General features: G+C 46.4%; 44 protein-coding genes. 26 read left to right on the top strand and 18 right to left on the bottom strand.

All coding sequences use genetic code 11. From position 1 onward, the window contains the following. Nucleotides 1-256 precede the first annotated feature (256 nt). Nucleotides 257-1222 (top strand): LysR family transcriptional regulator, encoded by a 966-nt coding sequence (locus tag K5Q92_RS16505; RefSeq protein ID WP_220770026.1) that lies wholly within the window; start codon nt 257-259, stop codon nt 1220-1222. A 69-nt stretch (nt 1223-1291) separates the two neighbouring features. Here the strand turns inward: K5Q92_RS16505 and K5Q92_RS16500 are convergent, their stop codons facing one another. Continuing rightward, nucleotides 1292-2260, bottom strand: coding sequence for a LysR family transcriptional regulator (locus K5Q92_RS16500; RefSeq protein ID WP_220770025.1), 969 nt, complete (start codon nt 2258-2260; stop codon nt 1292-1294). A gap of 230 nt (nt 2261-2490) precedes the next feature. On the opposite strand from K5Q92_RS16500, the gene menD reads away from it, so the two are divergent. The 4 genes from menD (at nt 2491) to menE (ending at nt 7596) form a co-directional block, all read left to right on the top strand. Then, nucleotides 2491-4200, top strand: a complete 1710-nt coding sequence (gene menD, locus K5Q92_RS16495) for a 2-succinyl-5-enolpyruvyl-6-hydroxy-3-cyclohexene-1-carboxylic-acid synthase (RefSeq protein WP_220770024.1) — start codon at nt 2491-2493, stop codon at nt 4198-4200. After that, nucleotides 4200-4988 (top strand): 2-succinyl-6-hydroxy-2,4-cyclohexadiene-1-carboxylate synthase, encoded by a 789-nt coding sequence (menH, locus tag K5Q92_RS16490; protein WP_220770023.1) that lies wholly within the window; start codon nt 4200-4202, stop codon nt 4986-4988. Before menD ends, menH begins: the two co-directional genes overlap by 1 nt. A 25-nt stretch (nt 4989-5013) precedes the next feature. Further along, nucleotides 5014-6075: an o-succinylbenzoate synthase gene (menC, locus tag K5Q92_RS16485; RefSeq protein ID WP_220770022.1), complete on the top strand. Its 1062-nt coding sequence runs from the start codon at nt 5014-5016 to the stop codon at nt 6073-6075. An 81-nt stretch (nt 6076-6156) separates the two neighbouring features. Next, on the top strand, nt 6157-7596 hold the full coding sequence (gene menE, locus K5Q92_RS16480) for an o-succinylbenzoate--CoA ligase (protein WP_220770021.1): 1440 nt from the start codon (nt 6157-6159) through the stop codon (nt 7594-7596). A gap of 447 nt (nt 7597-8043) precedes the next feature. Here menE and K5Q92_RS16475 read toward each other — a convergent pair whose 3' ends face one another. The 5 genes from K5Q92_RS16475 to ftsY form a co-directional block, all read right to left on the bottom strand. Beyond that, nucleotides 8044-8277 (bottom strand): YHYH domain-containing protein, encoded by a 234-nt coding sequence (locus K5Q92_RS16475; protein ID WP_220770020.1) that lies wholly within the window; start codon nt 8275-8277, stop codon nt 8044-8046. Between the two features lie 1015 nt (nt 8278-9292). Next, on the bottom strand, nt 9293-10150 hold the full coding sequence (rpoH, locus tag K5Q92_RS16470; RefSeq protein ID WP_220770019.1) for an RNA polymerase sigma factor RpoH: 858 nt from the start codon (nt 10148-10150) through the stop codon (nt 9293-9295). Between the two features lie 220 nt (nt 10151-10370). Then, nucleotides 10371-11336, bottom strand: a complete 966-nt coding sequence (gene ftsX, locus K5Q92_RS16465; protein ID WP_220770018.1) for a permease-like cell division protein FtsX — start codon at nt 11334-11336, stop codon at nt 10371-10373. Nucleotides 11337-11346: 10 nt separating this feature from the next. Then, a complete protein-coding gene (gene ftsE / locus K5Q92_RS16460; RefSeq protein WP_220770017.1) occupies nt 11347-12039 on the bottom strand; it encodes a cell division ATP-binding protein FtsE in 693 nt (230 codons plus the stop codon). Nucleotides 12040-12110: 71 nt separating this feature from the next. Next, entirely contained in the window at nt 12111-14015 is a 1905-nt protein-coding gene (gene ftsY, locus K5Q92_RS16455; protein WP_220770016.1) for a signal recognition particle-docking protein FtsY, read from the bottom strand. A 225-nt stretch (nt 14016-14240) separates the two neighbouring features. Here ftsY and rsmD point away from each other — a divergent pair, with 225 nt between their 5' ends. Both rsmD and K5Q92_RS16445 read left to right on the top strand, forming a co-directional pair. Next, nucleotides 14241-14861: a 16S rRNA (guanine(966)-N(2))-methyltransferase RsmD gene (rsmD, locus tag K5Q92_RS16450; RefSeq protein ID WP_220770015.1), complete on the top strand. Its 621-nt coding sequence runs from the start codon at nt 14241-14243 to the stop codon at nt 14859-14861. Beyond that, nucleotides 14862-15143 (top strand): DUF1145 domain-containing protein, encoded by a 282-nt coding sequence (locus tag K5Q92_RS16445; RefSeq protein ID WP_220770014.1) that lies wholly within the window; start codon nt 14862-14864, stop codon nt 15141-15143. Nucleotides 15144-15947: 804 nt separating this feature from the next. On the opposite strand, the gene K5Q92_RS16440 is transcribed toward K5Q92_RS16445, so the two are convergent. Next, nucleotides 15948-16511, bottom strand: coding sequence for a NapC/NirT family cytochrome c (locus K5Q92_RS16440; RefSeq protein WP_220770013.1), 564 nt, complete (start codon nt 16509-16511; stop codon nt 15948-15950). Between the two features lie 388 nt (nt 16512-16899). Here K5Q92_RS16440 and K5Q92_RS16435 point away from each other — a divergent pair, with 388 nt between their 5' ends. The 6 genes from K5Q92_RS16435 to K5Q92_RS16410 all read left to right on the top strand — a co-directional run bounded on the left by K5Q92_RS16435 (nt 16900) and on the right by K5Q92_RS16410 (nt 24399). Continuing rightward, nucleotides 16900-17340, top strand: coding sequence for a hypothetical protein (locus tag K5Q92_RS16435; RefSeq protein ID WP_220770012.1), 441 nt, complete (start codon nt 16900-16902; stop codon nt 17338-17340). A 234-nt stretch (nt 17341-17574) separates the two neighbouring features. After that, nucleotides 17575-17994 carry a DUF2057 family protein gene (locus tag K5Q92_RS16430; protein ID WP_220770011.1) on the top strand — a complete coding sequence of 140 codons (420 nt, stop codon included), beginning with the start codon at nt 17575-17577 and terminating at the stop codon, nt 17992-17994. A gap of 117 nt (nt 17995-18111) precedes the next feature. Continuing rightward, a complete protein-coding gene (locus K5Q92_RS16425; protein ID WP_220770010.1) occupies nt 18112-18528 on the top strand; it encodes a hypothetical protein in 417 nt (138 codons plus the stop codon). 143 nt (nt 18529-18671) lie between these two features. Further along, a complete protein-coding gene (locus tag K5Q92_RS16420) occupies nt 18672-19286 on the top strand; it encodes a heavy metal-binding domain-containing protein (RefSeq protein ID WP_220770009.1) in 615 nt (204 codons plus the stop codon). 24 nt (nt 19287-19310) lie between these two features. Further along, the gene (locus tag K5Q92_RS16415) at nt 19311-21248 is read left to right on the top strand and encodes an efflux RND transporter periplasmic adaptor subunit (RefSeq protein ID WP_220770008.1); all 1938 of its coding nucleotides are present in this window, start codon (nt 19311-19313) and stop codon (nt 21246-21248) included. A gap of 13 nt (nt 21249-21261) precedes the next feature. Further along, on the top strand, nt 21262-24399 hold the full coding sequence (locus K5Q92_RS16410; RefSeq protein ID WP_220770007.1) for an efflux RND transporter permease subunit: 3138 nt from the start codon (nt 21262-21264) through the stop codon (nt 24397-24399). 60 nt (nt 24400-24459) lie between these two features. On the opposite strand, the gene K5Q92_RS16405 is transcribed toward K5Q92_RS16410, so the two are convergent. Further along, nucleotides 24460-25242, bottom strand: coding sequence for a VOC family protein (locus K5Q92_RS16405; RefSeq protein WP_220770027.1), 783 nt, complete (start codon nt 25240-25242; stop codon nt 24460-24462). A gap of 200 nt (nt 25243-25442) precedes the next feature. Between K5Q92_RS16405 and K5Q92_RS16400 the strand changes: the two genes are divergently transcribed. After that, nucleotides 25443-26621: a GGDEF domain-containing protein gene (locus K5Q92_RS16400; protein ID WP_220770006.1), complete on the top strand. Its 1179-nt coding sequence runs from the start codon at nt 25443-25445 to the stop codon at nt 26619-26621. Nucleotides 26622-26683: 62 nt separating this feature from the next. On the opposite strand, the gene K5Q92_RS16395 is transcribed toward K5Q92_RS16400, so the two are convergent. Both K5Q92_RS16395 and K5Q92_RS16390 read right to left on the bottom strand, forming a co-directional pair. Then, the gene (locus tag K5Q92_RS16395; protein WP_220770005.1) at nt 26684-27907 is read right to left on the bottom strand and encodes an HlyD family secretion protein; all 1224 of its coding nucleotides are present in this window, start codon (nt 27905-27907) and stop codon (nt 26684-26686) included. After that, nucleotides 27900-28247, bottom strand: coding sequence for an MFS transporter (locus K5Q92_RS16390; protein ID WP_220770004.1), 348 nt, complete (start codon nt 28245-28247; stop codon nt 27900-27902). Before K5Q92_RS16390 ends, K5Q92_RS16395 begins: the two co-directional genes overlap by 8 nt. A 137-nt stretch (nt 28248-28384) precedes the next feature. On the opposite strand from K5Q92_RS16390, the gene K5Q92_RS16385 reads away from it, so the two are divergent. After that, entirely contained in the window at nt 28385-29416 is a 1032-nt protein-coding gene (locus K5Q92_RS16385) for an AraC family transcriptional regulator (RefSeq protein ID WP_220770003.1), read from the top strand. 73 nt (nt 29417-29489) lie between these two features. On the opposite strand, the gene mtr is transcribed toward K5Q92_RS16385, so the two are convergent. The 7 genes from mtr to K5Q92_RS16350 form a co-directional block, all read right to left on the bottom strand. Then, the gene (gene mtr, locus K5Q92_RS16380; protein WP_220770002.1) at nt 29490-30746 is read right to left on the bottom strand and encodes a tryptophan permease; all 1257 of its coding nucleotides are present in this window, start codon (nt 30744-30746) and stop codon (nt 29490-29492) included. Beyond that, nucleotides 30746-33169, bottom strand: coding sequence for a glycerol-3-phosphate 1-O-acyltransferase PlsB (gene plsB, locus K5Q92_RS16375; RefSeq protein WP_220770001.1), 2424 nt, complete (start codon nt 33167-33169; stop codon nt 30746-30748). Before plsB ends, mtr begins: the two co-directional genes overlap by 1 nt. 304 nt (nt 33170-33473) lie before the next feature. Continuing rightward, on the bottom strand, nt 33474-34775 hold the full coding sequence (locus K5Q92_RS16370; RefSeq protein WP_220770000.1) for a hypothetical protein: 1302 nt from the start codon (nt 34773-34775) through the stop codon (nt 33474-33476). A gap of 9 nt (nt 34776-34784) precedes the next feature. Continuing rightward, nucleotides 34785-35468: an ABC transporter ATP-binding protein gene (locus K5Q92_RS16365; protein WP_220769999.1), complete on the bottom strand. Its 684-nt coding sequence runs from the start codon at nt 35466-35468 to the stop codon at nt 34785-34787. Nucleotides 35469-35501: 33 nt separating this feature from the next. Next, nucleotides 35502-36737: an ABC transporter permease gene (locus tag K5Q92_RS16360; protein WP_220769998.1), complete on the bottom strand. Its 1236-nt coding sequence runs from the start codon at nt 36735-36737 to the stop codon at nt 35502-35504. Nucleotide 36738: 1 nt separating this feature from the next. Further along, on the bottom strand, nt 36739-37980 hold the full coding sequence (locus K5Q92_RS16355) for an FtsX-like permease family protein (RefSeq protein WP_220769997.1): 1242 nt from the start codon (nt 37978-37980) through the stop codon (nt 36739-36741). Next, a complete protein-coding gene (locus K5Q92_RS16350) occupies nt 37980-38870 on the bottom strand; it encodes an outer membrane lipoprotein-sorting protein (RefSeq protein WP_220769996.1) in 891 nt (296 codons plus the stop codon). The genes K5Q92_RS16355 and K5Q92_RS16350 overlap by 1 nt, the downstream gene beginning before the upstream one ends. A gap of 230 nt (nt 38871-39100) precedes the next feature. Between K5Q92_RS16350 and lexA the strand changes: the two genes are divergently transcribed. From lexA to K5Q92_RS16320, 6 genes are all read left to right on the top strand, one after another. Next, a complete protein-coding gene (lexA, locus tag K5Q92_RS16345) occupies nt 39101-39721 on the top strand; it encodes a transcriptional repressor LexA (RefSeq protein ID WP_220769995.1) in 621 nt (206 codons plus the stop codon). Continuing rightward, nucleotides 39718-40242 carry a cell division inhibitor SulA gene (locus tag K5Q92_RS16340; RefSeq protein WP_220769994.1) on the top strand — a complete coding sequence of 175 codons (525 nt, stop codon included), beginning with the start codon at nt 39718-39720 and terminating at the stop codon, nt 40240-40242. The genes lexA and K5Q92_RS16340 overlap by 4 nt, the downstream gene beginning before the upstream one ends. A gap of 462 nt (nt 40243-40704) precedes the next feature. Continuing rightward, a complete protein-coding gene (coxB, locus tag K5Q92_RS16335) occupies nt 40705-42276 on the top strand; it encodes a cytochrome c oxidase subunit II (protein WP_220769993.1) in 1572 nt (523 codons plus the stop codon). A 9-nt stretch (nt 42277-42285) separates the two neighbouring features. After that, nucleotides 42286-43890 (top strand): cytochrome c oxidase subunit I, encoded by a 1605-nt coding sequence (gene ctaD / locus K5Q92_RS16330; protein WP_220769992.1) that lies wholly within the window; start codon nt 42286-42288, stop codon nt 43888-43890. Between the two features lie 2 nt (nt 43891-43892). Then, nucleotides 43893-44450, top strand: a complete 558-nt coding sequence (locus K5Q92_RS16325) for a cytochrome c oxidase assembly protein (RefSeq protein ID WP_220769991.1) — start codon at nt 43893-43895, stop codon at nt 44448-44450. A 95-nt stretch (nt 44451-44545) separates the two neighbouring features. Further along, nucleotides 44546-45427 (top strand): cytochrome c oxidase subunit 3, encoded by an 882-nt coding sequence (locus tag K5Q92_RS16320; protein WP_220769990.1) that lies wholly within the window; start codon nt 44546-44548, stop codon nt 45425-45427. A gap of 10 nt (nt 45428-45437) precedes the next feature. Here the strand turns inward: K5Q92_RS16320 and K5Q92_RS16315 are convergent, their stop codons facing one another. After that, the gene (locus K5Q92_RS16315) at nt 45438-45656 is read right to left on the bottom strand and encodes a DUF2909 family protein (protein ID WP_028766843.1); all 219 of its coding nucleotides are present in this window, start codon (nt 45654-45656) and stop codon (nt 45438-45440) included. Between K5Q92_RS16315 and K5Q92_RS16310 the strand changes: the two genes are divergently transcribed. The 5 genes from K5Q92_RS16310 (at nt 45655) to K5Q92_RS16290 (ending at nt 49770) form a co-directional block, all read left to right on the top strand. After that, nucleotides 45655-46431 (top strand): SURF1 family protein, encoded by a 777-nt coding sequence (locus K5Q92_RS16310; protein ID WP_259649598.1) that lies wholly within the window; start codon nt 45655-45657, stop codon nt 46429-46431. The two genes, K5Q92_RS16315 and K5Q92_RS16310, sit on opposite strands and share 2 nt — an antisense overlap. A 140-nt stretch (nt 46432-46571) precedes the next feature. Next, complete coding sequence (locus K5Q92_RS16305; protein ID WP_220769988.1) at nt 46572-47114, top strand: hypothetical protein; 543 nt, start codon at nt 46572-46574, stop codon at nt 47112-47114. A gap of 13 nt (nt 47115-47127) precedes the next feature. After that, complete coding sequence (locus K5Q92_RS16300; RefSeq protein ID WP_220769987.1) at nt 47128-48111, top strand: heme A synthase; 984 nt, start codon at nt 47128-47130, stop codon at nt 48109-48111. 66 nt (nt 48112-48177) lie between these two features. Continuing rightward, the gene (cyoE, locus tag K5Q92_RS16295) at nt 48178-49077 is read left to right on the top strand and encodes a heme o synthase (RefSeq protein WP_220769986.1); all 900 of its coding nucleotides are present in this window, start codon (nt 48178-48180) and stop codon (nt 49075-49077) included. A 66-nt stretch (nt 49078-49143) separates the two neighbouring features. Beyond that, nucleotides 49144-49770: an SCO family protein gene (locus K5Q92_RS16290; protein WP_220769985.1), complete on the top strand. Its 627-nt coding sequence runs from the start codon at nt 49144-49146 to the stop codon at nt 49768-49770. Nucleotides 49771-50223 lie beyond the last annotated feature (453 nt).

Genomic DNA, 50223 nt, shown 5'->3' with positions numbered 1-50223 from the left:
CATCAAGCTTCAGTCAACCAAGAGTAATCATTTAACTTTAAAGTCGGATTTAATATACCCCTACAAAAGGCAGAACACAGGCCTTCCCCTTGTTTTAACTAAGATATATCCAATATGAATTTTTCAAAATCGATATGTGAATAACTCAATAACTGGCGAAAACATTAATTTAAAAAACTAGTAAAATAAAATTAGTATTAAAAATTTAAATTGGTTATTATCAAATTCAACACTTGACTATTAACAGGCACTTAATATGAGAGATATTAGCTTTAGCGACCTGGATTTATTAAGCATAAACATTTTCGTCAATCTATATGAGAATAGATCGGCAACATTTGTATCTCATAAGTTAAACGTGCCAGCCCCTAAAATTAGCCGCTGCTTGAAACACGCTAGAGAGATTTTTGGAAATGAATTATTCATTCGTAAGAAGCATGGCCTAGTGCCCAATGAGTTTGCAGGTAAAATCTACCCTATAGCAAAAGAGATCCTTGAGTGCTCTAAAAACCTACAGAAACTAAATGGGGTTCATGGATTAAACCCGCAATATCATTTTGAAATCCTTGCCCCCGACTTGATCTCATACCCTTTTCCTAAAGTGCTACTTAATGCCATCAAAAATGCAGGGAAAGATATAAGCTTCAATATTTCATCGTGGACTAAGCACTCTATCAACGACATCATCAGTGGCGAAGCCGATCTCGGTCTTTGCTGTAGTAAAATGCTAGACAACATTAAAGAGCACGATAACTCACTCAATGCGATCCCGTTAAAGAAACTCAACAAGCTCTTCTTAGTGTGTAATCATGAGCACCCTATCTTAAAAGAAGAGATCACCTTAGAATCCATTGCTCAATACCCATTTATTAACAGTAATATGGGTCATTCAGAGCAAGAGCTGAGTCCTTATCAGGAGTTTTGCTTATCACAGCACATTAAGCTAACTACAGAGATGAACTTAACAGGATTAACTGGGTTATTTGAATATTTACGCTCTAGCCAAGGTATCGCCCTACTGCCGTACAGCTCAATATTCACAATGATTAATAATACTCCCGACCTACATGCCTGCCGCTTATCCGATGTGGAGTCTGAGCGACTATACATGCACGTTAAAGAACCAAACCTTTATCTTGTCTACAGTGATAATAATGAAGAGCCAAACCTTCACTGGCTCGCCTCTGAGGTCAGGGGGTTAGTAGAGTTATTTTTACACTAATAGTAAAGATGTAAGCTAAGGTGCTAATAAAAAAGAGTGCATTGCACTCTTTTTTATTGGTGGGAATTTCTAACTTCGCTTTTGCTGTTCATATAATTCTTGCGCGAGAGCGAGCTTTTGCTGCAATAGTTTAGATAACGCCTTGGAGAATTCGCTCTCATGAGATTGATGATACTGTAAGTAGTACCTGTAATTTTCACGATCGCGGTTGGGAAAGAGCACCTGATTATAAAAATCGGTCACATCGATATAATCAATATCGCTGCGAGTATTGAAGTAAAGATAAGAAAAAACCGAGGCAGTCCAACAAATATCATCCGTCTTAGCAAGATGATTAAGTGCCATCGCTAGGCTCGTCGTTTTAAAGCTAACCTTAATGTCTAAGTTTTGCTTTTTGGCATAGCCTTCAAACCAATGTTCGACCAATCCTACTTTTGAGTAATTGATACATACCATTTTATTATTCAGCAAATTACTAAGCGTCAGTTCTTGCTGGAAAAATGGGTGGTTTTTCTTTGCTGCCAAGAAGAAGTACCGTACGTCGCCAAGCTTTATGTTCTTCACCGACTCCGATAGCTTTGAGTTCACGGTAATCGCGTAGTCAATCTTTCCTTGCGCCAGCAGCTCTTGGACATTATCACTCCAGGGCTGAATACTCACCGACATTTCCCGACCTAGACTTTGACAAACTTCGGAGATCGATTCGACTAAGAAGCCAGATAGATGCTCCTGTGCAGCGATAACTAACCGATTGCTATCCGATGAGGTGCTAGTGATTTCAACCAGCTCCTCATAACCCTGTACAATCGATTTAGCAATAGGATATAGCCTGTCAGCCATGACATTTGGCTCAACGCCATATTGACGTCTTACAAACAATTCATCGTGGATCACTTCACGCATATTGCTGAGGGCACGGCTCACCTTAGGCTGAGTAGTATTGAGCTTTTGGGCAACCACAGAGCCATTTCTAAACTCAACCAACCCAACAAACACCTTAAGTGTGAAGTAATCTAACTTAGCAAGTTCCTTACGCATTCGTCTATATGCCTACAACATAGCTTAAAAAATCATTATAATTCAGCACTATAACACTGAAAAATAAACATTTTTGTTACTCCTATCACATCTATACCTATTAATAGGTATATGCGATTAAAACCCCGCATCTCTCTATAAAGGTCTCGCCACAGAAAACCCAAGAGGGATCATACTCCTTTGACCCAAAGCGAGTTAAACTAAGGCTATCAATGATATGGTACTCATCTATGCAAACTGAACACACTGCTGAATTAAACCTGCTTTGGGGAACTTTAATCTTAGAAGAGTTAGCCCGTTTAGGCGTTAAACATGTCTGTATGGCGCCAGGCTCTCGTTCGACCCCGTTAACACTTGCCGCAGCAAGGCAAACCAAGCTGAGCCAGCATCTGCACTTTGATGAGCGTGGACTCGGTTTTATGGCATTAGGTTTAGCCAAAGCCAGCCGAGCGCCAGTTGCGATCATTACCACTTCAGGTACCGCAGTTGCCAACCTTTATCCTGCAATCATTGAGGCTTGGCTTACCCATGTGCCGTTAATCGTGCTATCAGGCGATCGACCACCAGAACTCATCGACTGCGGCGCCAATCAGGCCATCATTCAACCGGCTATCTTTGCTCAGTATGCCAAGCAGCTTAACTTGCCGACGCCAGACTTGAGCATCGCCCCTCAGGCGCTACTCAGCCTGTTAGATGAAGCAGTGTGTAACCAGTCGCAACCCGTTCATATCAACTGTATGTACCGCGAGCCTCTGTATCCCAATGAGCCTAAGGTTGATTTTGATCACTACCTGGCACCGATTAAACACTGGCAACAGCAAACAACGCCCTATAACCAATTTGCCGCGCTAGGCGCGAGTCAGATGCCGACCTCAGATGCTCTTGCTCGATTCGTTCATGGCAAAGGCGTTATCGTAGCAGCCACCCTCGCGCCGGAGCAAAATCCAGAGCAGCTTATCGGCCTGGCCCAGAAGCTTGGCTGGCCAATTGTCACCGATGCGCAGTCGCAGCTTAGGCAACACACTGGTGCCATCGGCAACATAGATCAGCTACTGCATCAGCCAAAATCGAAGGCGCTGCTAGCCCAAGCCGAGCGAGTCATTGTCTTTGGCGGTCGTATTCTCTCTAAGCGCCTTATCAGTTATCTCGCAGAGCAGAATTGGAAAGATTACTGGCAGGTACTGCCACAGCAGCAAAGGCTGGATCCGAGCCACAAGCCTAAACAGCTGTGGATTGCGACAGCGGAACAGTTTGCCTCACTGAGCTGGCCGCGGTCTTCTCAAGCAAATTGGGCGCTCAATCTTGTGCAGTTCAATGATGAACTAGAGACCCTTTACCAGCAGCAGATAGATCATGCTGAGTTTGGCGAGGCGCAGACCATTCGCGCTATCGCTAAGAGACAAACCGAGAAACAGCAGCTATTTATCGGCAACAGCCTGCCTGTGCGCCTTTATGATATGTTTGCGCCTATCACGACCTCCAGCGCCCATGTATTTACTAACCGCGGGGCATCGGGCATCGATGGCTTGTTGGCAACGGCCTGCGGCGTAGCGATTGCAGAAGCAAAGCCAACAACCCTGATTATTGGCGATATCTCAGCGCTACATGATCTAAACTCACTCGCCATTGCCCGCAGTGTTACCAGCCCGCTAGTGATCGTCATTCTCAACAATGATGGCGGCAATATCTTTAACTTGCTGCCTGTGCCTAATGAGCAGCTCAGAACCGATTACTACCGCTTGTCCCATGGCCTAGAGTTTGGCTTCGGTGCCGCCATGTTTGGCCTAGCCTACAATCAGGTGGATTCATTGACCGATTTTATCGAGTCCTATGAGTATGCCATGACCTACTCAGGCCCCTCAGTGATTGAGGTAAGCGTCTCGCAAAATCAAGCTAGTGATCAGATAGCTCAGATAGCAAGCTGGATAAAGCAGAGCTGATGTTAAGCTACCACACAGCCGGAAAAATCGGCGCGCCATGTGTAGTCCTTCTGCATGGATTTTTAGGTAGCAAAGAGGATTGGAATGAGATCGTCGAGCAACTAGGCGATGATTTCTTCTGCGTCAGCCTCGATCTTCCCGGCCATGGCGCTAGCAAGAGTGCCATGCTACCGACACCAGGATTTAACCAATGTGCCGAGCTTATTCACACCACGCTAAAACAGCTTAATGTCAGCCAGTATCATCTCGTAGGTTACTCACTCGGTGGTCGCATCGCGCTGCATTTGGCGCGTCTTCACCCACAGGCACTGCAAAGCCTCTGCTTAGAGTCTTGTCACCCGGGACTTCAAGAGCAGACTGCTAGAGCCGAGCGTAAAGCAAACGACATGGCATGGACGCAGAAGTTACAGACTCTGCCTATCAGGGAGTTTCTAGCCCTTTGGTATCGACAGGCCGTATTTAGCGACTTAACCGAAGCAGAGCAGGCCAAACTTATCGACAAGCGCGCGAGAAACAGCGCTTTGCAGCTACTCAACTGCTACCAAGCAACCTCCTTGGCCGAGCAAGAGGATCTCTGGGACACCCCAAGTCTGCTATCGGTTAGCTGTCACTTTATTGCCGGTTACCAAGACCATAAATTTATGGCGCTAGCCAAGCGTTGGCAAGAACAACAGCCGCTATCTCTACACAGCATCGAGGCCAGTGGTCATAACGTGCACCTTGCGGCTCCTCGCGCTTTCTCTAAGCAACTCAGAACCATTTTTACCGCTACTTATTCTAATTCCTAACTTCTAAGCAGACAGTGAGCCCTACATGACCGCGACTCTACAGCAAGCAACGCCATTAACCTTAACGCAGTTAAGCCTGTATCAGTTTGCCATCGACTTAGATAAGCCACTGCCCGTAGGCATACAGCGTATCGAGCAGCGATGCGGACTCGTGTTGGTTGCACAGGCCGGATCACGACAAGAGTGGGTAGAGATCTCGCCGCTTTGTGGCGCCGATAACCAAGGGGCATCAATTATAGGTTTCAGCCAAGAGACGCTTGATGAAGTAAGCCAGCAGTTACTCGCAATATTGCCAGAGTTACAGCAACAACCTATTGAGCGTTTATTAGAGCTTGCCGAACGGAGCCAACTCCCTTCACTAGCTTACGGCCTGAGTCTTATGCATGCCAAGCTAATAGGCAAACTTGACGGACACAGCTTAACCGCGCGCACCGTGCCGCTTATTTATCGCCAAGCGCACGAGCCTATGAGCCTTGTAGCAGAAAGGGTCAGCGCGCTGCCAGAGACAAGCCTTTCAGTCAAAGTGAAAGTGGCTCAAGAGTCATTAGAAGATGAGTTGCAGCTTATCCACCAAATCTTAGCGATCCGCCCTAAGCTCAAGCTGCGCCTAGACGCTAACCGTGGCTTTAGCCTAGAGCAAGCCATTGAGTTTACTGCCTGCCTACCACTCGAAAGTATCGAGTACATTGAGGAGCCTTGCCAAAATCCACAAGACAACGGCACCTTCTATCAAGCGATTGAGATGCCTTGGGCGCTGGATGAGTCACTCAACCAGCCAGATTATCAATTTGAAATGCAGCCAGGACTTACCGCACTGATTATCAAGCCGACTCTACTGGGTAGCCTAGAAAAGCTACAAGGCCTGATTGAGACAGCAGGAGAACATGGCGTCCGTGCCATTTTGAGCTCAAGTTTGGAAGCAAGCCTAGGTATTGAGGCCATCAGCCGACTGGCACAGCTCTTAACGCCCGATGAGATCCCAGGCATAGATACCCTCGGCGCCTTTAGCCTAGATCTACTAGTAAGTTCAGGCAAAGAGCGCAGCCTCAAGCTGGAAGACTTGACGCTATTACTGACGCTGAAATAAACAAGTGAACTCTGAAGACAAAAATAAAAGACCTCAAAGAAGACAACAAGCCAAATAACCGATAATTGAACGGATAATTGAATGCAAGCTGATACAGTCTCACCCATCCATCATATCGCCAAACACCAAGGTGATAACCCTGCCTACAAGTATGAGGGTAAAACGGTTATTTATCAGCAACTAAGCCAGCAAGTTATGGCTGTCGCTCAGCAGTTATCAGCGCAAGGCCTACAAAGAGGTGATCGTCTCGCCTGCATTAGTCATAACTGCCCACAACTTGCTACACTCTACTGGGCTTGTGTCGATAGCGGCATCTTGTTTTGTCCTATCTCACCACGCTTTGCGCCCCAGCAGATCATCGAATTAATGCAGACTCATAGCTACCACAGCTATTGGCTCAGAGCTGACAACGAGGTGAATTCGACACTGACCCAAGCCTTAAATCATCAAAAGCAGTTTGAGTCAGTCACTCTAGATTTTACCCGCCAAAGCAAGCAATCAGTGCCAGCCCTTGAACCTCATAAAGCTGTTAACGCAATTCTCACCTCCGGCAGCAGCGGCACACCTAAAGCCGCCGCCCATAGCTTAGCGAACCATATCGCCAGCGCCACTGGTTCGAGTAAGCTGATCACCTTAGCTGCAGAAGACAGCTGGTTACTATCGCTGCCCCTGTTCCATATTGGCGGACTCGCCATCTTAAACCGCTGCGCCCTCGCCGGCGCCTGTGTGGTATTTGAAGACAAGCAGCTCTCTTTAGCCGAACAGTTAACCCGAGATAAAGTCAGCCACCTGTCTCTAGTGAGCGCCCAACTGCAGCAACTGCTCAATGTAGATGGCGAGAGTGATACGCAAAGCAACGGCTTAAGCCACGTCAAAGCCATGTTACTGGGCGGCGGCGCGATCTCAGCCGACCTATTAGCAGAATTAGCCAAGCGTAACATTAGGGCCTACACCAGCTACGGCATGACAGAGATGGGATCGCAGATCACCACAGGCAGCGCCCGCACCGATGGTTCCAGCGGCACGCTGTTATCGGGACGCGAACTTAAGGTTCTTGATGGCGAGATCTGGGTAAAAGGCGAATGTCTGTTTCTCGGCTATTTAACCAAGGATGGTTTTAACCTGCCACTGGATAAAGACGGCTGGTTCTACACCAAAGACTTAGGCCACTTTGATGATAACGGCAACCTCTGCATCGACGGTCGAGCCGACAACATGTTCATTAGCGGTGGCGAAAACATCCAACCAGAGGAGATCGAAAATGCACTCAAGCTTCACCCGCTAATCAGTGATGCCATCGTCTTCCCTGTAGTTGACGCCAAGTTTGGCAACTTACCAGCAGCCATTCTTAAGCTGAGTAATAGTTCAGCTAATCAGCCTTTGGAAACTGAACTCACCGAGTTTCTCGCCGACAAGATCGCCCGCTTTAAAAGGCCAAGGCGTTATTACCCTTGGCCAGACGTCAGCAGCGCCGGGATTAAGGTTATCCGGAAACAGGTGATTGAGGCAGTTAAGCGTTAGGGCTTTGATAACGAGGAATAATCTAGCCTTAGCGGGATTATTACTAGATAACCTTTTTTAGCTTTAAAATACAGCGTTGATACTGCAGCATTTTATTTTCTGCCGATTTACCTTTCAAAGCTCTATCCCAGAATGAATCATTTGATTTTGACTCTTTCTCTAAATGGAGCGAATTACAAAATTTTTCGATCTCGTACAGTTCACGGTACTTTGGGTACATTACAATGCAGGTGATCATAAGTGCCGTACTTGCGGTTATTAAAACTGAATAGAGTAGGGTTTGCCTCATTAAACTCCCCTTTAAGCATTTTCACTTCTTATAAACAGAATTTTGGTTTTATAAAAGAAAAGCAGCGCTTATTTTAGCCGAACTAACTCATAGCACTTATCCGCACAATATGAAGTATAAAACCTGCTTGGCAGGTTCTATACTAAAGACTTAAATATCTAACCTACTTTTTCTAATTTTGTAGGTTTAACAGTCTGCTCTTCTTTATGTTCATGCTTACTTGCCATTGGCTCACTGTAATCAATAGATTTATGATAATGGTAACCACTACATAACCCCTTCTGCTGGCTTGTAGAACTACAATTATGCCCACCTGAGCTATCTGTTCTGCCACTATGAGCCGTTACAGAAGTACAACTAAACAAACATGCTAATAGAATTATTCTTTTCATTATTTATGTCCAATTTGGGTGGATAGTTTTATCTTCCCTACAGTGACATTATAAATATCAGCGGAAGCACCCATTGCATGCAAAATCATATTAATTCTGAAAATCAGATATTGAGCCAATTCCCAAAATTGAATATCAGGCTCACATCAATATCAACAAAAAAAGAGCTAAGCGTCACGACGTTAGTTATTAGACGAAGCCTAACTTAGAGGTCAACACAACAGCTTAACTGTTCTAACGGTATGCCTAAATTACCTCATTACTTACTTTCACTATCGTACGCAGCTAATTGCCTGCAGCAGGCGTATGTGCAGACACTTCTTAGGCACGGTGAGTAAAGCGAAGCTTTGAGCTACGAACGAGAAGCATGGATGCTGAACTGGCCCTTAGATATGGATATCGTTACAAGTACGTCCCTGTAAGCTCTACGATGGCATCCATGCCATCAAAGGCCTAAGCCCTATCTACACTGAGTTAGAAAAGCACAATAATTTCACTACTGAGTTCTTAATTTGAAAACACAAAATTAGAGCTCCCTCCTTTTGTCACAGAAAACACCGATTTCCCCATCGAAGTTGCCGAGGTCATTGAAGACAAATCGCGTGAGCGAGTCATGGATGACGAGGTAGCTTTAGTAGAGCCATGGATGGCGATTCTGAAGCGATAGCGATTTTCGAAAATGAGTGAGGATCAACAACTTCGTCGGGGGCGGCAGGGAGATCCAAGAGGGGGTTGCTGTTGACCCCTTCTTGGCCGAGTGTGAGCTGGAAGCTCACGACCTTTATCAAGTACAGCTTGATTGCTTATATCTTTAAGCCCCTATGTGGGATGGAATCCCACGACTTTGCTCAGGCGCAGCCTGATGCCACTGATACATGTGTCAGAGCAAACTCCAGACATAAAGCCAAAAGCTGCCCATCCATGGGCTTTTGGCATAAATGTTCCAGACATAAAAAAACCTGCTTGGATAAGCAGGTTTCATTTATTGCTAAAGCTATTGGGCACACAATGGAGACTAGGCTTCCATACAACCCTTAAGCTTATTCATGGCGTTCTTTTCCAACTGCCTAATACGTTCAGCAGACACTTGGTAAGTCGCCGCTAAATCTTGCAATGTGGTCTTGTCTTCATCTAACCAACGCGCTTTAAGAATATGCTGGCTACGCTCATCAAGGGTCTTGATGGCCGATAGCAGACGCGCTTGGTTATTCTGTTCCCAGTTGTCATTCTCAACTTGAGACGCTAAATCTGACGAGTGATCTTCAAGATAATGCATAGGTGCATAATCATGTTCATCATCGTTGTCGCTAGCGAGATCGAAGGCTGGATCTTGCGCCGCCATGCGCGATTCCATCTCGGTCACATCGGCTTTCGATACACCTAAACTGTCGGCAACCATGCCCACTTCGCTATCACTAAACCAACCTAGACGGGTCTTAGCCTTACGCAGGTTGAAGAATAATTTACGTTGCGCCTTAGTGGTGGCGACTTTAACGATGCGCCAGTTTTTCAGCACATACTCATGAATTTCAGCTTTAATCCAATGCACGGCAAACGATACCAAGCGAACACCCACATCGGGGTCGAAGCGCTTAACCGCTTTCATCAAGCCGATATTACCTTCTTGAATTAAGTCAGCTTGTGGCAAGCCATAGCCAGCGTAACCTTTAGCGACATGCACAACAAAACGCAGGTGCGACATAATCAACTGTTTCGCAGCCTGTAGATCACCGGTTTCCTGTAGACGCTTCGCTAGCTCATATTCTTTATCAGCTTCCAACATTGGAATGTTGTGTGCTGAATGAACATAAGACTCGAGGCTGCCACTACTTTGGGGAACCATCAGTGCCATTGATTGCGTTTGATCTGTCATTTACGCTCCTACTACTTTCTTACAAAGGTCTTGCTTAAATCTACGTTCTCATCCACTCATTACTGAAATGGACAGTGAACTATCGACTAATTGACAAAATATGTCAACCATCGGTTTTATCTAATATGGGTCAATACTCATTATAGACGTATAGAGTCTTGCACCTAGTTATGGGCAACGCAAATGAAAAAAAGTTCACCTTTTAGCCATTGCCACTAAACTATGACGGCTCTATCGCTCTTAAGTGTTGGCGTACAGAAAGGTAAGATCCTAACCAGCCTAAGAATGATGCCAACAGTACCAACTGCCCCAATTCTGCAAAGGAGAGCGACTCCATCTGCAGTTGACTGCCGTATAGGCCCAATAGCTCTGCCAACGCGGAGTCGAGATACCAAACCAACAGATTGATAATGACCCAGGCTAATATGCCGCCGATTATCCCATACCAGATCCCAGTATAGAGGAAGGGGCGCTGAATAAAGGCTTCGGTAGCACCTACTAGCTTCATCACCTCAATTTCGGTGCGACGGTTCATAATCGCTAGGCGGATGGTGTTACCTATCACCAGCACCACGGCGAGCACTAGCAGTGCAGCAATCGCCAGTACGGTACGCTCTAATAGCTTGACCACAGCTTGTAGCCGCTCTAGCCATTCGATATCTAGCCGACCGAAGCTAACCTCAGGCTCTTGCTCTAATTTACGCAGCAGCTCTCTTGCACCTGCTGGACTTGAATATTTAAGACTCGGGGTTACCATCACCACTGCTGGTAGCGGATTCGAGTCTAGATAAGAGAGTGCCTCACCAAAACCCGATAGGCGCTGAAACTCTTCTAATGCCTGATCACGATCGATATAGTTCACATCACTCACCTCAGGATAAACCTTCAGGCGAGTGATCAAACTCTGGATCGCCTTGTCGCTGCGCCCCTCATCGATAAACAGAGAGATTTCGGCGGCGCTATTCCAAGACTCGGTAATCGTCTCGGCATTTTTCACCAATACCTGCAACGCAGCTGGCAAGCTGAGACTAACACCAAGGACGGCCATGGTCATGATAGAGGACACCGGATTGCGCCATAACTCTCCCATACTCGCCATTGCATGTTGAATGTGACGGATGAAAAACATCACGATACGACCGGAGATAGGTAACTTACTGCGATTTAACTGAGGCTGCTTACTCATGACTTTATCCTCAGAAACTGCCAAGGTTATCTTGGCTATTGAGCTCTTCGGCTCCCAAGACTCTACCTTGCTTAAGGGTTAAGGTACGGTATTTCATCCGCGCAATAAGTCCCAGATCGTGGGTTGCAATAAGAACCGTTGTGCCTGAGTCATTAAAAGTCTCAAACAGGCGCAAAATATCCATCGACAACTTAGGATCTAAGTTACCCGTTGGCTCATCGGCTAATAATAGAGGCGGCTTGTTTACTATCGCGCGAGCGATCCCCACCCTCTGTTGCTCACCACCAGACAACATAATTGGGTTATGTCGCTCTTTGCCGTACAGGCCAACCATATCAAGCGCGCCTGCAACGCGTTTACGAATTTCGCCAATAGAGAAACCTTCAATCATCAATGGCAACGCGACGTTATCGAACACACTCTTGTTCATTAATAGATGATGGTTTTGGAAAATCATACCGATATCACGACGCAGATAAGGCACCTGCGAGCGCTTAACTTTAGCAATATCATGGCCATTAATTGACACGCGACCACCATTAGCCCTTTCAATAACGGTGATCAGCTTGAGCAGCGTACTCTTACCTGCGCCGGAGTGGCCCGTCAAAAAGGCCATCTCACCACGCTTTAGATGGAAACTCACATCCGATAGGGCTTTTTGCCCTCCGGGATAGACTTTACTTACCTGCTCAAATCGAATCATTAATTAGATTTCTTGTTAGTTGGCGATATCGTATCGAATATGCTGTTTAAATTATCTTCTATAAGCTAACGCTATTTAACGTCTTTGTCGTCTTTTGTCTGGCTAAACAAGGCTTCGATAAAGTCTTTTGCATCAAAAGTACGTAGATCGTCTATCTGCTCACCCACGCCGATATGACGAATAGGAATGCCAAACTTATCGGCGATAGCAAAGATCACCCCGCCCTTTGCGGTACCATCTAACTTACTAATGGTGATACCCGTTACCCCGACTGCTTCTTGGAATAGCTGCGCCTGACTGATGGCGTTCTGACCCGTGCTCGCATCTAAGGTTAACATCACTTCGTGCGGTGCAGTCTCGTCTTGCTTTTGCATCACGCGAACGACCTTCTTCAGTTCGTCCATTAGGTGCGCCTTGTTCTGTAGACGACCCGCCGTGTCGGCAATCAATACGTCAACATTACGAGCGCGAGCCGCTTGTAGCGCATCAAACAGCACAGATGCACTATCGGCACCAGTGTGCTGAGCAATAACTGGAATGTCGTTACGTTGACCCCAAACTTGTAACTGTTCTACAGCTGCAGCACGGAAGGTGTCACCCGCCGCCAACATAACCGATTTACCTTGAGCCTGATATTGCTTAGCCAATTTACCAATAGTGGTAGTCTTACCCACACCGTTGACACCAACCATTAAGATCACAAATGGACCATCGGCATTTTCTGGCACTAAGGGCACAGATACAGGGTCGAGTGTCTTTTGCATCTCTTCACGTAACAGATCGTAAAGAGCCTCACCATCTTTTAACTGCTTACGGCTCGCCTGCTCAGTTAGACTCTTAATCAGACGCGTTGTTGTTTCAACACCTACGTCGGCGATCAATAGCTGTTCTTCTAACTCTTCAAAAAGATCGTCATCGATCTTCTTGCCGCTAAATAAACCAATAAAGCCGCTACCAATGCTCTCACTGGTACGCTTAAGGCCACGCTTTAGGCGGGCGAAAAGCCCCTCTTTTACCGGCTTAGCCTGTGGCTCTGGCTGTTGTTCTGCTTGTTCCGCAGCTTCTGCCTCAATACGTTCGGCTTGGGCTTCCTGCTCTGCCGCTAAACGAGCCTGTTCGGCTGCAGCTTCTGCCGCGGCTCTTTCTGATTCAAGACGTTCGGCTTCAATTCTTTGGGCTTCGGCCTGCTCAGCAGCCACTCTTTCAGACTCAAGGCGTTCAGCTTCAAGACGCGCAGCTTCTGCTTGAGCCACCTGCTCTGCCGCTAAACGAGCTTGCTCAGCTGCAGCTTCTGCCGCAACTTTTTCTGACTCAATACGTTCTGACTCAAGACGCTCAGCTTCAATTCTTTGGGCTTCGGCCTGCTCAGCAGCCACTCTTTCAGACTCAAGGCGTTCAGCTTCAAGACGCGCAGCTTCTGCTTGAGCCACCAGCTCCGCCGCTAAACGAGCTTGCTCAGCTGCAGCTTCTGCCGCAACTCTTTCTGATTCAAGACGTTCTGACTCAAGACGTTCTGACTCAAGACGCTCAGCTTCGATTCTTTCGGCTTCAATTCTTTGAGCCTCAGCCTGCTCAGCAGCCACTCTTTCAGATTCAAGGCGTTCCGCTTCTACTTGAGCCGCCTGCTCCGCCGCTAAACGAGCTTGCTCAGCTGCAGCTTCTGCCGCAACTTTTTCTGATTCAAGACGTTCTGACTCAAGACGTTCGGCTTCAATTCTTTGAGCTTCGGCTTGCTCTGCGGCCACTCTTTCTGTTTCGATGCGTTCAGCTTCAAGACGTGCGGCTTCTGCTTGCTCCGCAGCTAGGCGCGCTTCTTCTGCGAGCCTTTCAGTTTCGGCCTGCTCGGCTGCGAGACGCTCTGCTTCAACTCTTTCAAGCTCAAGCTTTTCAGCTTCTAGTTTCGCCGCTTCTACAGCCTGCGCTTCTTCTTTAGATTTATCCTTGCGGAACCAGGAAAAAAAACCTTTCTTTGCCATGTGTGATACCGGTGCTCAAATAGCTGTACATAAATGCATTAGGGTGGAGGACGTTATATCAAAAACCAGCTCAAATTACGCTGATAAAAACAGCAAAAACGCCATTCAGACGGATTCTCATCACTGCTTTTTACCTTTTAGCTGTGCTTTGATATAAAATAACGACCTAAATTCAGACGGCATAGTCTACCACTTTCTTTCATTAGGCAAAATCACGAGGACACCATGGTCAAAAAAAGACCTTCTAGCGGTCAAGTTAGGATTATTTCAGGCCAGTGGCGCTCGCGAAAGCTGCCCATTCACGATCTTGAAGGGCTGCGCCCAACCACAGATCGCGTTAGAGAGACTCTGTTCAACTGGATTGCTAATGATGTGCGTGGCGCTCGTGTACTCGACTGCTTTGCCGGTAGCGGCGCGTTAAGCCTAGAGTCGTTATCACGATACGCCAGTTACGCCAAGATTTTCGAGCTTCAGGCTCAAGCGGCGAAACAGCTTGTGGCTAATCTTGCCACGCTCAAGTGTGAGAACGCCGATGTCATCAAGGGTGATAGCCTAGCCTTACTTGCCAACAAACCGAGTGAAGGCTTCGATCTGGTGTTTATCGATCCACCTTTTAGAAAGTCACTGGCAGAAAAGAGCATTAGCCTTATCGATCAGCATCAGTGGCTTAACGATGATGCTCTGATCTACGTAGAAACAGAAAGCGAAATAACTATGCTAACCGTACCAACCAGCTGGAGCTTGCTTAAAGAGAAGAAGGCTGGTCAAGTAATCTATCGTTTATATCAATATTCAGCCGAGCTAGTGCTCGATGAAACGACAAGTGACACCGAGGAAGCCAACTAAATGAAAGCCATGCTCGTTCTAGGAAAAATTGTGACCGCATTCGCTTGGTTAATGATGCTATATAACCTAGCCATGCCATTTGAGGGCAATGTATCGGTGATCCTCAACATCCTATTTGTGATGACCATCTTTATGCACTGCTTTCAGACGTTCATCTTCCACACGCTGTTTAACACCTTGCTGCCACTGAAAAAATCAGATTATCTGCAAGTCTTCCTTTTCGGCGTATTCAGCCTACTGCAGTATCGCAGGCAAGTTATGGATAAGCAGGCTCAAGGCTAGGTTCTAGGTTCTAGGTTCTAGGTTCTAGGTTCTAGGTTCTAGGTTCTAGGTTCTAGGTTCTAGGTTCTAGGTTCTAGGTTCTAGCAAAAGTCTAAAAAAACACAGGCAAAACAGTATCAGCTGTTTTGCCTTTTATTTGTTCATTTCATAGGATCGAGATCCTAGGACGCTTCGCTGCGAGAGCGGGCTACGCCCTGCTAGGAAGAGCAAAAGACTGACGGGCTAAAGCCCGACCTACAACACAGAGCTGGCTTTTCCGGCTCTACCGTCTTAGCCCTATCCGACTTTATCCAGCTTTTCCGTCTTAGCCCTATCCGACTTTATCCAGCTTTTCCGTCTTAGCCCTATCCGACTTTATCCAGCTTTTCCGTCTTAGCTTTCCCCTAGAGCCTAGAGCCTTTCCTAGCTTTTCCGTAAGTGACGCAGTCACGTTCCTCAGGCCGTTCGTCTTAGCTTTAAGATCCTAGGACGCTTCGCTGCGAGAGCGGGCTACGCCCTGCTAGGAAGAGCAAAAGACTGACGGGCTAAAGCCCGACCTACAACACAGAGCTGGCTTTTCCGGCTCTACCGTCTTAGCCCTATCCGACTTTATCCAGCTTTTCCGTCTTAGCCCTATCCGGCTTTATCCAGCTTTTCCGTCTTAGCTTTCCCCTAGAACCTAGAACCTTTCTCAGCTTTTCCTAGGACCTTCCTTTACTTCCCGACTCTTAAAAACAAAAAAGCCCCAATTAAGGGGCTTTTAGCGATTTAACTTGCTGCTTAAAACAGCTTGGTTCACTCAGTGGCTAGGCTTATGACTGAGCATTATCCCTTAGGATAAACGTGAGCAACACCTTTGTGACAATCTACACAAGTCTTACGCTTGTCTTCTTCTTTCTTGAAGTTGTTAGCGTGCATTCTCTTCGCCATCTTCTTCATAGTTTCAGGCTGGTTCTCGTAGATACGAGTGTGACAGTGCTGACAGTTAGCAGAGTCATTGCCTTTGAAATACTTAAGTGCTAGATCGGCTTGCTCTTTACGGTTTTCATCCAACCACTCTTGAGTGTTGAAACCGTCGATAGTTAGGTAACCGTATAGATCTTTAGATACGATGATCTTCTTAACTAGGTACTTAACTGGGTTGTGTGGAAGGTGACAATCTTGACATTGTACCGTGATACCCGCGCTACCACCGCCGTGAGCAGATGCAAGCACTTCATCTTTTAATGAGTGGTTGCTGTGACAGCTCATACAGAACTCATCTGTACTCGTTGCGTGTAAAGTTTGTTGTGTAGCAAAGTAGCCAACAACACCGACAACGACACCGATAATCAGCAATGCCAGAATCGAAAATTTTGCGCTAGGTTTAAATAGTGCTCGCCAGTTCATCACTCATCTCCAAGTATTTAATTTTTATATCGATGTAAGTTAACTTCATCTCTATTTATTTGATCATTATAAACTAGATCCTAGTCATTGATCTGGAACTAAAAGTGCAAAATGAGACATGGCTCCAAATCTGTCTTTGGCGCCAAGGTCTATCCATGTTATATGCACCATCACTAAAGCTACGCTAAAGCATTGATTATCGCAAGGTTAATAGGTTACCAACCTGATATTAGACTGATTTAAGGTATTTAATTTGAAATTCTTTTAGATGTAAAAGTGAGATGGGTAACAGGCCTAAAATCAAAAATTTTATGATTTTTGCAACTTTTCCGACAAAGCGCAGGTCTAGTTAATTATATCCACTTTGTTACATAACCTAAGGTTAGGCATGCGTAAGCAAATTACCTTTTTAGCATTTTTTATCGCATTGATTGGACAGTTTATTCTGTCTCCTGCGATGGCTATGCCTAAATTTTTGCATGCCAGTTCACACGCATCTCAACATATCGAGTCTCAAGTCTCTCAAACACAAATCGAGTCCCTAGACGCTAATACCTTAATCGCGTCCTTAGTAACAGACTCTCAAATGAACTGCGCATCTAAGATGCCCAATTTAAACTTAGCTAACATCGACTGCGACGCGCTATGTAAGATGTTGGGTGCAAATGACTGCGCATCCAGCAGTGTCTCTGCGCCTGGTATTGTGGAGCAAGCGCAATTAATACTTATCGCTCCAAGTTCAATGGCAAGCCTACAAACGGCTTTCTGGTCTTTACAGACCGCTGAACTCTCATCGCTCAATCCCCCTCCCATTGGTTTGCACGCTTAACCTCATATTTAACGGCTTCTTTAGCTAACTCAATACGGCACAAGAAGTCAGTTACAACAATTTAAGCAATCTGCGCCTTTAGCTATCAATCCAATGTTGATAGTAGGCGAGGCGATCAGTCTCAAGCTGTTTTGAAGGGGCTTAAACGGTAGTAGGAAGCTAGAACCTTGCCTATCAACCTTTGCCCGAAAACTGACCGCTATATTCATTATCTAACTTTGTTTGGAGTTTATTATGAAAAAGTTTATCAGCGTAATCGCATTATCAATCGCTAGCTTCACTTCTCAAGCTGCGTCAGTAGCTTTTCCTGAATCAATTGAAGTTTTAGCCGTTAACGGATTAAGTAACGTTGACAGTCGTTATCTAGAATTAGATCAAGGACAAAATTTGATTGAGGTACAGTACCGTGATCTATTCGAAACCAACGCGGAAGATTCGAACTGGGTAAAATCTGAGCCGCTCTATCTCTATATAGACCTTGAAACTGCAGCCAACTATAAGGCGTTCACACCGAGCATTTTGTCTGAAGAGGATGCCTATCAGTTCATCGATAATCCAACCATTAAGCTCAATGACGGTATGGGCAGTGAAAAACAGGTTAGCCTGATGACACATGGACAATTGATGGCAAAATTACTACTATCAAAACAGTAAGATATTAGTCTTTAATCTATAAGATAGGGCACATTGAGCAGGTAAATTTGTGAACTTTATCAATGTGCCGCTTAATTCCTATGGTAGACTAGTCGCAGCTTATTATCTGGATACATCATGTTTAGCATAATCCGTCGTCATACATTATTAGCATTTACGCTGCTCGCATTGTTGAGCCAGCTAGTGCTATCTAATGGATCGCAGATGGTACCAAGTGCGATGGCTGATGAAATGCAGATGATGAGTATGCAAGCGGGAACTGGATGTCACCAAGTTCAGATGGATGAAGACACTCATTGCTGCGATTCTGAGGAGAAAATGCAAATGCTTCCCGGCAATTCTCAGCATTGTTGCAACGGCAACGGATCATGCCAGAGTGACTGCAATCACTGTTTGGTTATTTCAGTAACAGGTACCCTGTTTAGTGTGTCACCTTGGCCAGGTTTCAACACTTCCGATATTGCATTGGCCACTCCTATGCCTCATTTCCACTCTATTTCATTGCCACAAGATTTAAGACCTCCAATCGCATAACCCATGGGCCTGTGCCCTATGCGAATATCTCTTTGTAAAAAAGAAAACAAATTAATCTTAATCAGCAATTATTTAAGCCGTTAATTGTTCTGCTGCTCAAATTAAGCACAGGCATTCGGCCATCTATACGATGGAGTTGAGTTATGAAAACCCTTATAAGTTTAGCCTTATCAGCCCTATTACTTCTGTCTTGGACGGGTACAGCATCTGCAAACGAGCACCATCATGGTGCCCATAAAAACCAACATGCTGTACAAAGCCAAGATTATGCATGCCCTATGCATCCTGAAGTAACTGGTGTTAAAGGTGATTCTTGTCCTAAGTGCGGCATGGACTTAGAAGCAACTAAAACTGCGGCTAAAGGCCATGGCAAAAACTGTGACTCTTGCCCTAATAAAGAGTCGTGCCCTCATAAAGCTAACAAGCACCACCAGCATATGAGCAAGCATACCCATGCATGCCCTATGAACCCAGCTATTACAGGCAAAGCAGGCGACAGCTGCCCTAAATGCGGCATGGACTTAGAACCTATCGCTAAAACCGATAACGCTAAAAACTGTGACTCTTGCCCCAATAAAGAGTCGTGCCCTAATAAAGCTAACAAGCACCACAAACATATGAGCAAGCATACCCATGCATGCCCGATGAACCCAGCTATTACAGGTCAAGCAGGCGATAGCTGCCCTAAGTGTGGAATGGATCTAGAACCTATCGCTGCTGGCGACAAGGCCGCTAAATCTGCTCACAAGCATCACTAATATCTAGGGTGGAGATAAGGCATTATGAGTTTATTAAAACTGAAGAAAGCGCGCCGCTCTGCAGTTTGCGCTTTAAGTCTAGTGATGGTCGCAACGCCGCAGTTGGGGTTTAGCCAGACAACGGCAGCTGACAAAGAACATACACAGACTCATCAACATGAGTCCAATCAACGTGGAACCGAGTATTACTGCCCTATGCACCCAGAGGTGACCAGCCATGAGCCTGGCCGCTGCCCTAAGTGCAAGATGTTCCTCGTTCAAGATGAAGCGGACACCACGCCTCATCAAAACCAGAATGCAGCTATCAGTAATCACTATTACTGCCCTATGCACCCAGAGGTGACTAGCCATGAACCTGGCCGCTGCCCTGAGTGTAAGATGTTTTTGGTACAAGACGAACAAGAAGGAGACAAGCAGTCAGGCTCATCCCAGGTTGCGGCTATCGAAAACTACTACTGCCCTATGCACCCAGAGGTGACTAGCCATGAACCTGGCCGCTGCCCTGAGTGTAAGATGTTTTTGGTACAAGACGAACAAGAAGAGGATAAGCAGTCAGGCTCATCTCAGGTTGCGGCTATCGAAAACTACTACTGCCCTATGCACCCTGAAGTGACTAGCCACGAACCCGGTCGCTGCCCTGAGTGTAAGATGTTCTTGGTAAAAGAGGAGGAAGAGGAATCCCTGCCTGATGAACACGCAGGCCATAACCACACGGCTCAATCGAGCTCCTCAACGGAGCAGTCTCAGGCCGATCAGATCTTAAGCCAGCCTAAGCCAACTCTCGCGCCTGCAGTTCAGAGCAGCGATGATGGCAACATCAAGTATGTCTGTCCTATGCATCCACATGTTGTTTCCGATGTACCTGGATCCTGCCCGATATGCGGCATGGATCTCGAGAAAGTCACCATAGGTGGCGTCGGTGAAGAAGTCGTCGTTGGCGTATCGGGCGGTATGCAGCAAGCCTTAGGCATGCGCAGCGAACAAGTCACCGAAGGCACGCTATGGAAGCTAGTAAAGACCATCGGCACGGTGGAGTATAACGAGAACGCCATCGGCCACAGTCACACCCGCGTCAACGGCTGGATTGAAACCTTGATGGTGCATAACGTCGGCCAGCGCGTCAAAAAGGGACAACTACTCTACGAGCTATATTCTCCAGAGCTGATCAATGCTCAAGATGATTATATGCAAGCGGTAGACTATCTAAAGCAAGATCAAGATCGTGGTCAAGGTTTATTGCGTAAGGCGCGATTACGCCTAGAGTTACTCGGTGTGAGCTCTGATACCATCAAACAGCTCGAGCGCACTGGCAAGACTATTTACCGCGTGCCCTTTTATGCCGAGCAAGATGGCTTTATCAGTAAGCTTACTGTTCGTCATGGCATGTATGTGCAACCTGGCGATACCCTGTTTGAAATCGTTGATTTGAGCAGTGTGTGGGTGATTGCCGATGTGTTTGAGAATGAACAAAGCTGGCTCGAACAGGGACGCCCAGTCGAAGTCACCTCAGCCGCGCAAGGGCTCTTCGATCTCGAGTCGACAATCGACTATATCTACCCAGAGCTTGATCCTGTATCCCGCGCAATGAGAGTGCGGATCAAATTAGATAACCCAGACAAGTTACTTAAACCAGGTACCTTGGTCGATGTGAAACTCTTCGGTGGCCCTAAACGTGAAGTACTGGCGATCCCAACTGAAGCCCTCATTCTTACTGGCCGCGAAAACCGAGTCGTAGTGCAGCGTGACGATAACCGTTTTGCTTCTGTGCCGGTAAAAGTCGGTATGATTGCTCAGGGCAAAGCCGAGATCATCGAAGGCTTAACCGTTGGCGACAAGGTGATTGTCTCCGGTCAGTTCTTACTGGATTCAGAAGCCAGCATCCAAGGCAGCTTACAGCGTTTAAGTGGCAGCAATAGCAGCGAAAACAGTAGCGTGGCAAACGATCCGCACGCAAACCACTAATCGGAGACTGATCATGCTAGAAAAAATTATCAGCGCCTCGATTAAACAACGAGCGATGGTGTTAGTGCTTACAGCTGTGATCGCCTTAATCGGCTATCAAGCGATGCGTATGACACCACTAGATGCACTACCTGACTTGTCAGATGTACAAGTCATTGTTAAAACCTCCTATCCGGGACAAGCGCCGCAATTGGTAGAAGATCAGATAACCTATCCGTTATCCACTGCCATGCTAGCAGTACCGGGGGCGCAAACCGTACGCGGTTTCTCCATGTTCGGTGACTCCTATGTCTATATCATTTTTGAAGATGGCACTGACATCTATTGGGCACGCTCACGGGTTTTAGAATACCTTTCCCAGACTCAGGGACAACTACCCGACAGTGTCACGCCAACCTTAGGGCCAGATGCATCAGGGGTGGGCTGGGTGTTCCAGTATGCCCTAGTCGACCGTAAGGGTAAGCATGACTTAGCTCAATTGCGCTCGTTACAGGACTGGTTTCTAAAACTGGAACTGCAAAGCGTTGAAGGAGTGTCAGAAGTCGCCACCATTGGTGGTATGGAGCAGTCCTATCAGATCATCGTCGATCCCCATAAGCTGGCGCTGTATCAGATTGATTTGATGACAGTGAAGAATGCCTTAGATAACTCCAACAGCTCTACTGGTGGCTCGGTGATCGAGATGGCCGAAGCCGAGTATATGATCACCTCTACGGGGTATCGGCAAACCTTGGCCGACTTTGAGGAGATCCCGTTAGGCATCGTGTCTGAATCAGGCACCCCGGTATTGATGAAAGATGTGGCTCAGCTGCGTACTGGCCCTGCCGCACGTCGCGGTATTGCCGAACTAAATGGTGAAGGCGAAGTGGTCGGCGGTATCGTGGTGATGCGCTACGGTGAGAACGCCCTTGCGACCATCAATAATGTTAAAGACAAACTCAAAGAGATAGAAAACGGCCTACCCGATGGCGTTGAGTTAGTGATCACTTACGATCGCTCAGAGCTCATTCTCAATTCGGTAGACAACCTCAAGCACAAGGTACTTGAGGAGATGCTTGTCGTCGCGGTGATCTGCCTGATCTTCCTGCTTCATGCTCGCTCGACATTAGTTGCGATAATCTCACTGCCGATCTCGATTCTAATCAGCTTTATCGTGATGAACATGATTGGCGTCAATGCCAATATCATGAGCTTAGGTGGTATCGCCATCGCTATTGGTGCCGTGGTAGATGCCGCTATCGTGATGGTGGAAAACACCCACAAACACTTAGAGCACTATCGAGAACAGCATAACGGTGCCACACCTACGGGAGAGGCGCACTGGGAGCTAGTACGTAAAGCATCAGTTGAGGTGGGTCCGGCACTGTTTTTCAGTTTGCTGATCATCACCCTAAGCTTCGTGCCTGTTTTTGCCCTAGAGGCGCAAGAGGGGCGACTATTCCATCCGCTAGCCTATACCAAGACCTTTGCCATGGCGGCGAGTGCAATATTAGCAATCACCCTGATACCTGTGTTAATGGGTTACTTCGTTCGCGGTAAGATCCCCGATGAACGTAAGAACCCCATTAGCCGCTTCTTAATTGCGATTTACGAGCCTACGTTGCGCTTGGTATTACGTTTTCCAAAAGTCACTATCTTGCTCGCAATCATTACCCTCGCAAGTGCTATTTATCCTATGACCAAGATGGGCAGCGAGTTTATGCCAGAGCTTGAAGAGGGTGACCTACTCTACATGCCGACCACCCTACCGAGTGTCAGTGCAGGTAAAGCTGCGGAAATCTTGCAACAAACTGATAGGTTGATAAAAACCATACCTGAAGTGAAGCGGGTCTTTGGTAAGGTCGGCCGAGCAATGACAGCTACAGATCCGGCGCCTCTAACTATGTTAGAGACCACCATCATGCTTAACCCTAGGGACACTTGGCGTGAAGGGATGACGCTAGAAGACATTATCGCGGAGCTACAAAGAACCGTCAAAGTACCGGGTATCACCAATGCTTGGGTGCAACCGATTAAGACCCGTATCGACATGCTCTCTACAGGGGTAAGAACCCCTGTGGGTATAAAGATCTCCGGCGCCGACATCGATGAGTTGCAGCGAATAGGCACAGAGATCGAAGCCGTGGTCAGTAAACTACCCGGCACGGCTTCGGCCTTTGCCCAGCGCACCAGTGGTGGTCGTTATATCGATATTGAGCCCAATCTTAAAAATGCCGCTCGGTATGGAATGACCCTTAAAGATATTCAAGACGTGGTGCAGATGGCAATTGGCGGCATGCAGGTGGGACAGTCGATTCAAGGCCAAGAACGCTACCCGATCAATATCCGCTACCCAAGGGAGCTTCGCGACAGTATCGAAAAGCTGGAAGATCTACCTGTACTAACAAAGACGGGGAAATATCTACCCTTAGGTAACCTTGCCAGTATCACCATCAGTGATGGTGCACCTATGCTTGCCAGTGAAAACGGCCGTTTAATCAGCTGGGTTTTTGTCGATTTGAAAGATATCTCTATAGGTGAATACATCACTACAGCAAGGGCGGCACTAGACGAGCAGATCACCTTGCCACCACGCTACAGCTATAGTTTTGCTGGTCAATATGAGTATATGCAGCGGGTAGAAGCCAAGATGCAGCTGGTTGTGCCGTTAATGTTAGCGGTTATCTTCATGTTACTCATGATGACCTTTAGCTCATTTATCCAAGCGTCGGTAATTATGCTAAGCCTACCTTTCTCACTCGTAGGTAGCGCTTGGTTACTCTACTTCTTGAACTTCGACTTCTCGGTAGCCGTATCTGTGGGGATGATCGCCCTTGCTGGTGTTGCCGCCGAATTTGGCGTGGTGATGCAGGTTTACCTGAATAACAGCATCAAAGAACGTAGGCTGGCTGGAGACTTCAATAAACGCAGCGACTTAAGCGAAGCGCTTATTCACGGCGCAGTTATGCGTATTCGTCCTAAGGCGATGACGGTAGCCACCATCTTCTTTGGATTACTGCCTATCATGTGGGGCAGCGGTACGGGTAATGAGGTGATGCAAAAAATTGCAGCCCCTATGGTGGGCGGTATGGTCACAGCACCACTGCTGTCGCTATTTGTGATCCCTGCGATCTACCTACTGATCTATGGCCGATCTTTAAGTAAGGAGTAGTTTAGAAAGACATAACGCAAAAGGGTCGCAGCATTGCGACCCTGTTTCGTTATTAATAGCTTAACTCCCCATACGCAGCTCTATAATCGAAAAGAAGCCACCGTCAGGATCGTTAATTACCGCAAAACGGCCAACATTAGGGATATCGGTAGGAGGCACACAGACCTTGCCACCAAGCTGCTCGACCTGGGCCGCTTTGTCATCGCAGTTTTCAACGGTAAAATACAGCATCCAATGGGCAGGCATATCACCCCATTCCTCAGTCATCGCCATCATGCCGCCAATATCTTGCGCTCCCACCTGCCACTCGGTGTAATCCATGCCTTCCATATTACTGTCTCTCGTCCCCCAGCCAAACACATGGGGATAAAACTTCTTTGCCTCCTGCGGATCACGACAGGCTAACTCCACCCAACACAGGGTATGTGTTTCGGCTGCGCGTTGCGCTCCCAGATGGTTTTTCGCTTGCCAGAGTGCAAACCTCGCCCCTTCGGGATCTTGAACGATCGCCATGCGCCCAGCTTCACCGACATCATGGGGACCTATCAACAGAGTCCCTCCCGCTCCGATTACATCGACTAGTGATGAATCAAGATTTTCTACCGCAAAATACACTGTCCACTGGGTGGTATCACCATTAGCCACCATCTCTTCGGGCAGTTGATACATGGCACCAATATCATCACCATCGATCGCCATCATGCTATATATCCCCTGCGGGATCGGCATATCGATGATCTCCCAACCAAATAAGCTGCTATAAAACTGTTTGCTTGCACTGATATTCAGTGAGGCTAACTCTATCCAGCATGGCTGGCCTTGAAAATATTGGTCAACTTTCATCACAGGTTCCATCACTAACGCATCCTAATCCTTTGAGTTAAGACCGATTTGCGTCAGCTGTCCAACTATCACCAGCAAATGATGCAAACAAGAGTGAGTAATTTCTTAAAATCCCCCAGAAACATCGACTGTGGAAAATAAGATAGGTTTGATCCTGTGGACTATAATCTAGATCCAGCCATCATCAAGGAGGAGTGTGAGTGCCTGTATTAGAGCGAAGCCTACGTTATCTCTTTGTCCCAATCATACTTGCGTTCATTGGTATCGCCGTGATCCAGCAGTTAACGGCCACATGGCAGGGATGGCTGCCTAGGTTTGATGACCTCCCCTATTACCTGTTATCTCTTTCTGCAGTGTTAGCACTGCAATTTAAATGTGGTCGTATTAGCTACCTATCGCTACTGTTACTGCTTTATTACCACCTTAGCCAAACTGAACCCCTTTCTAGCTTTGACAGAGACCAAGTCTTTCTTACTGGCACGCTAATCATCACTTTTTTTGCTATCAGCAAGGATAGAAACCCGATTTCTATACACTTTTTCAAAGTCTTACTTGGTATTTGTGCTTGCTTTGCACTGGCCTTTATCTGGAAGGCCGGAGCAGAAGGTTTATCATCATTTAATATGACCCAATTGCCCAGTACACTTAACTTGATCGCATCCCTGTATCTTCCTATTGGGATCTCATGCATAGTGATCAGCATCTATACCGTTTGGCACGCAACGGGAACCAACTCTACCATTGCACTGACGCAGTTTATTTGGCTATTTAACTACTACCTTCCCAACGATATGTCATTTGCCATCCTGCTCTCTATGCTAGCTGCTGCGTACCTGTTTTCTATGTTATTTGCGCTCTATGATCTCGCCTATAAAGACGAATTAACTGGGCTCGCCTCTCGACGAGCCTTAAATACCATGGCGTTATCGCTCAATAAACATTACTGCGTAGCGATGGTGGATATCGATCACTTCAAAAGCTTTAACGATACCTACGGCCATGATGTTGGTGATCAAGTTCTGCGTTTAGTAGCCAAAAAACTCAGCAAAGTTAAAGGGGGGGGACAAGTTTTTCGTTACGGCGGTGAAGAGTTCACCATAGTATTTGAAAGCAAAAATATTGAACGAGTATTACCTCACCTAGAGGAGATCAGACAAAAAATCGGTCAGTATAATATTGTGCTACGTGATCAGGGACGCAAGGGTAAGAGCAAATTAGATAGAAACAGGAAGCAGAAGCCAAACCAGACGGTAAATATCACCATCTCGATTGGCGTTGCCGAACAGCGCGGTGAAACCTCATTTGAAAAAACATTAAAACGCGCCGATGAGGCGCTATACAAGGCTAAAAATAATGGCCGAAACTGTGTCTTCGCTTAGTCGTCCAACTCGTTAAATAGCCCCAAGTGTTAACAGCTTAGGGCTATATTTACCGGGCTAGATTAGATGGAATAGAAGTAGTAGATTTGCGACTTCATTCTTATCACAATACCGCGGATCACATCTAAGAAGGCCAAGAACTCTATCGGCTTAGTGCCAGAGACCCATGCAAGTCCTACCGAGCCGACTGGAATGTCGTAATCACCTGTTTCGGTCAGTTTTAACCTGACAAAGTGGTGCTTGTTGTTGAGGTTTTGCCCTGTGGTTTGCCTAACATTATCATCTAAAGCCACCAAACGCCCTTGCGCCTCACCTGTCGCTTCGATGATACCCTCGACTTCGGCGTTAAATACTTTTCCAGGATAAACCGCAGAGGCAAACTCTGCGAGCTGACCAACTTTAACGTTACGAATCGCCTGATGGTTCACCCGCATCAGTACGTACTTTTCATTGGTGTACATCTGCATGCGTGGCGCTACCCCAACGTACTGACCTTCACGCATGATAAAGTTGGTCACATAACCATCGGTAGGCGCATAAATCTTGGTGTTATCCAAGTTCCACTGAGCCTGTGCCACATTTTCATGTTCGCTATTGAGATCCGATTGACGACTCTCTACCGCCAAATGAGATTTCTCAATATTCAGCAGCGCCGTATGCTCTGCCATCTGTGCCTTCTCAATTTGGGTTGTGTAGGTTTGCACCTGCGCCTTGGCAAGATCCACCGCCGTTTGCTGCTCATCTAGCTGGCTCTTAGTTATGGTATCTGGCACCACACGGTTCTGCTCAATAAAGCGCGCCAATGTCTTCTGTTTCCAGACTAGATCTTTCGTCGATGCATCGAGCTGATTCTTGGTAATACTGACATCGGCAATAGCCACTTCATGCTGCTTAAGCGCAAGCTTTACATCTTCATTGGCCAACGACAGGTTTACCTTGGCAGCTTCCTGTGCCACCAATGCCTTATTTAACGCAATTTGATAAGGCTCGGCATCTAAATCATAAATCAGCTGTCCAGCCTCAACCTTCTGATTAGGCTGAACATAGATATTCTCAACCTTACCGCGGATCTGCGAGTTTGCAGGACGCAACTGAATGTGCGGAGATTGCACTAGGGAGCCACCCGATAGATCCATTGGCGTGTAATTTAGTAGACCCACCCAAACAAACATCAGCCAGCCTGTACCTCCTAAGTAGGCAAACGCTTTACTGTAGGTATTCCAAGGCATGCCGACTAGGCGAAGTAGATAAATAAACAGTGCCCATACCGCTAAGCCTTCAAGCATTGGTTTGCTCCTCTTTTACTGCTGGCTCATTCGCTATCGCCTGCGGCTCTTTTTCACGCCATACATCTCTGATCCTGCGCAGCGCCTTCTCTCCATCGACAAAGGCAACGATGACCGCAACAACCCATACCCAATGCCAAATAAAACCTATCCAAGTGAGTGCGGTAATAAGTCCTATCTGATGATGCTGCTCTTTGTGCGCCTTATTGATTGGTAACTCATGGATCTTCCAAAATCCAAATGCTGCCGCAGCAACCGTTGCCACCATCACCACCGCAGCAACGCCATGCAGGGCCGTATCAACACCTGTATCTACAAATGGCATACTGAACAAGCTCATAGGAATAAACCTCAAAAAAGTGTTTTGGCTGCGTAGTTTGCCCTTTCTTTTCATCACCACAAGATGAAATACACTTATGTATCAATTAGCACTCCTTTATGATTCAATTAGACCACTATCAGGTTAGGATATTCACTATGCTGCTCAACACTGCCTTTATTCGATCTTGCTATGTATCTCCGGTTTTAGAGGGGATTGAGGCTCATTATGGTGTGACGGCTGATGACTTAGGCATCCCTAAGTTAGTACTTCAAGATAGGATGACACTGATCCCTTTTACAGAAGTGTCGAAATGGTTCGAACAGATTGAGCGATTAACTGGTGAAACCGATTTTATGGTGAAGATCCAGAGCCACCTGACACTCGCGAACCTAGAGATACCAGGTAATTGGTTTTTAAGTGCCCCAGACTTAGCAATGTCATTTAGGCGGATCAACCATGGGATCTGCAGCTTCCAGTCTGGTGCGAGTTACTATGCTCAGCAATCTGGAAAGATCTTAAAGTGGTGCTACAGCAACACTTTCGTTAAGGGAAAGGCGCGTTCTCATGACTCATTAAGAGTGGCTTTTACCCTCTTTAACGCCATTAAAAACTATGCTGGCAACGACTACAGTCCACGCAAAGTGCAACTGAGTGGCCCGCCTATTCAACAAAAAGAAACTGAAGCACTATTTGGCTGTCCTGTATCTTGGAATGCACCGCAAACCGAACTGTGGCTAGGTATCGATAGTCTGTTGATGTTCACCGACGACTATACCTACACCCCTGAGCCACTCACCACCTCTATTCCACTGTCTCAGCTGGAGAAGTACCTCAATATGCCGCAACCAACGGATCAGCCTAAGGTTCTGTATGAGATGGTGAATTATTCACGCTATTATGGCTTGCCTAGCGTCGATGCGGTCGCCGCTCTGTTTGGTGTTTCGCGGCAACAACTACAGAGACGGTTGCAAAAACTGGGGTTCACCTTTACCTACCTGTCTGGATACATTCTGTGTAATCAGGCGATTAAATATATGCTGGAGGGAATGAGCGTGGCCGAAATTGCAACGCGCTTAGGTTATGCGAACTCCCACAGTTTTAGCCGATCATTCACCCGCTTTCGACGCCAAACGCCGACTCAGTATCTCAATAAACTGAAGCTAGAAAGTAAACGAACCAGCTTTTGAAGCAGGTGGTTTAGGGCCAAAAACAAAAAAGCCTCTTTAAAAGAGGCTTTTTTGATTAGCTCGCCACTAGCGACTAACCGTATACTGGCAACATATCCGCCATCGCCAACAAGTGGCACGCAGCAGTAATAACGCCAAACAGGATCACTATGGCGATCACCGCGTTACCGCCTGGCACTTTATAGCTAGTGCTATCTGGATACATAACCCGGACTTTATAAGCCATCATAGCCGGTACGATTGCCGCCCAAATAGTGGCTGCCAGTGCCGCAAAGCCGATAGCAATGAGGAAACCATTTGGAAATAGCAGACCAAGCAATGTCGGCGGAAGGAAGGTCACAGTAGCCGTTTTTAGTCGGCCCGAGCGTGACTCATCAAATCCGAATAGATCCGCCAGATAATCAAACAGCCCTAAGGTTACTCCCAAGAAAGACGAAGCAACGGCTAGGTTAGCAAATAGCGTTAGCATGGTCGTTAGCCAGTCACTGGTGATCACGCCAGATAGGGCATTCACTAGCACGCCCATGTTACCGCCTTGCTCAATGATATCGATAAAGCCAGTTCTAGAGATATTACCCATGGTTGCAACAAGCCAGCAGATATAGATAACCAGTGCTATACCTGTACCAATCGCTATGGCCTTGATAATAGTGCGGTGATCTTTACCGTAATATTTAACTAGGCTTGGCACATTGCCATGATAGCCAAAACTCACTAAGCCAAAAGGCAGTGCAGCTAGCATATAGGGCAGATACTTGTTTTCACCATCTGGGCTAAACAGCTTCACCGACTCGACGTCGAGTAACAGATTACCCACGGCGAGGAAGAAGGTAATGATCATACCGCCCAGCATCACGGTGGTAATCCTATCGACCGCCTTGGTACTGATAATGACTATCGTCGCCAATACACCAGCGAATACCAAACCTGCAACGCTCTGAGGTAGATGAATACCTAACCCTTCAAGGCTGTGATTTACAATTGAGCCACCGCCACTGATATAGGCATAGGTCAAAATATACAGCACAAACGCAATCGATAGGCCATTTACGATACGCCAGAACTGACCTAAAGTCGCCTTAGTCAGAGTATCGAAGCTCGCCCCTGGATCGAAGTGCAAGTTGGTTTCAAGCAGCATTAAGCCCGACACCAACATACAAAACCACACACCTGCCATCATCAATAGCGAGTAACCAAACCACATTCCAGCGCCTACAACAGGCAAAGAGAACATGCCTGCCCCGACTGCCGTACCCGCGATAATCATGGCGCCACCTAACAGCGACTTACCTGCAGCCTTGTTTTTGGCTGCATTCATATGATTTGCCATTAAGCTTTCTGCTCCGCATGCACACTATCTACAATAGTTTGTCTCACGGACGAGCGTAACAGTAGATTCGCTCTCTCTTTTATACGTTTGATATCGCTGCACCCTGGGTTATCGGCTAGGTAACCTAGCTCTTTCAATTTGACACTCAGCGTAGCGTATAGCTTCTTGTCATAGAACTCTGGTGCCGTAATACCGTGAAGTGCACCCAATCTTTGCGCCAAACGGTGGCTATCTTTCTCGAGTTCAGAACGTTCAATCTCAGGCTTCATTTCTAGTAGATTAAACAAGATGGCATAACGCTGCATGGTTTCACCAATCGTGCCAGAAAGCAGTAGCAGTTGATTTACTTTGCTTTCAACCACTTCAAAGCTACCATCTTCGATCACTAACCCCTGTGCCACGAGAATATCGAGGATCTGGTGACTGTATTGGCTTGGATCTTCGATCCCCATAAACAGCTCAGCCTCAAGCAGTGGGTAGAAATCGTTAACAAAGCTAATGACATCGTCACGAGTGCAGTTTTCTTTGCGCAATAAACATGCAGCGATTAGCGATGGCACAACCATCAAATGAATGATGTTATTGCGATAATAGGTCATGGTGATCGCAATACTTTGATCAATCGAGATAATATCGCCTAGTGGATCGCTTTCAATCTGTAGCTTCTTAAGCTCTAAACCTTGAGACACTAGATCATGACCACTGCCTTCTGGCACCGAGGTATATTCGGTATATGGCAAGTCTTTCAATAGCGTTAAATAAAGATCTAACTGCTTCTCTAACTGGGTACGCTCAAGGGCATTTTGCTCTGAAGCGAGCAATACCATACTGGTTAGGGTGACTGAACTCACCGCCGCAGCGTCGTTGATATTGGTCATCACACGATTAGCGAGCGTATTGACCACAGGTGTTAACCATGTCGGCTTCTGTTCAGGCTCTTTAGCTAACTCTTCGCGCCAATCTGGCGCCTGTTCGTTGAGGAAGCTATGCAGAGTGATTGGCTTACCAAAGTTAACGTAACCCTGACCAAAGTTACCCAACTTGCGGATAGCACCAAATACCTGCCAAACAGACTCTTTCTTTTTCTTCTTACCGCTCAACTCTTTATGGTAAGTCGCCACTTCCATCACATGGTCATAGCCAAGATAAACAGGCACGAGAGTCACCGGGCGCTCTACGCCACGCAGCACGCTGTTTAGGGTCATTGCCAACATACCCGTTTTTGGGGCAAGCAAACGACCCGTGCGCGAACGGCCACCTTCGGTGAAATACTCTACCGAATAGCCCTTGGTAAATAACTGATCTAAATACTCGCGAAACACGGCTGTGTATAGTTTATTGCCACCGAAACTACGACGAATAAAGAACGCGCCACCACGTCGGAATGCTGGACCAGCAGGCCAGAAATTAAGGTTGATACCTGCAGCAATATGCGGCGGAACCATACCTTGATAATAGAGAATATACGACAGTAGCAGGTAGTCCATATGGCTACGGTGGCACGGCACATAAACGATCTCATGACCATCATGATGCAGCTGCCTTACTTGCTCAGCACCTTTAATATTGATGCCTTTATAGAGCTTATTCCATAACCAAGTCAGGAAACGTTCGGCGATACGCACTAGGCTATCTGAGTAGTCAGCTGCGATCTCATCCAAATACTCCATCGCCTTGGCACGCGCTTCCGATTCAGAGATCTTCTTGCTTGCCGCTTCCTCTTTAATCGCCTTAGCGATCGACTCTGACTTGAGTAAAGAGTGGAATAACGCCTGACGCTTAGGCAGTTGTGGTCCTGTCATCACCTTGCGCTGACGCTGGAAATGCACCCTTGCTACACGAGCAAGTTTCTGGGCGATACGCTTATCTGTACCGTGTTCATCGGCCATATAACGCAATGACACCGCATTGGAAAACTGCACGAAGTTATGACGTCCTAAAAAGAGAATCATCAAACACTTGCGTAACCAAGTTGGGTTTTGGCGCTCGAGTACCGCTGCGCGCATCGTGTCATCTTCTTTACCTGGAGTACGACCCCAATACAGGCTGACAGGCACCAACTGAATGTCTAATTCACGGTTTTGCTTATGTACGCTAAGTAGTCTCTTAAAGCAATCTACGTACTGTTCACCACCTTCTCGCTGGCCAAAAAGAGGCTTACTTCCCTCTAGGCAAACGACTCGCGGAGCCTTGATGCCATTGACCTCTAGCTCCTCATATGGACTAGGCAAGCCAAGTTTTGCAGTCATTTCACTGAGTGCAGCGATATCACTAACCGACTCAGTCTTCATCACATAAGCTAACGGCTTGCTTGGATCAAGATTGAGATCATCAAAGGGATCGTGAGGCACAACGATAGTGTGAACTAATTTACGCTGAAGCCAGCGTAAAGATTTAAACCAAAGAGAGTCTTGTTTGGACATGATTTATATGCAATGTTAGTCGCTTCTAATAAGGCGCTAGAATACCAGATATTGAAACAGTTTGCGCTATTCTCTTGCGACCGTATGCTATCTTGCCTGTATATTTATAGAACAAAGACTTAGCTTCATATCACGCAATAAAAAAACCACATGCCTATATTAAATCGTGTTCATTACGACTTAATCTTATACAAAGCTTTTTAAAGCAATAACCTCACATTTAACTGATCGTTAGCTAAGCCAACAGTGAAGCCTTGCGCTATCGAAAGTACGATTCTAGGAGAAAATATTAACTTTCACTCATTCAAAAATACCAAGCGAGTTGCACATAAAGTGACAATTCAAAGCTAGCGTACTGTCCCTCGCTAAGTTTTAACCCTCCATATTCGGTACCATCAGCCCCTATAGGCACAGTCAGCGCCGTGGTTAAGCGAAAATCATCACTCAAACTATTCAGACTAAGTAGCTGATACAGCGCCGAGTTATCCGAAGCATTATAAAAGAGGTTTTGTGATAGTGACCAAAGTGGTGTCATCTCAATATAAAGGTTACCAGCAAGATAGTGCCGCGCAAGGCTATACAGTTCGCCACGCTCTAACTTTGCCACCAGCTCTGGATGTTGCAACAAGGACTTGGGGCTATAATCACCATCGCTAATACCGAGACCATTGTAGAAATACTCTATGGTTCCGGTCATATTGCGCTCGAAGCCAACCCATGAGTAGCTCCAGTTACTAACCAGAGAGAGATAATCTTCCTCTCCCCAAGTGGTAACCAGATCCGTTGCCCAGATAGCACCACCGACACTGATAATGCTAGAGACTCCAGCGATACGGCTGTCATAATGCTCGGCCAGCAAGAGGTGGTACTCATGTATGTTATCGATAAATCCGTGGTATTTAAGGGCTGCGGTGGCAACATCAAAAGTGACATCTGAATCGCCATCTCGGCGGATAACATAGGCCGCCTGTAGATCGTTGCCATCTTGCAATAGGTGCTGTCCATACACCATGTCATCACCGGTTTTGTACTCCTTATCAAGAGAGGTGGGGTCGAAGGGATTGACGAAATCCATAGGATTAAAGAACAGGCCATTGCCCCAAGTAATGGCTTGTCGGCCCAGCTTGATGACATTGTTATCCGTCTGATAGCCGACGATGGCTCTGTCTAAGCGCTGAAGCATCGCAAAGTCTCTATGGTCAGAGATAGTATGGGTAAGATTAAACAGGCGTTGTTCATCATCAATCACCGAGCCTAAGCCAAAGTAACCATCCACTAGAGGCGTTGCTTGAAAACGCTTCTCACCATAACCAGCCAGCAGTTGATAATCCGCTTCGGCTAACCAGCCAGATTGCCAACGACTTCCTATGTGATAACGAAGCTGCGCGGTTTGATTTACTTGATACTGACCATAACGTGCTTGATAAGCACTCGAATCTGAAAATACATAGCCATCATATTCATACTTTAAGTGGCCGTGCTGCTGTAGCTGTGCAGCCACGAGAGAAAAAGGCAAACAGCAGAATCCAAGAAGAGCGGCAAGGCAATGACTCTTACGCCTTAACGAAAGGTTATCGATTCGCTTATCGCAATATCCTTCGGCCATAGTTCAGTCTCAACTCCTTGAGTCGCTAACTATTTTTCCATCAACCATATAGATATGACGGCGACAATAGTCAAACACCTGAGCATCATGAGTAGCAATTAAAAATGTAATGCCATGCTCACGGTTAAGCTGGGTAAACAGCTCCAATAACTGTGCCGATGTCTTGCTATCTAAGTTAGCCGTTGGCTCATCGGCTAAGATCAACACAGGTTTCGATGCGATGGCACGTGCAACGGCCACCCGCTGTTGTTGACCACCGGAAAGCTGTGCAGGCCTTCTCGCCTCAAGCCCTGTCAGACCCACCTCGGATAAGATCTCTTGGCTACGTCTTCTGCGCTCAGATGTCGAAATCCCCTGCAGCTGCATAACGAACTCGACATTTTCTTGTACCGTTAATACTGGAATGAGGTTATAGGCCTGAAAAACAAAGCCTATCCGCTGTAAACGAACATCGGCGCGTTGCGACTTTGTCAGCCCAGTAATTTCAGCATCACCAACATAAACAGTGCCGCTATCGGGCTCATCTAGCCCCCCGATCGCATTGAGCAAGGTGGTTTTGCCTGAGCCAGATGGGCCTGACAATACCGTCATCTCCCCCTGTTCAATCGTTAATGAAACATGATTTAAACCATAGATTGTCTGATCACCCTGCTGGAATGTTTTGACGAGTTCCTTACAAACTATGTTGCTCATAGATTACCTTCTTATCTCTTATGTTTAGCTAACCTAAGCTGCGGTATTAATCGATTCAATGGGGTTAGAGCGTGCCGCCTTCATCGCCGGCCATAAACTAGTGATAACTCCCAGCGTCATAACGATGATATTTGCCGCGACAATGTCGTGGCTGTAGACCACTGGGTATAAGGTGGTATCCATACCAGCCATAGCCAGCCCATCGGCGATGGAGGAGAGGTCAACTCCCGCCGACAAGGCGTTGGTGGTAAGCAGTGCCAGTGTATCGCCGAAAATCAAGCCGGCTATCAGTAGCAAGACCGCCTCTATCACAATCATCACAATCACCGCCTTCGACTGTAATCCCAGCGCCAAAATCAAACCTATCTCCTGCTGACGCTCAAATATCGACATCAATAGAGTGTTGGCCAAGCCAAAACCGAGCACACAAAAGACAATCACGATAAAGATAATGATATAGCTATTCATCAAGTCTGATATGGCCGCGAGATAGCCATTGAGTTGCCGCCAAGTCGCAATGTCATAACCATCATCGACAGCGCCTTGAAGACTCGAAACCACCGACTCTAACGGCTGCTTACCATCGGTAAACACCGCGATTTCGGTCACCTTTGTTGGCATATTTAGCAGCTTTTGGATAAAAGCCTTACCCGTGTAGATAGTCGCTAACTCCTCCTGCCCCGTCGGTTTGTGATAGATCCCAACGACACGCACTCCAGATTCGGCGATCTCATTCTCCACATCCTGCAATGTAATCACCACTCGCTTATTAAGCTCAGTCTTAAGGCGAGTTGCCATTTTTTGGCCAATGATGATGCCATTATCCTCACCGTCCTTAAGCATTCGTCCCGCCACCAGCTCAAGTTCACTGACGGTAAAAGGCTCTTGCTGCGGCGCAATAGCAATTAATTGTGATCCCAGTGTCACGCGCTCACTGGCGATCATCACCGGAGAGCGGATCCTCGAGACCCACAGGCTAATCCAAGGTTGATTAAGTTGCTGCAGCAAGGCATCTGCTGGCTCAGGAATATGATTCATTACATTCTGATCATTGAGGAAATCACGCTGATGAAGCTGGATCTCTCCCGGCAGATTGTTTAACGAGGTCTGATTCATGCCATCGACCATGCCGCGCAAAAATGCCGACACGACTATCATAGACCAGACACCAAAGCTGACCGCTAACAGCAGAATGAGGGTGCGCCTGCCGTTACGCCAAAGATTGCGCCACGCCAAAACAAATAGAACAGGATTAAAGATGTGCCCCATATTACTTACTCTGCATCGCACTAATGGGCTCAAGACCTAAGGTTTTAAGCGCTGGATAGATAGAGACCAACACCGAACCTATGCAGACCACCGCAGGACCAATAAGCACAGAAAGCGGCGATAACAATGGATAGATTCGATCGCCTATACCAAATTGCGCCCCAATATCTCCCATGCCCGGCAGCGCTATGCCAACTTGGCTAAAGTAACCCGCGACAACGCTCCCCAACAGCGCACCGAGCAACATGCCTATGATGCCCATCATAAAGGTTTCAACTAATACCTGTGTAAACAGCCGACTCGGTTTCGAGCCAATGGCCAGCATGATGCCAAACTCCTTGGTTCGCTCTAATACAGCCATCAGCTGGGTATTCATCACTCCCAAGATCACCAGTAACACCAACACCGCATACATAATGACGGCACTGGATAGATCCGCTTCAATCCCCTGCTTGATCCCAGGATTGAGCTGCTGCCAGTCATGCACGGTTAACTGAGCCCCTGTTTGCAAATAGGTTGGCAACTGAGTTTGCAGTTGCTGCTGATAAAAGCTCACCAGAGACATAGAAGGCGCGTTGATGCTCAATAGAGAGACTTGATTGGGCATCCCAAAGATCCGCTGAAAGGTGGTTAAAGAGACTTGAGACGTTGTCCGATCCAACTCATTTATGCCTGTGCTGAAGATCCCTACCACCGACAATACACCTGCGGCAAATCCCCCCTCCATGGTAGAGCCCATCACAGTGAGTTCATCACCAACTGTCACCTGCAAATTTTTAGCAAGGCGCTCTCCTAGAATGACTTGGTTATTATCGCCCCCTTCTAGGTAATGACCGAAAGTGATCTGTTGCGGAATGATCGAAGCCAGACGCTCCTTATTAGGGACAACGCCGTTGACCAAGATCCCAACACTTCGCTGCTCGCTGGCAGCCAATAAAAAACCATTGCTACGGGGGATCACATCGAGCTCTGGAAACTCTTGCTCTAACCTTGAGACTAAATCACTACTATGGAGAATGCGTTTACGCAGCTCAGGCTCATCTAGGTAACCCTGCTGATTGATCTGCAACTGACTGGAAAAGATCCGCAGGGTGTTTTCGATCATCATAGGGTAAGTACCTGCTTGAAAAGTGATCATAAACACCAGCAAAGTATTACAAAAAATCATCGCACCAAGGGTCAGCCAAGTACGACGTTTATGTTGCCAAAGGCTTCGCCACGCCAATAAAATTTGTCCACTCATTAGCGTGGATTTCTCAAGTTGGAAAGAGTGAACATATAGCTGGGCAGAGTAATGTCAAAACGTACGTTCTGATTGCGGATCTCGGTCCACTCTCCGGCTTTCTCAACTTGCGACATACGGCAGCGCATCGCAACACTTCGATGACCTACAGGCTTGATATCACTACACTCCATGGCTTTTACCAGCTTGTTATCTTGATCCCAGAACTCCTGACGCAACATCACCCAGTCATCCCTAAGTACGGTGACCTGCTTACCCCACACCACCGGCGCTGACTCATGGGGAGTCGACTCGATGGTATATAGCCTGTGGCCATCAAGCTCTGCAGTTGCAATTAATTGGTGTGAGTAATCATCGAGAAGCTCAGTGGTACGGCTAACATCTTTATTGGAAAAATCGCTGCCCATCCAGCTCTGATTCATCATCGACGATGGGACCTTTATTACCCGATTAATCTTCGGCGAATAACTCCACATCTGTTTATCAAGGATAAGAAAGGCATTTCCCGCATCGACCTTTGGCTCGGTAACTCTAACCAATGATTGCTTATCTCCCTGAGTCCAGCCCTGTACTGTCATCGAGCGCTCCCAGTCGGAACGATGGATCACCATGGTTAACTGACTCGAAGAGGTCAGCCCGCGCCAATTGTCCATCGCTTTTTGGATCATCTCTTGAGCGGACTCTTGATTGGAGGCTTGGTCAAAATCTTGAGTCGGGTCTTGAATGAAGTCTTGCGTGGAAAGCTGAGTAGCGCTTTCTGTCGGTTTAACCTTATCGGAGGCGACAGCGGAGGCAGTCAGAACCACCGACAATATCACTGCATTGGCCAACCAAAATAGAACCGACTTTATAGGACTTAAAGCAGAATTATCGCTAGCTAATCGACTCATAGCGCTGCTCACATAAAACAAATTGAGTTAATAATAGCCTAGTTTAAAAAATCTAATTTTTATTGAATTTATATAAACATCAAGCCAGAAAAATATGAATTTAACCTCGCTGGATTTATTTCATTTGAAACCGGATCCCACACACAGAAAAAGTTATATCTGGTTATTACTTGCACTCATAAAATTACTGTATATACTGACAGGTACTGTATAGAAAGACAGGGTTAACAATGAGACCACTTACACCGCGCCAAGCTGAAATTTTAGACCTAATTAAGCGCAACATCGCAGACACAGGCATGCCACCGACCCGCGCCGAGATCGCAAGACGTTTAGGCTTTAAGTCAGCAAATGCTGCCGAAGAGCACTTAAAAGCATTAGCTAAGAAAGGTTGCATCGAAATTATGCCTGGTACCTCTCGTGGCATTAAGTTGACCCAAGAAGATACCGAAGAGGAAGATTTAGGCTTACCACTCATCGGCCAAGTCGCTGCCGGGGAACCTATCTTAGCCCAAGAGCATGTTGAGCAACATTATCAGGTCGATCCTGCCATGTTCCGTCCATCGGCAGACTTTCTACTGAGAGTTCGCGGTGACAGTATGAAGAATATCGGTATTCTCGAGGGTGATCTGTTAGCTGTGCATAAGATTGAGCAGGCTCGTAACGGTCAAATCGTTGTTGCTCGCGTCGAAGACGATGTAACCGTTAAGCGTTTCGAGAAAAAGGGTAATAAAGTTTTTCTTCACGCAGAAAACGAAGAATATTCATCAATTGAAGTGGATCTAGCAAACCAAAGCTTAAGTATTGAAGGTTTAGCCGTTGGTGTGATCCGTAATGGAGACTGGCAATGAATAAACTATTAGGAGTTAGCCCGCGTCATCCGGGGCTTTGGCAAGACATACCGTCAACGAGCATGGGCGCAAGTTCAGGCAATGAGATCACCACTATGGTAACGGAAACTCAAGGCCGCGATGAATTTACACAGATCAGCGCTCAACTTTCGCAGCTAAGCCAACAAGGCCGCTGGATTGTGCTCATCAGCCCTCCTAATATTGGTTACAAACAGATGCTAGCAGCCGCTGGTGTAAGAATGGACAGAATTTTATTGGTTCATGCTAAAGATGAAGTGGAAACACTTTGGGCGATGGAAAAAGCGTTAACTAGTGGCACATCGAGTGCGGTGATCACTTGGACGAATTCATTAGATGCACGCGATACTCGACGCCTACAACTTGTTGCTAAAAGCGCCCGCGCTGCTGGCATAGTTATTGAGAGCGCGAGTGAAAATACCAACGCTCACTTAACCACTAGCACTATGAATATGCAGGATAGCGCTTTAAGCCAAACCACGCTATTTGCTGCCGTTCACTAACGAAACTGTTAGCCCACCTTTCTAATATATTATTTCTTCACCAAAAACCTAAAGCTCTCAATCGAGAGCTTTTTTTTGCCTATAATAAACAAATGATTCAAAAAGTGATCTTGATCAATTTTCGTTCAGCAAGTAGGTTAATACGTAATAACAACGATATTTTGTTATATCCGAACGATTTAGTAGTCAGTCTTTATTGATGGGTAACTGTTACAAGTAACAGCTTATATAGACTGAAGTCGGCCTGATATATTTCAGCCGTAAGTGCCAACGTGGTTACACCAAGAGTGAAAAACACTGAAATACAATAGCCATTGTCCCGATAGTATTTATCGCGACTCGATTGGCAAGCCACTCGTGCACTTTGAAGTCATCGTTGCTTTTTTGGGAACTGAAGAGTTTACATAGAGCAGAGACTTACTGTGTGACTCTTCTTTGTCTTGTTGACAGAGGAGAAGTCTAGTGAAGCAATTGTTGTATTGTGTGCTGGTGTTATTATTTTCACCCGCGCTTGTTGCATCAGAGATGCCACTTAACATGACGCAAGGTGTGACTGATATTAGTGAGCAGGTTTATAACCTGCACATGATTATCTTGTACATCTGTTGTGCTATTGGTGTCGTCGTATTTGGCGTAATGATTTACGCCATGATTAACCATCGCAAATCCAAAGGCGCAGTCGCCGCCAATTTTCATGAAAGTACCAAAGTTGAGATCCTGTGGACGGTCGTGCCATTTCTTATTCTTATCGGTATGGCAATTCCTGCTACAAAGACCTTAATCGCGATGGAAGATCCAAGTAATGCGGATCTCACTATCAAGGTAACGGGCTCACAATGGAAGTGGCATTACAGCTATTTTGATAAAGACATTGAATTTTTCAGCCTGCTGTCTACGCCTAGAGAGCAGATAGATGGCCAACAAGCTAAAGGCGAACACTATCTACTTGAAGTAGATAAACCACTGGTTTTGCCGATTAATCGTAAAGTACGCTTTTTAATGACATCTGATGATGTGATCCACTCTTGGTGGGTACCTGCATTTGCCGTTAAAAAGGATGCTAACCCCGGATTTATTAACGAAGCTTGGACTAAAATTGACAAGCCGGGTGTATACCGTGGCCAATGTGCTGAACTTTGCGGAAAAGACCATGGCTTTATGCCAATTGTGGTTGAAGCTCTATCAGAAGAAGACTTTGATGCTTGGTTAGTTGCACAGCAGTTAGAGGCAAGTAAAGCCGAAGCTGAAGCCCAAGCTGCACTATCAAAAACACTCACCATGGATGAGCTGATGACTCAAGGTGAACAAGTGTATTTAGCCCGCTGCGCTGCTTGTCACCAACCTAATGGCGCTGGCCTGCCAGGTGTATTCCCATCACTCATTGGCAGTCCATTAATTAAAGGACCTGTCGCTGGTCATATTGATATTGTCGTTAATGGCAAGCCCGGTACGGCAATGCAAGCATTCTCACAACAGCTTACTGCAACTGAAATAGCAGCAGTGGTGACCTATGAGCGTAACGCTTGGGGTAATGACTCTGGTGATGCTGTACAAGCGGCAGATATTAGCAGTAATGCCGCCTCAGACTCTGATACTAATTCAAATTCAAACAACACTGCAGCCAACGATAATAGCGCAAGCACTGCTACCATTTTGCCTGCAACACTTCCTGTTACCGAGCAGACCGAAGCAGTCGCCAAACCTGCCGCCGCATTAGATGACTTAACTATGGGTGAATTAATGGCCATGGGCGAGAAAGTCTACATGACAAGCTGTGCCGCTTGCCATCAAGCTACAGGAGCCGGCTTACCACCAGCATTCCCTTCACTCGTTGGCAGCCCAATAATCAAAGGGCCTGTAACCGATCACCTTGAGATGGTGATTAACGGTAAACCTGGCACTGCTATGCAGGCTTTTGGTCAACAGCTAACGCCACAAGAGATTGCAGCGGTGATTACCTTTGAGCGCAATGCTTGGGGCAATGACTCTGGCGATGCAGTACAAGCAACCGACGTTGATGGTCACGGAAAGTAGGGGGTTAACATGAGCACAATGACACAAGATCCATCTATCGCTCAAAATGATCACCATGATGACCATCATCATGGTGCACCGAAAGGCCTAATGCGCTGGGTTTTAACCACTAACCATAAAGACATTGGTACGCTGTATTTGTGGTTTAGTTTTATTATGTTTTTAACCGGTGGCGCCATGGCTATGGTGATCCGCGCCGAGCTATTTCAACCGGGCTTACAACTTGTAGAGCCCAACTTCTTTAACCAAATGACCACAGTCCATGGCTTAATCATGGTGTTTGGCGCTGTAATGCCAGCCTTTACCGGATTAGCGAACTGGTTAATTCCTATGATGATTGGCGCACCAGATATGGCGCTACCACGTATGAATAACTGGAGCTTTTGGATTTTACCTTTTGCTTTTTCAATCTTACTAAGTTCGCTCTTTATGGAAGGCGGCGGACCTAACTTTGGTTGGACCTTCTACGCGCCACTGTCGACAACCTATAGCCCTGATAGCACTGCACTGTTTGTGTTTGCTGTACACATTATGGGTATAAGTTCGATTATGGGTGCGATTAACGTTGTAGTGACTATCGTCAATATGCGCGCACCGGGCATGACATGGATGAAACTCCCGCTGTTTGTTTGGACTTGGCTGATTACCGCATTTTTATTAATTGCCGTAATGCCTGTACTTGCGGGCGTAGTCACTATGGTGCTTACCGATAAGTACTTTGCCACCAGCTTCTTTGATGCAGCCGGTGGTGGTGATCCTGTGATGTTCCAGCATATTTTCTGGTTCTTCGGCCACCCTGAAGTCTATATTATGATTTTACCGTCATTCGGTATCATCTCCGCAATTATACCAGCCTTTAGCCGAAAACCATTATTCGGTTACGCCTCAATGGTTTACGCCACAGCGAGTATCGCTATTTTATCCTTTCTGGTATGGGCTCACCATATGTTTACCACGGGGATGCCGGTATTTGCAGAGCTGTTCTTTATGTACTGCACCATGCTGATTGCCGTTCCAACTGGCGTTAAAGTCTTTAACTGGGTAGCAACCATGTGGCGTGGTTCAATTACCTTTGAAACACCTATGCTATTTGCTGTGGCATTCATTATTTTATTCACCATAGGTGGCTTCTCCGGCTTGATGCTAGCGATTACTCCGGCTGATTTCCAATACCATGATACCTACTTTGTCGTGGCACATTTCCACTATGTATTAGTGAGTGGTGCTATCTTCTCGATTATGGCCGCAGCCTACTACTGGCTGCCAAAATGGACAGGTCATATGTATAGCGAGACCCTCGGACGCTGGCATTTTTGGTGCTCGGTAATTTCGGTCAATGTTCTGTTCTTCCCGATGCATTTCCTTGGGCTTGCAGGTATGCCTAGACGTATACCTGACTATGCAATCCAATTTGCCGATGTAAACCAGATTGTCTCTATTGGCGGGTTTGCCTTTGGCTTATCACAACTGATTTTCTTAGCTGTGGTGATCAAATGTATCCGAGGTGGCGAAAAGGCACCGGACAAGCCTTGGGAAGGAGCTGAAGGTCTTGAATGGACAATTGCCAGTCCTGCGCCGTATCACTCATTTACAACACCACCCGAGATGAAGTAAAGATGACTGAGCTTAAGCGCAAATCCAACAAACAACTGATCATACTGCTTATCGCGAGCGCTGTAGGCATGTTCGGCTTTGGGTTTGCGCTTGTGCCTTTGTATGACGTACTTTGCGATGCTTTAGGGATCAACGGCAAAACCCAAAGCACTGCAAGTACCTATCAACCGGTAACCATAGATAAAAACAGAACCATTACAGTGGAGTTCGTATCGCAAGTGCAAAGCGATATGCCTTGGACGTTCACACCACAAGTCAATACCATGCAAGTACACCCCGGTGAGCTAATCCGTACTCACTTTGTAGCAAGTAACTTGTCGGCAAACTACCTTGTGGGCCAAGCGATCCCCTCTGTATCACCGGGTCAAGGAGCGGCCTATTTTAATAAAACCGAATGCTTTTGTTTTAATCAGCAAGCATTAAAGGCAAATGCCCAAGCAGATCTTCCACTGATATTTTTTGTGGATCCTGAATTACCGGATTCAATTTCAACCTTGACCCTCTCTTACACCCTCTTCAACATCACCGACAAAGGTTATGTCGAAAATGTTGCTGAGTAGGAGCTGCAAGATGATAAATGAATATAACCAACCAAATGATATAGACCTAAAAAGCTCTGTTGTTTTCACAAACGTTGGTGCGCAGGAGCGACAACATGACAACTGAAAATAAACATGAAAATTACTATGTACCCGAGCAAAGTGCATGGCCAATAATAGGTGCGATAGGCCTGTTTCTAATTGCTTTTGGCGCAGGCAGTTACGTTTCCGAACTCAATAGCCAACAAGGCAGCGGTGGCATCATTTTGCTAGCTGGTATTGCTGTGATTATCTTTATGATTTTCGGCTGGTTTAGAGCCGTTATTGCCGAGTCGATGGCAGGGCTTTATTCAAAGCAGATGGATCGTTCGTTTAGGCAAGGCATGAGTTGGTTTATCTTTTCTGAGGTCATGTTCTTTGCGGCATTTTTCGGCGCACTATTTTATGCCCGTATGATTGCAGTGCCTTGGTTAGGTGGTGCATCAAATAATGCCATGACCAATGAAGTGCTATGGCCAACCTTTGAAGCTGTATGGCCACTGGTAACCACGCCCGATGGCACCACCACACAAGCAATGGGCTGGATGGGCTTACCGCTATATAACACACTGATCCTACTCACCTCGTCCGTGACGCTGCACTTTGCCCATGTCGGATTAGAAAATAACAAACGCAAAGCTCTCACAGTATGGTTAGGGCTAACAATTTTACTGGGTATCGCCTTTTTGGCATTGCAGGTAGAAGAGTATATGCATGCTTATCAAGAGATGGGGCTCACCTTAGATGCGGGGATCTACGGCAACACCTTTTTCTTGTTAACCGGTTTTCACGGCATGCACGTTACTTTAGGCACCGTATTTTTAATTGTATTGTTTTTCAGAGTGTTAGAAGGTCACTTCACCCCAGAAAAACATTTTGCTTTTCAAGCTGGGGCTTGGTACTGGCATTTTGTTGATGTGGTATGGCTGTGTCTATTTATCTTTGTGTACGTGCTTTAAAAGCATTTCGCTAGTAGGGTCTGGAGTTAGGTGTAATGACTCCAGATCCAAGTGCAGCGACCAGTAATAACACCACCAGCACCGAAAACAGCACTCGACGACCTAAATATTGACTCATTGGGGCATCACCTTGCCCTTTCACCATAATGAATAGTGCACGCGCTAAATTAAATAGTATGAATAGCAGTAATAGTACTAAAACGACTTTAAAGATAAGCAAAACCGACATGGCGCTCCCTCGCGTTAAGATTAAACTTGCTTGGTTATTTATTGTACTTGTTACTGTGATAGTGTTTTCCACTTTGGTCAAGCTAGGTTTTTGGCAACTTGAAAGAGCACAGTTCAAAGCCCGGTGGCAACAAGAACTTAATAATAGGCAGTCTTCGTCAGTACTTAGTTACAATGAACTATTAAAGCTCGCTATTGATGAGCCTGCGACCGGCTTTAAATTACAGGTAATGGTAACCCCGCAATCAGAGCAAATATTTTTGCTCGATAATCAGATCTATAACGGTCAAGTTGGCTACCTTGCTTATCAAGCATTAACCGTAAATGAAAACACACCTTGGCTGTTGGTTGAGCTTGGCTTTATTCCCGCGAGTTTAGACCGCTCGCAACTGCCTGAAGTACAAACAATAATGCAGCCACTGTTGCTGCAGGGACGAGTCTACCAAAAGCAACTCAACCCCATGAGCTCAGAGTTAATGGCTGAAGAGGGCCAGCCTACACGCATACAAAACCTTAATTTGCCGCAACTAGCGCAACTAGTAGGTCAGCCTTTAGCACCAGCTGTATTACAACCAAACAATTTGAATAATCCCTACCCTCACCCTTGGCAGCCCATTCCACTGTCATCACAAAAACACCATGGCTACGCAGTGCAGTGGTTTTCAATGGCATTGGTATTTGCTGTCTTGATGGGTTATTTGGTATTGCGAAAGCTAAAAAAAACAGAAACAGAACATAGTCATAAGCCTATTGCCAACAATAGTGAGACACTGTAGGTTAGAAATTAAGCGACCTAGCCGTTCCGGGAAGCTCGATGTTAATCAATCATTTTGATGCATAGCAATCTCTATAAGTTAACCGTCAACAAAGTTGATGATTGAACGAAAGGAGATCCAAACAAGCAAGAGGAGCGGCAATGAACTCCCTACAAAGCAAAGGTAGAAAAAACCTGATCCTATTATTACTGGCATTTCTGCTGCCAGTAATCGCTGCAAAATTAGTGCTTAGCTTTAATTTATATAATGGCGGGGTCACCAATAAAGGTCAGCTTTTAAATAGCCTCAGCTACACAACACTCGCCATGGCTAACCCTAAACCCCAAGAGTGGCAATTGGTGTATCAGCTACCACAGCATTGCGATGCCACCTGTGAAGACAGGCTCTATATTTTGCAACAGAGTCATATTGCACTGGGTCGAAATCAAGATCGAGTTCACCCGATTGTTATGATCAGTCAGCAAAGCGATGTTGCAGCCTTAGCCAATTTTGACTTTATCACGGCTACACCGTCGGCAGCGCTAAGTCAGCAACTTAACATGCAACAATTAGTGATTGTTGATCCCCTTGGTAGCCTTGTAATGAGCTATCCACAAACAAATGATCATCAAGCGCAAATTATGCAAGGCAAAGCCTTAGTCGCTGATCTACGTAAACTGCTCAAGCTGTCGCGAATAGGATAAGGAAAACCTATTTATGCAGATAAACACCTTACTTAAAATCACCTTAGTCTTTACCTTATGCGTTATCTTGATGGGTGCCTATACTCGACTAGCAGATGCTGGACTTGGCTGCCCTGATTGGCCAGGCTGTTATGGCATGTTAAAAGTCCCCACTGCTGCACATGAATTAAATCAAGTTCAGCAAAGCTTTCCCGGTCATACCGTTGAAGCCGATAAAGCTTGGCTAGAGATGATCCACCGCTACATTGCCGGCACGCTAGGTTTGCTAGTGTTACTTATCTTAGTGCTTTGCCTCAAATCTCGTGATACTCCCAAAAAACTGCCCATATTTATTGCTGCGCTAATTATCTTCCAAGCCGCTTTAGGCATGTGGACGGTCACAATGAAACTGATGCCGATAATTGTGATGGCGCACCTATTAGGCGGCTTTGCACTATTTTCATTGTTATTGTTGCTGTATTTACGCAATAAACCACTACGGATCCCCGGCGGTGATCCTCAAGCACGTAAACTCGCGGGATTGGCTGCTATTTGTATCTGTGTATTGCTATTGCAAATCATGTTAGGTGGCTGGACATCATCAAATTACGCCGCTCTCGCTTGTACAGCTTTACCAATTTGTGAAGGTAACTGGGTCGATAATCTCAGTTTCGCCGCTGCTTTTTCTCCCTTTCAAGGAGAACACGCCAGTTTCGAATTTGGCGTATTAGATTATTCAGCTCGCATGACCATTCATGTTGCTCACCGCATCGGTGCAATCGTTACCAGTGTCATGCTGTTATATCTCGCTTTCAAACTAATACGCACTGCAAATTCAAGCATTATGCGCAATGCTTCTTGGCTGCTTGTGCTTTTGGTCATACTGCAAGTCGCACTGGGGATCAGTAATGTTGTGATGCATTTACCGCTTGGTATTGCGGTATCCCATAACGGCGGTGCTGCTTTGCTGCTACTGACTTTAGTATTTATTAACTACGCCTTGTGGCGTAAAGCATAAAGGGCGGATCAATGACAATAACTAACGCCCAACTCTACGCGCAAAAAATGATGAGAGGTTTCAACTATGGCTAAACCAATCGCACTGTCTCAAACCGCTACAAGCTCTGTGTTTCAATGGCGCGCCTATTATGAAATGACTAAGCCTAAAGTCGTCGCACTAATGCTGCTCACTGTTTTAGTCGGTATGTGTTTAGCCTTACCCGGTGCGGTACCGGTTACACCGCTTATTGCTGGTATGCTGGGGATCGGTATGATGGCTGGCTCTGCTGCCGCATTTAATCATCTGATAGATCGCCGCATCGATGGCTTAATGGCGCGTACTTACAACCGTCCGCTGCCCAAAGGCCGGGTTTCAATAGTAAAAGCATTAACCTTTGCTTTTGCGCTTGGGATCTTAGGTTTTATCATTCTATATGCCTTAGTTAACCCACTCACTGCTTGGCTAACATTTGCCAGTTTAATTGGTTACGCGGTGATCTATACCGCTTACCTAAAACGCGCAACACCACAAAACATTGTGGTCGGCGGCCTAGCAGGTGCAATGCCCCCTTTACTAGGTTGGACGGCAGTTACAGGCGAGTTTCATGGCAACGCGCTACTGTTAGTCATCATTATTTTTGCTTGGACTCCACCGCACTTCTGGGCGTTAGCTATTCACCGTAAAACTGAGTATGCCAAGGTCGACATCCCTATGTTGCCAGTAACCCACGGTGTTGAATTCACTAAAACCTGTATTTTTCTCTATACCATTTTGCTCGCTATTGCCTGCTTACTACCAGTATTAGTCGGTATGTCTGGCCCAGTTTATTTAGTGGGCTCGACTCTATTGAGCGCCGCTTTTATTTATAAAGCATGGCAGCTTAAATTCCATGAAAAACCAGGCTTAGCTATGAACGTGTTTAAGTTCTCTATCTACCAACTAATGTTGCTATTTATGCTGCTATTAGTTGATCACTACCTTTAACCAGCACACGGCTGCTATGAGTTTAACCTTAGCTGGAATACACGTTCATATAACAGAGGATGACAGATGAAATTCACTTGGATAATCGCTGCTATCCTACTCGTAGCAGCAGGCGCTTACGCCAGTATACAGCTCAAGCAGCAGCCATTTGCGCTGCAAACCAGTTTTGAGTATCCAGCTCCTATTCCGCTCGCCCCGTTTAGCCTCATAGATCAACAAGGCAACCGTTTCAGTAATGAAGATTTAAAGGGAAAATGGAGCCTAATTTTTATCGGCTATACATCCTGCCCCGATGTATGCCCCACGACTATGGGTAAACTAACTTCAGCTTACACAAGCCTAAACCAAGAGTCTGATCTGCAGGTCATTTTCATGTCAGTTGATCCTGAGCGGGATAGCACTGCCAAATTAGACAGCTATATGAACTTCTTTAACCCTGAGTTTATCGCACTGACCGGAGAACATAAGCAACTGTTTCCAGTCACCCGTAGCTTGGGCTTTGTGTATGCCATGGTTGGGGAAGGACCTGATTACCAAGTAGATCATAGCGCTTCATTTGCTTTAGTGTCCCCTCAAGGGGAAAAGATCGCCATTATCAAACCCAGATCTGACAACCCAGGTACCCTACCTCAGATAAAAAATAGCGACTTAATCCATGACGTAAACGCCTTAATCGCTAAATATTCCCGCTAAGAAGTTTCAAACGAAAAAAAGCCACCTGCTTTTATCATATAAGACTAGGTGGCTTCTTCACTTAATTTAAAGTTCACTTAATTTGAAGCCTAGAAATGAGCTACTCGGTTCGCGCAGCGAACACATGGGGGTGAAAGTGAGGCGCTTTGAATACGCAGTATTCAGCCCATCTGCTTTAAGTGAAGAGTGAACGCGGAGAAGCTTGCCTTCGTAGCTGGAGACCCCGCTCAGCGGCGGGGTGACGTAGGGAGTCGTTCTTTTCGCGCGACCTATATGGATATAGGAAGTGCCTTAAATTGTCTGGAACAATTTTGGTCAGCGCATATACGAAAAAAGCCCGCTACATCGTAGCGGGCTTTCTCGCCAATCTTTAGAGAAAAGTTTAGCGACTGGAAATGAGCTACTCGGTTCGCGCAGCGAACACATGGGGGCGGAGAAGCCCTGCTTTGGATG

The sequence above is a fragment of the Shewanella sp. MBTL60-007 genome, assembly GCF_019654915.1.
Lineage (GTDB): Bacteria > Pseudomonadota > Gammaproteobacteria > Enterobacterales > Shewanellaceae > Shewanella.
This window is presented reverse-complemented; position numbering and strand designations above follow the sequence as displayed.

Bases quoted from the DNA above. Each gene is read 5' to 3' on its own strand.
- K5Q92_RS16505 (WP_220770026.1), top strand. From the start codon at position 257: ATGAGAGATATTAGCTTTAGCGACCTGGATTTATTAAGCATAAACATT.
- K5Q92_RS16500 (WP_220770025.1), bottom strand. From the start codon at position 2,260: ATGCGTAAGGAACTTGCTAAGTTAGATTACTTCACACTTAAGGTGTTT.
- menD (WP_220770024.1), top strand. From the start codon at position 2,491: ATGCAAACTGAACACACTGCTGAATTAAACCTGCTTTGGGGAACTTTA.
- menH (WP_220770023.1), top strand. From the start codon at position 4,200: ATGTTAAGCTACCACACAGCCGGAAAAATCGGCGCGCCATGTGTAGTC.
- menC (WP_220770022.1), top strand. From the start codon at position 5,014: ATGACCGCGACTCTACAGCAAGCAACGCCATTAACCTTAACGCAGTTA.
- menE (WP_220770021.1), top strand. From the start codon at position 6,157: ATGCAAGCTGATACAGTCTCACCCATCCATCATATCGCCAAACACCAA.
- K5Q92_RS16475 (WP_220770020.1), bottom strand. From the start codon at position 8,277: ATGAAAAGAATAATTCTATTAGCATGTTTGTTTAGTTGTACTTCTGTA.
- rpoH (WP_220770019.1), bottom strand. From the start codon at position 10,150: ATGACAGATCAAACGCAATCAATGGCACTGATGGTTCCCCAAAGTAGT.
- ftsX (WP_220770018.1), bottom strand. From the start codon at position 11,336: ATGAGTAAGCAGCCTCAGTTAAATCGCAGTAAGTTACCTATCTCCGGT.
- ftsE (WP_220770017.1), bottom strand. From the start codon at position 12,039: ATGATTCGATTTGAGCAGGTAAGTAAAGTCTATCCCGGAGGGCAAAAA.
- ftsY (WP_220770016.1), bottom strand. From the start codon at position 14,015: ATGGCAAAGAAAGGTTTTTTTTCCTGGTTCCGCAAGGATAAATCTAAA.
- rsmD (WP_220770015.1), top strand. From the start codon at position 14,241: ATGGTCAAAAAAAGACCTTCTAGCGGTCAAGTTAGGATTATTTCAGGC.
- K5Q92_RS16445 (WP_220770014.1), top strand. From the start codon at position 14,862: ATGAAAGCCATGCTCGTTCTAGGAAAAATTGTGACCGCATTCGCTTGG.
- K5Q92_RS16440 (WP_220770013.1), bottom strand. From the start codon at position 16,511: ATGAACTGGCGAGCACTATTTAAACCTAGCGCAAAATTTTCGATTCTG.
- K5Q92_RS16435 (WP_220770012.1), top strand. From the start codon at position 16,900: ATGCGTAAGCAAATTACCTTTTTAGCATTTTTTATCGCATTGATTGGA.
- K5Q92_RS16430 (WP_220770011.1), top strand. From the start codon at position 17,575: ATGAAAAAGTTTATCAGCGTAATCGCATTATCAATCGCTAGCTTCACT.
- K5Q92_RS16425 (WP_220770010.1), top strand. From the start codon at position 18,112: ATGTTTAGCATAATCCGTCGTCATACATTATTAGCATTTACGCTGCTC.
- K5Q92_RS16420 (WP_220770009.1), top strand. From the start codon at position 18,672: ATGAAAACCCTTATAAGTTTAGCCTTATCAGCCCTATTACTTCTGTCT.
- K5Q92_RS16415 (WP_220770008.1), top strand. From the start codon at position 19,311: ATGAGTTTATTAAAACTGAAGAAAGCGCGCCGCTCTGCAGTTTGCGCT.
- K5Q92_RS16410 (WP_220770007.1), top strand. From the start codon at position 21,262: ATGCTAGAAAAAATTATCAGCGCCTCGATTAAACAACGAGCGATGGTG.
- K5Q92_RS16405 (WP_220770027.1), bottom strand. From the start codon at position 25,242: ATGAAAGTTGACCAATATTTTCAAGGCCAGCCATGCTGGATAGAGTTA.
- K5Q92_RS16395 (WP_220770005.1), bottom strand. From the start codon at position 27,907: ATGCTTGAAGGCTTAGCGGTATGGGCACTGTTTATTTATCTACTTCGC.
- K5Q92_RS16390 (WP_220770004.1), bottom strand. From the start codon at position 28,247: ATGAGCTTGTTCAGTATGCCATTTGTAGATACAGGTGTTGATACGGCC.
- K5Q92_RS16385 (WP_220770003.1), top strand. From the start codon at position 28,385: ATGCTGCTCAACACTGCCTTTATTCGATCTTGCTATGTATCTCCGGTT.
- mtr (WP_220770002.1), bottom strand. From the start codon at position 30,746: ATGGCAAATCATATGAATGCAGCCAAAAACAAGGCTGCAGGTAAGTCG.
- plsB (WP_220770001.1), bottom strand. From the start codon at position 33,169: ATGTCCAAACAAGACTCTCTTTGGTTTAAATCTTTACGCTGGCTTCAG.
- K5Q92_RS16370 (WP_220770000.1), bottom strand. From the start codon at position 34,775: ATGGCCGAAGGATATTGCGATAAGCGAATCGATAACCTTTCGTTAAGG.
- K5Q92_RS16365 (WP_220769999.1), bottom strand. From the start codon at position 35,468: ATGAGCAACATAGTTTGTAAGGAACTCGTCAAAACATTCCAGCAGGGT.
- K5Q92_RS16360 (WP_220769998.1), bottom strand. From the start codon at position 36,737: ATGGGGCACATCTTTAATCCTGTTCTATTTGTTTTGGCGTGGCGCAAT.
- K5Q92_RS16355 (WP_220769997.1), bottom strand. From the start codon at position 37,980: ATGAGTGGACAAATTTTATTGGCGTGGCGAAGCCTTTGGCAACATAAA.
- K5Q92_RS16350 (WP_220769996.1), bottom strand. From the start codon at position 38,870: ATGAGTCGATTAGCTAGCGATAATTCTGCTTTAAGTCCTATAAAGTCG.
- lexA (WP_220769995.1), top strand. From the start codon at position 39,101: ATGAGACCACTTACACCGCGCCAAGCTGAAATTTTAGACCTAATTAAG.
- K5Q92_RS16340 (WP_220769994.1), top strand. From the start codon at position 39,718: ATGAATAAACTATTAGGAGTTAGCCCGCGTCATCCGGGGCTTTGGCAA.
- ctaD (WP_220769992.1), top strand. From the start codon at position 42,286: ATGAGCACAATGACACAAGATCCATCTATCGCTCAAAATGATCACCAT.
- K5Q92_RS16325 (WP_220769991.1), top strand. From the start codon at position 43,893: ATGACTGAGCTTAAGCGCAAATCCAACAAACAACTGATCATACTGCTT.
- K5Q92_RS16320 (WP_220769990.1), top strand. From the start codon at position 44,546: ATGACAACTGAAAATAAACATGAAAATTACTATGTACCCGAGCAAAGT.
- K5Q92_RS16310 (WP_259649598.1), top strand. From the start codon at position 45,655: ATGGCGCTCCCTCGCGTTAAGATTAAACTTGCTTGGTTATTTATTGTA.
- K5Q92_RS16315 (WP_028766843.1), bottom strand. From the start codon at position 45,656: ATGTCGGTTTTGCTTATCTTTAAAGTCGTTTTAGTACTATTACTGCTA.
- K5Q92_RS16305 (WP_220769988.1), top strand. From the start codon at position 46,572: ATGAACTCCCTACAAAGCAAAGGTAGAAAAAACCTGATCCTATTATTA.
- K5Q92_RS16300 (WP_220769987.1), top strand. From the start codon at position 47,128: ATGCAGATAAACACCTTACTTAAAATCACCTTAGTCTTTACCTTATGC.
- cyoE (WP_220769986.1), top strand. From the start codon at position 48,178: ATGGCTAAACCAATCGCACTGTCTCAAACCGCTACAAGCTCTGTGTTT.
- K5Q92_RS16290 (WP_220769985.1), top strand. From the start codon at position 49,144: ATGAAATTCACTTGGATAATCGCTGCTATCCTACTCGTAGCAGCAGGC.